Annotated in this window: 51 protein-coding genes, 1 tRNA gene and 2 riboswitches (1 of these 54 only partly in view); of the genes, 38 read left to right on the top strand and 14 right to left on the bottom strand. The window is 67.0% G+C overall.

The annotated features are described in order from the left end of the window. Window positions 1–45, bottom strand: the start of a protein-coding gene (serC, locus tag ACZYZ3_RS09175; RefSeq protein WP_463963514.1) for a phosphoserine transaminase. The gene continues 1083 nt to the left of window position 1, outside the view; only the first 45 of its 1128 coding nucleotides appear in the window; it begins with the start codon at window positions 43–45; its stop codon lies off the left edge, out of view. 265 nt (window positions 46–310) lie between these two features. On the opposite strand from serC, the gene ACZYZ3_RS09170 reads away from it, so the two are divergent. The 9 genes from ACZYZ3_RS09170 (at window position 311) to ACZYZ3_RS09130 (ending at window position 10914) form a co-directional block, all read left to right on the top strand. After that, window positions 311–1006: an iron-dependent transcriptional repressor DtxR gene (locus tag ACZYZ3_RS09170; RefSeq protein WP_463963513.1), complete on the top strand. Its 696-nt coding sequence runs from the start codon at window positions 311–313 to the stop codon at window positions 1004–1006. A gap of 169 nt (window positions 1007–1175) precedes the next feature. Beyond that, window positions 1176–1384: riboswitch (cyclic di-AMP (ydaO/yuaA leader) on the top strand. A gap of 3 nt (window positions 1385–1387) precedes the next feature. Then, on the top strand, window positions 1388–2209 hold the full coding sequence (locus ACZYZ3_RS09165; RefSeq protein ID WP_463963512.1) for a M23 family metallopeptidase: 822 nt from the start codon (window positions 1388–1390) through the stop codon (window positions 2207–2209). Window positions 2210–2346: 137 nt separating this feature from the next. Beyond that, window positions 2347–2517, top strand: a riboswitch (cyclic di-AMP (ydaO/yuaA leader). 309 nt (window positions 2518–2826) lie between these two features. After that, complete coding sequence (locus ACZYZ3_RS09160) at window positions 2827–3603, top strand: NlpC/P60 family protein (protein WP_463963511.1); 777 nt, start codon at window positions 2827–2829, stop codon at window positions 3601–3603. A gap of 221 nt (window positions 3604–3824) precedes the next feature. Further along, complete coding sequence (locus ACZYZ3_RS09155) at window positions 3825–4325, top strand: HNH endonuclease (protein WP_463963510.1); 501 nt, start codon at window positions 3825–3827, stop codon at window positions 4323–4325. 82 nt (window positions 4326–4407) lie between these two features. After that, a complete protein-coding gene (gene mobA, locus ACZYZ3_RS09150; RefSeq protein ID WP_463963509.1) occupies window positions 4408–5163 on the top strand; it encodes a molybdenum cofactor guanylyltransferase in 756 nt (251 codons plus the stop codon). Beyond that, entirely contained in the window at window positions 5147–5434 is a 288-nt protein-coding gene (locus ACZYZ3_RS09145; protein ID WP_463963508.1) for a DUF6457 domain-containing protein, read from the top strand. Before mobA ends, ACZYZ3_RS09145 begins: the two co-directional genes overlap by 17 nt. Beyond that, the gene (locus tag ACZYZ3_RS09140; protein WP_463963507.1) at window positions 5431–6840 is read left to right on the top strand and encodes a molybdopterin molybdotransferase MoeA; all 1410 of its coding nucleotides are present in this window, start codon (window positions 5431–5433) and stop codon (window positions 6838–6840) included. Before ACZYZ3_RS09145 ends, ACZYZ3_RS09140 begins: the two co-directional genes overlap by 4 nt. Before the next feature lie 76 nt (window positions 6841–6916). Beyond that, window positions 6917–7798 carry a formate dehydrogenase accessory sulfurtransferase FdhD gene (fdhD, locus tag ACZYZ3_RS09135; protein WP_463963506.1) on the top strand — a complete coding sequence of 294 codons (882 nt, stop codon included), beginning with the start codon at window positions 6917–6919 and terminating at the stop codon, window positions 7796–7798. Window positions 7799–7890: 92 nt separating this feature from the next. Beyond that, the gene (locus tag ACZYZ3_RS09130) at window positions 7891–10914 is read left to right on the top strand and encodes an alpha-mannosidase (protein WP_463963505.1); all 3024 of its coding nucleotides are present in this window, start codon (window positions 7891–7893) and stop codon (window positions 10912–10914) included. Between the two features lie 294 nt (window positions 10915–11208). On the opposite strand, the gene ACZYZ3_RS09125 is transcribed toward ACZYZ3_RS09130, so the two are convergent. From ACZYZ3_RS09125 to ACZYZ3_RS09115, 3 genes are all read right to left on the bottom strand, one after another. After that, window positions 11209–11949: a hypothetical protein gene (locus ACZYZ3_RS09125; RefSeq protein WP_463963504.1), complete on the bottom strand. Its 741-nt coding sequence runs from the start codon at window positions 11947–11949 to the stop codon at window positions 11209–11211. 118 nt (window positions 11950–12067) lie between these two features. Beyond that, window positions 12068–12802 (bottom strand): hypothetical protein, encoded by a 735-nt coding sequence (locus ACZYZ3_RS09120; RefSeq protein ID WP_463963503.1) that lies wholly within the window; start codon window positions 12800–12802, stop codon window positions 12068–12070. After that, window positions 12784–13530, bottom strand: a complete 747-nt coding sequence (locus ACZYZ3_RS09115; protein WP_463963502.1) for a hypothetical protein — start codon at window positions 13528–13530, stop codon at window positions 12784–12786. The genes ACZYZ3_RS09120 and ACZYZ3_RS09115 overlap by 19 nt, the downstream gene beginning before the upstream one ends. 228 nt (window positions 13531–13758) lie before the next feature. Here ACZYZ3_RS09115 and ACZYZ3_RS09110 point away from each other — a divergent pair, with 228 nt between their 5' ends. Both ACZYZ3_RS09110 and ACZYZ3_RS09105 read left to right on the top strand, forming a co-directional pair. Then, entirely contained in the window at window positions 13759–15429 is a 1671-nt protein-coding gene (locus ACZYZ3_RS09110) for an ABC-F family ATP-binding cassette domain-containing protein (protein WP_463963501.1), read from the top strand. Beyond that, window positions 15426–17339 (top strand): ABC transporter ATP-binding protein, encoded by a 1914-nt coding sequence (locus tag ACZYZ3_RS09105; RefSeq protein ID WP_463963500.1) that lies wholly within the window; start codon window positions 15426–15428, stop codon window positions 17337–17339. Before ACZYZ3_RS09110 ends, ACZYZ3_RS09105 begins: the two co-directional genes overlap by 4 nt. Here the strand turns inward: ACZYZ3_RS09105 and ACZYZ3_RS09100 are convergent. The 3 genes from ACZYZ3_RS09100 to ACZYZ3_RS09090 form a co-directional block, all read right to left on the bottom strand. Next, window positions 17336–17740, bottom strand: a complete 405-nt coding sequence (locus ACZYZ3_RS09100) for an NUDIX hydrolase (protein ID WP_463963499.1) — start codon at window positions 17738–17740, stop codon at window positions 17336–17338. The genes ACZYZ3_RS09105 and ACZYZ3_RS09100 overlap by 4 nt on opposite strands. Then, on the bottom strand, window positions 17737–18234 hold the full coding sequence (locus tag ACZYZ3_RS09095) for a DUF6314 family protein (RefSeq protein ID WP_463963498.1): 498 nt from the start codon (window positions 18232–18234) through the stop codon (window positions 17737–17739). Before ACZYZ3_RS09095 ends, ACZYZ3_RS09100 begins: the two co-directional genes overlap by 4 nt. Window position 18235: 1 nt before the next feature. Then, window positions 18236–18308: transfer RNA gene (locus ACZYZ3_RS09090), tRNA-Arg, on the bottom strand. Between the two features lie 85 nt (window positions 18309–18393). On the opposite strand from ACZYZ3_RS09090, the gene ACZYZ3_RS09085 reads away from it, so the two are divergent. Beyond that, complete coding sequence (locus ACZYZ3_RS09085) at window positions 18394–19173, top strand: DUF998 domain-containing protein (protein WP_463963497.1); 780 nt, start codon at window positions 18394–18396, stop codon at window positions 19171–19173. 115 nt (window positions 19174–19288) lie between these two features. Here ACZYZ3_RS09085 and ACZYZ3_RS09080 read toward each other — a convergent pair whose 3' ends face one another. Then, window positions 19289–20812: a chitinase gene (locus ACZYZ3_RS09080; RefSeq protein ID WP_463963496.1), complete on the bottom strand. Its 1524-nt coding sequence runs from the start codon at window positions 20810–20812 to the stop codon at window positions 19289–19291. Between the two features lie 268 nt (window positions 20813–21080). Between ACZYZ3_RS09080 and ACZYZ3_RS09075 the strand changes: the two genes are divergently transcribed. Genes ACZYZ3_RS09075 through ACZYZ3_RS09065 form a run of 3 tightly spaced genes read left to right on the top strand, consistent with a single transcriptional unit; the run spans window position 21081 to window position 25394 of the window. Next, window positions 21081–23426 carry a glycosyltransferase family 2 protein gene (locus ACZYZ3_RS09075; protein WP_463963495.1) on the top strand — a complete coding sequence of 782 codons (2346 nt, stop codon included), beginning with the start codon at window positions 21081–21083 and terminating at the stop codon, window positions 23424–23426. Then, window positions 23423–23872 (top strand): DUF7793 family protein, encoded by a 450-nt coding sequence (locus ACZYZ3_RS09070; protein ID WP_463963494.1) that lies wholly within the window; start codon window positions 23423–23425, stop codon window positions 23870–23872. The genes ACZYZ3_RS09075 and ACZYZ3_RS09070 overlap by 4 nt, the downstream gene beginning before the upstream one ends. Then, window positions 23862–25394 (top strand): putative bifunctional diguanylate cyclase/phosphodiesterase, encoded by a 1533-nt coding sequence (locus ACZYZ3_RS09065; protein ID WP_463963493.1) that lies wholly within the window; start codon window positions 23862–23864, stop codon window positions 25392–25394. The genes ACZYZ3_RS09070 and ACZYZ3_RS09065 overlap by 11 nt, the downstream gene beginning before the upstream one ends. A 134-nt stretch (window positions 25395–25528) precedes the next feature. On the opposite strand, the gene ACZYZ3_RS09060 is transcribed toward ACZYZ3_RS09065, so the two are convergent. After that, window positions 25529–25681, bottom strand: coding sequence for a hypothetical protein (locus tag ACZYZ3_RS09060; protein ID WP_463963492.1), 153 nt, complete (start codon window positions 25679–25681; stop codon window positions 25529–25531). Between the two features lie 210 nt (window positions 25682–25891). Between ACZYZ3_RS09060 and ACZYZ3_RS09055 the strand changes: the two genes are divergently transcribed. Next, the gene (locus tag ACZYZ3_RS09055; protein WP_463963491.1) at window positions 25892–26914 is read left to right on the top strand and encodes a hypothetical protein; all 1023 of its coding nucleotides are present in this window, start codon (window positions 25892–25894) and stop codon (window positions 26912–26914) included. 196 nt (window positions 26915–27110) lie between these two features. Here the strand turns inward: ACZYZ3_RS09055 and ACZYZ3_RS09050 are convergent, their stop codons facing one another. Then, entirely contained in the window at window positions 27111–27764 is a 654-nt protein-coding gene (locus ACZYZ3_RS09050; protein WP_463963490.1) for a hypothetical protein, read from the bottom strand. Window positions 27765–27878: 114 nt separating this feature from the next. Between ACZYZ3_RS09050 and ACZYZ3_RS09045 the strand changes: the two genes are divergently transcribed. The 5 genes from ACZYZ3_RS09045 to sucD all read left to right on the top strand — a co-directional run bounded on the left by ACZYZ3_RS09045 (window position 27879) and on the right by sucD (window position 34578). Beyond that, window positions 27879–28733, top strand: coding sequence for an inositol monophosphatase family protein (locus ACZYZ3_RS09045; protein WP_463963489.1), 855 nt, complete (start codon window positions 27879–27881; stop codon window positions 28731–28733). 189 nt (window positions 28734–28922) lie between these two features. Further along, window positions 28923–31445 carry a DNA helicase PcrA gene (gene pcrA / locus ACZYZ3_RS09040; RefSeq protein WP_463963488.1) on the top strand — a complete coding sequence of 841 codons (2523 nt, stop codon included), beginning with the start codon at window positions 28923–28925 and terminating at the stop codon, window positions 31443–31445. 116 nt (window positions 31446–31561) lie between these two features. Then, the gene (locus ACZYZ3_RS09035; protein ID WP_463963487.1) at window positions 31562–32269 is read left to right on the top strand and encodes a hypothetical protein; all 708 of its coding nucleotides are present in this window, start codon (window positions 31562–31564) and stop codon (window positions 32267–32269) included. Between the two features lie 225 nt (window positions 32270–32494). Beyond that, window positions 32495–33664, top strand: coding sequence for an ADP-forming succinate--CoA ligase subunit beta (gene sucC, locus ACZYZ3_RS09030; RefSeq protein ID WP_463963486.1), 1170 nt, complete (start codon window positions 32495–32497; stop codon window positions 33662–33664). A gap of 11 nt (window positions 33665–33675) precedes the next feature. Beyond that, window positions 33676–34578 (top strand): succinate--CoA ligase subunit alpha, encoded by a 903-nt coding sequence (gene sucD, locus ACZYZ3_RS09025; protein ID WP_463963485.1) that lies wholly within the window; start codon window positions 33676–33678, stop codon window positions 34576–34578. A 216-nt stretch (window positions 34579–34794) separates the two neighbouring features. On the opposite strand, the gene ACZYZ3_RS09020 is transcribed toward sucD, so the two are convergent. Continuing rightward, a complete protein-coding gene (locus ACZYZ3_RS09020) occupies window positions 34795–35277 on the bottom strand; it encodes an SRPBCC family protein (RefSeq protein ID WP_463963484.1) in 483 nt (160 codons plus the stop codon). Continuing rightward, window positions 35274–35636 (bottom strand): ArsR/SmtB family transcription factor, encoded by a 363-nt coding sequence (locus ACZYZ3_RS09015; RefSeq protein WP_463963589.1) that lies wholly within the window; start codon window positions 35634–35636, stop codon window positions 35274–35276. The genes ACZYZ3_RS09020 and ACZYZ3_RS09015 overlap by 4 nt, the downstream gene beginning before the upstream one ends. A gap of 216 nt (window positions 35637–35852) precedes the next feature. On the opposite strand from ACZYZ3_RS09015, the gene ACZYZ3_RS09010 reads away from it, so the two are divergent. From ACZYZ3_RS09010 to ACZYZ3_RS08965, 10 genes are all read left to right on the top strand, one after another. Then, window positions 35853–37496, top strand: coding sequence for an alkaline phosphatase D family protein (locus tag ACZYZ3_RS09010; protein ID WP_463963483.1), 1644 nt, complete (start codon window positions 35853–35855; stop codon window positions 37494–37496). Between the two features lie 83 nt (window positions 37497–37579). Next, window positions 37580–38812, top strand: a complete 1233-nt coding sequence (locus ACZYZ3_RS09005; protein ID WP_463963588.1) for an alkaline phosphatase family protein — start codon at window positions 37580–37582, stop codon at window positions 38810–38812. Between the two features lie 174 nt (window positions 38813–38986). After that, on the top strand, window positions 38987–39391 hold the full coding sequence (locus ACZYZ3_RS09000; RefSeq protein ID WP_463963482.1) for a tautomerase family protein: 405 nt from the start codon (window positions 38987–38989) through the stop codon (window positions 39389–39391). A 216-nt stretch (window positions 39392–39607) separates the two neighbouring features. After that, a complete protein-coding gene (iolC, locus tag ACZYZ3_RS08995) occupies window positions 39608–40609 on the top strand; it encodes a 5-dehydro-2-deoxygluconokinase (protein ID WP_463963481.1) in 1002 nt (333 codons plus the stop codon). Then, window positions 40606–41574 (top strand): Cgl0159 family (beta/alpha)8-fold protein, encoded by a 969-nt coding sequence (locus ACZYZ3_RS08990; protein ID WP_463963480.1) that lies wholly within the window; start codon window positions 40606–40608, stop codon window positions 41572–41574. Before iolC ends, ACZYZ3_RS08990 begins: the two co-directional genes overlap by 4 nt. A gap of 39 nt (window positions 41575–41613) precedes the next feature. Next, on the top strand, window positions 41614–43542 hold the full coding sequence (gene iolD / locus ACZYZ3_RS08985) for a 3D-(3,5/4)-trihydroxycyclohexane-1,2-dione acylhydrolase (decyclizing) (protein ID WP_463963479.1): 1929 nt from the start codon (window positions 41614–41616) through the stop codon (window positions 43540–43542). 47 nt (window positions 43543–43589) lie between these two features. Next, window positions 43590–45101: a CoA-acylating methylmalonate-semialdehyde dehydrogenase gene (locus tag ACZYZ3_RS08980; RefSeq protein ID WP_463963478.1), complete on the top strand. Its 1512-nt coding sequence runs from the start codon at window positions 43590–43592 to the stop codon at window positions 45099–45101. Between the two features lie 150 nt (window positions 45102–45251). Beyond that, complete coding sequence (locus tag ACZYZ3_RS08975) at window positions 45252–46163, top strand: sugar phosphate isomerase/epimerase family protein (protein ID WP_463963477.1); 912 nt, start codon at window positions 45252–45254, stop codon at window positions 46161–46163. 27 nt (window positions 46164–46190) lie between these two features. Further along, window positions 46191–47204, top strand: coding sequence for a Gfo/Idh/MocA family protein (locus ACZYZ3_RS08970; RefSeq protein ID WP_463963476.1), 1014 nt, complete (start codon window positions 46191–46193; stop codon window positions 47202–47204). Window positions 47205–47288: 84 nt separating this feature from the next. Beyond that, window positions 47289–48161, top strand: coding sequence for a sugar phosphate isomerase/epimerase family protein (locus ACZYZ3_RS08965; RefSeq protein WP_463963475.1), 873 nt, complete (start codon window positions 47289–47291; stop codon window positions 48159–48161). A 92-nt stretch (window positions 48162–48253) separates the two neighbouring features. Here the strand turns inward: ACZYZ3_RS08965 and ACZYZ3_RS08960 are convergent, their stop codons facing one another. Continuing rightward, window positions 48254–48703, bottom strand: a complete 450-nt coding sequence (locus ACZYZ3_RS08960; protein ID WP_463963474.1) for a MarR family winged helix-turn-helix transcriptional regulator — start codon at window positions 48701–48703, stop codon at window positions 48254–48256. A gap of 171 nt (window positions 48704–48874) precedes the next feature. Between ACZYZ3_RS08960 and ACZYZ3_RS08955 the strand changes: the two genes are divergently transcribed. The 7 genes from ACZYZ3_RS08955 (at window position 48875) to ACZYZ3_RS08925 (ending at window position 56579) form a co-directional block, all read left to right on the top strand. Then, window positions 48875–50140, top strand: a complete 1266-nt coding sequence (locus ACZYZ3_RS08955; RefSeq protein ID WP_463963473.1) for an MFS transporter — start codon at window positions 48875–48877, stop codon at window positions 50138–50140. 269 nt (window positions 50141–50409) lie between these two features. Next, window positions 50410–51405 carry a substrate-binding domain-containing protein gene (locus ACZYZ3_RS08950; RefSeq protein WP_463963472.1) on the top strand — a complete coding sequence of 332 codons (996 nt, stop codon included), beginning with the start codon at window positions 50410–50412 and terminating at the stop codon, window positions 51403–51405. A 52-nt stretch (window positions 51406–51457) separates the two neighbouring features. After that, on the top strand, window positions 51458–52507 hold the full coding sequence (locus ACZYZ3_RS08945) for an ABC transporter permease (RefSeq protein WP_104173599.1): 1050 nt from the start codon (window positions 51458–51460) through the stop codon (window positions 52505–52507). 14 nt (window positions 52508–52521) lie between these two features. Further along, window positions 52522–53436 (top strand): ATP-binding cassette domain-containing protein, encoded by a 915-nt coding sequence (locus ACZYZ3_RS08940; RefSeq protein ID WP_463963471.1) that lies wholly within the window; start codon window positions 52522–52524, stop codon window positions 53434–53436. Window positions 53437–53605: 169 nt separating this feature from the next. Then, window positions 53606–54754, top strand: coding sequence for a Gfo/Idh/MocA family oxidoreductase (locus ACZYZ3_RS08935; RefSeq protein WP_463963470.1), 1149 nt, complete (start codon window positions 53606–53608; stop codon window positions 54752–54754). Continuing rightward, window positions 54754–55548, top strand: a complete 795-nt coding sequence (locus tag ACZYZ3_RS08930; RefSeq protein ID WP_463963469.1) for a TIM barrel protein — start codon at window positions 54754–54756, stop codon at window positions 55546–55548. Before ACZYZ3_RS08935 ends, ACZYZ3_RS08930 begins: the two co-directional genes overlap by 1 nt. Next, window positions 55545–56579 carry a Gfo/Idh/MocA family protein gene (locus ACZYZ3_RS08925; protein ID WP_463963468.1) on the top strand — a complete coding sequence of 345 codons (1035 nt, stop codon included), beginning with the start codon at window positions 55545–55547 and terminating at the stop codon, window positions 56577–56579. Before ACZYZ3_RS08930 ends, ACZYZ3_RS08925 begins: the two co-directional genes overlap by 4 nt. A 156-nt stretch (window positions 56580–56735) precedes the next feature. Here ACZYZ3_RS08925 and iolB read toward each other — a convergent pair whose 3' ends face one another. Beyond that, a complete protein-coding gene (gene iolB / locus ACZYZ3_RS08920; RefSeq protein WP_463963467.1) occupies window positions 56736–57632 on the bottom strand; it encodes a 5-deoxy-glucuronate isomerase in 897 nt (298 codons plus the stop codon). Window positions 57633–57671 lie beyond the last annotated feature (39 nt).

The following is a 57671-nucleotide window of genomic DNA, read 5'->3' as shown; positions in this document are numbered from 1 at the left end:
CTTGGGCAGGAGGTTTGCGGGAATCGTGATGCTGGTGTCGCTCACAGTGGCTCCAATTTTCGGCTGGTACAAAAAGGGCGGCTCGGGAGGTGGCCCGGCAGCGTGGCTGCAGCGGAGCCTTGCGTTTCATTCTGCCTGAATGCCCGGCGGGGGCGGCAAAAAGCCCGTCATAGTCCGGTCACTGAGATTATCAGGAGTAATTCAAAATAGGCTAAGCTGGCCTGCGAACGTACGGCGGACCCCGCCAGGGCGCCTGCAGCACGCGGTACGGTGGGAACACGCAAGGACGGCGCTCTAGGAGCTGAGCTGAATGACGGATCTGATCGATACAACCGAGATGTATCTTCGGACCATTCTGGAACTTGAAGAAGAAAACATCGTCGCCCTCCGCGCCCGCATCGCCGAACGGCTGCGTCACTCCGGCCCCACAGTGTCCCAGACCGTCGGCCGGATGGAACGCGACGGGCTCGTGGTTGTTTCGGGCGACCGCCACCTGGAACTGACGGAAACAGGCCGGAAGCGTGCCATCGAAGTCATGCGCAAGCACCGCCTTGCCGAGCGGTTGCTGGCTGATGTGATCGGCCTCGACTGGGCTTACGTCCATGAGGAAGCCTGCCGCTGGGAACACGTCATGAGTGAGCGGGTGGAGCGGCGAATCTTCGAACTGCTGAACCATCCCACCGTTTCGCCCTATGGCAACCCGATTCCGGGCCTCGCGGAGCTGGGTGGACTGCCCTCCCAGCCCTATGCCGACGACGTCGTGAACCTGCTGGAGGCCATGGCCGGTTACGGTCCGGATTCCCGGATCATGGTCAGTCGCCTTGCCGAGCCCATCCAGGTGGAACCGGAACTGCTCGTCCAGCTTGATGAGGGCGGCATCCGCCCCGGCGCACTGGTGTCGCTGGAGCGCGTGGGGGAGTACATCTCAGTGCGGGTGCCCGACATCGAGGGTGCCCTGGAGCTCCCGCCCGAGGTGGCGGCGCACGTCTTTGTCACCCTCGGTTAGCCGCCGCTCACAGGGTAGCTCCCGGGACCTCCATGAACTCGTGGGACCTCCCATGAGATGTCCACAGGGCGATAACGGATTTATCACTGGACGGCTTAATCGCCTATAGTTGAAGACTAGTACCGATACCAAAGCGTTATCTGATCCGAAGCCGAGCTCTGCCAGCGGATCAGTCGCAGAACCACCTTCTGGCAGGGGCGGGGGAACCACTTCCGGCTGTGCAACAGCCTTGGGGTGAAGTCCGTCAGCGGCAAGCACACTTGACCGGGGACGTCCTTTGATGCCTCTGTGCCTGGATGCTTGCCACGGCGGACCGGGTCTTTGATCTCTCTGACCCGAATCCGACAGCTAACTCCGCAGGCTCTTCAGAGAGGAACCTTTTTGACCACCCAGATCGTCAGGGGCCGCCGTCGTGCGACCGGCCCCGCTCCGGAGCCGCGCCCGGCCGTCGCCGTACCGGCAGACCGCCCACGTGACGCGCACCGCGACGAACGCAGAGGCCGCCGCAGCCCGTTCCGCCAGGTAACGGACTTCGCCGCCGCCAGTGGAGTGGGGCAAAAAGCCGGAATAGCACTGGCTGCCACGGGACTGGTCCTCACTGTGGCTGTTCCCGCCACCAGCCCCGTGATGGCCACGGACACCGGGTCAAACGCCGGATCCATCTCTGCCGCAGTCCAGCCGGATGTGACCGCCGCCGAGGCCAAAATCGACTTCAACCGCACCGCCGTCACGACCCAAAGTGACCCGGACGGCAAGCTCAAGCAGTTGCTGAGCGCCCAGTCGGCCGGCTCCATCACGCGCGCCGCCTCCACGGGCAGCCTCGGGGCGCCCTTGGGCCAGCTGAAGACGGCGTCGCCCTTCGGATACCGCGTCAGCCCCATCACCGGCGGCTCCGGGGAATTCCACCGCGGCCAGGACTACGCTGCCCAGTGCGGCACTGCCGTCCTTGCGGCCGCCAGCGGCACGGTGACCTTCACGGGATGGCATCCCTACGGTGGCGGAAACCGTGTGGTGATCGACCACGGCAACGGCCTGGAGACCACCTACAACCACTTGTCCTCCGCCAGCGTCAAGGTGGGCCAGCAGGTCCTCCGCGGCGCAGCCGTGGCGATGAGCGGCACCACGGGCGCCTCTACGGGCTGCCACCTTCACTTCGAGGTCATGGTCAACGGCGAAGTCGTCGACCCGACCGGCTGGCTCTAACCGAGCCGATGGGACACTCTCGCATTCCTGTGACACGCCGTGATCTGAATGTGACATTGAGCCCGAACTGCTGTACCGTTTGACTCACGCCAACTTTTCCGAAGTTGGCGCTCTTGAGTGGATTGCCTAGCTCTGCCACCGCTCAAGGTCCGTTCGCATTACATCGTCTGGCAGGGGCGGGGGAACCAATTTTGGCCTTCGAAAGAAGGCCTTGGGGTTAAGTCGCAAAAGCTTCCCAGGAAGCAGCGCGGCCGGGTGACTCCCATCCGAATCCGACAGCTCACCTCGCAGGCATTGGGAGAGGCTACTTTCGTGTCTTCACGCCACAATGCTGCGCGTCACCGCGCTTGCGCGGCTCTAACGAGCCCGCTGAAATCCACCCTCCGTGGTGCCCTTTGTGGCGCCCGGAACGGATCTCACACCGCCGGCTCAATCTCTGCCGAGTCCGGCCCGCAGGCCATGCACCTGCAAGCAGTTCCCGCTTTTGGCGCGTCTTCGCAGTACACCCTTCGCTAAGTAACCCATTTCGGGGCGATCCGGCGTACCCCCAAGATGCCGGAGCGTCCTCAGCCCGCGCCTGAAAAGCGCGGACCCAGGATCACGAAAGAGAGAACTTAATGACTACTCGTGCAAACGCACGGCACCGCGCCGAGGTCACCAAGACCAACTCGCTGGCCGTCATTGCCAAGGCCGTCGGCGACAACGCCGGTGGCATGGGTCGCCAGGCCGCAGTTATCGCTGCCGCCTCCGGCCTCGTCCTGACCAGCGGTATCGCGGCCAACGCTGCCGAGGCCAACGTCCAGCGCGAGTCCACCTCCGCTTCCACCCTCGAAGTCCAGTCCGCCGCCCCGGCGACGATCTCGGCTGCTTCGACCATCGCGATCTCCTTCGAGAAGCCGGCCGTCACCACCACGCCGGCCCCCGTCGTGGAGGCCCCGAAGCCTGTCGTGAAGGTCCAGGAGACTTCCACGGCCAACACTGCCGCCACGGCCAAGACCGCGAGCACCAAGGTCGGCGCCACCGCAGCCCCCGCTGCCACCACGCCGGCTCCGGCCGTCGCCAGCGGCATGGGCGCCACGATCGCCGCTGCCGCCTACGCCCAGCTCGGCGTTGGCCAGGACTGCACCGCACTCGCCACGAACTCGCTGGCTGCCGCGGGCATCAACTACCACGGCTGGCCGGCAGGGTACCTGTCCCTCGGCCGCACCGTGAGCGCTGCCGCGGCACTGCCGGGCGACCTCGCCTACTACCAGAACGGCGGAGCGGGCCTGGCCCACATCGCCGTTTACGTCGGCAACGGCAAGGCTGTTCACGGCGGCTGGAACGGTGGAACCACCTCCCTGCAGAGCGTCAACGTCGGTTCCGGCCCGGTCTTCATCCGCGTCGGCGGCTAAGACAACAACTGCTAGCAACGCAAAGGACCCCTGCCACGTGGCAGGGGTCCTTTGCGTTGCCAGGACGTGAACTTCAGCGGACCCGCGCGGTTCGGGCAAAAAAAGATTCGGAGAATCGGCATCTCCATGTTTACTCTTGTTTTGTCGATCCATAGCCCGACCATGCAGAGGGCAGCCGGCCCTCGTGCCCCTGGCGGGTGCGGCCGTGAAGAGGTATGCGGATGCGCACTCTCGTTCTGAATGCTGGATATGAACCGCTGGCGGTTGTGACCTTCCGCCGGGCACTCGTCCTTGTGCTGACTGGAAAGGCCAGTGTCGTGGCGGAAGGCGACGAACCCGTCGTCGGGCCGCAGGACGTCCTGGGCCGGCCTTCGGTGATTCTCCTGAATCGCTACATCAGGCCCCGCTACAACACAGTCACGACGGTGAGCCGCCGCGGGGTGCTCCGCCGGGACGGACACCGCTGCGCCTATTGCGGCAAAGCCGCCCACACCATCGATCATGTCCAGCCCAAATCCAGGGGCGGCGCGGATTCCTGGGAAAACCTCGTCGCTGCCTGCCTCCGGTGCAACAACGCCAAAGGCGACCACACCCCGGGGGAGATGGGGTGGAAACTCGGTTTCAGCCCCGCGCCGCCCAAGGGCACGACCTGGCAAATCAAGGAACTGGAGAAGCCGACGCCGGCCTGGGACCCTTTCCTGCTGCCGGAATCGGCTGCCTGAACCGGCTGCCTGGCCCGGCGCTCGCCCGGCGCGCCCCGGCCGCCGCGCCAGGACAGGACCTATAGCCAGCTACGCTGGGCCGGTGGAATTCGATGCTGTCATTCTTGCCGGGGGCCGGTCGTCCCGGCTGGGCGGCGTGCCCAAATCCGGTCTGACCCAGGACGGCGCCACCCTCCTGGAGCGCGCCCTGCAGTCCGCGCGCGGCGCGGCCGCCGTCGCCGTTGTCGGGCCAGACCCGGGAACCCTGCCTGGGGGAGTGCTGAGCTGCCGGGAGGAACCGGCCTTTGCCGGCCCCGCCGCCGCCGTCGCCGCCGGCATCTCCGCCCTGGAACAGCACCGCAGCCGAGACCCCCGCCACCCTGCCGCGGCACCGCTGACCCTGGTCCTCGCCGTCGACATGCCCCGGGCGGGCGCCGCCGTTGGAACCCTGCTGGCAGCCGCAGCGGCAGCCCCGCCGGGCGACGGGCTGATGGCAGTGTCTGCCGACGGGCGCCGGCAGCCCCTGGTCGGACTTTATAGCACGGCTGCGCTACAACGGTGCGTGGCCGACGCCAAGCAGCGCGGCGCGCTCGAAAACGCCTCGATATTCGCCCTTCTTGCTAGTCTGGAGGTGCGGGAAGTCAGCGTCCCCAGGGGGTCTACGGATGATGTGGATACCTGGGACGATGCCTCCGCGCTGGGGGTGACCGGCCCGGCTGACGGCCATGGCTTCGACAGCCATCACCGCGACGGCCGGGACCGCGACAGCCATGGCCGCGACAGCCATGACCCAGGCCTCCGGCCCGGGGTTCCCCCGCTGAACTCGACCTTGGAGGCAAACGGTGAAAAGCCAGGATGAAACACTCGAAGACTGGTGCCGTGCCCTGCTTCAGGCCCTGGAACTGGAAGACGTCGAGGTTGACGTGAACGAGGTCCTGGCCCTGGCCGGGGTGGCGGCGCATTCCGTGGTGCGTCCTGCCGCGCCGTTGACAACGTTCATTGCCGGCTTTGCGGCAGGACTGGCCTCCGGCTCCGGCCAGGCCACGGATGCCGTCTCGATGCAGGCCGCGATGGGCGTCGCCCGGAAACTGGCCAAGGACTACGCCGCCAACGAAGCCTCCGGAGCATGACACCTGCACCCCCTCACGGCAGCACAGCGGCCGCGACGGATGAGCCTGCGCCCCATCGGCACCTCGCGCACACCTGGCAGGAAGCCCGGCAGCTTGCCTTCGACTGTGCGACGCCCATCCCCGCCGCACCCGTGGCCCTTCGCGACGCGCTGGGGCGGAAACTCGCCGCCGATGTGGCGGCGCTCGTGGACATGCCGCACTACGCCTCCTCCGCCATGGACGGCTGGGCCGTCAACGGCAGCGGACCGTGGATCCTCGCCGAATCCGGCCAGCGGCTGGCGCCCCACCAGGCCAGCCCAATCGTCACGGGCGGGTTGATTCCCCCCGGAGCGAAGGCCGTGCTGCGCAGCGAAAGCGGCACCCTTGCCGCCGACGAGGACGGGCTGCCGGTCCTGCAGCTCGGCGGCGGGGCGAAGCCCGGCGAGCCTCGCAACGGCGAGCACATCCGGAAAGCCGGGGAGGAAGCCGCCGCCGGTGACATGCTGATCCAGGGCGGCACCGTGCTCAACCCCGCCCACCTGGCCCTCGCGGCCCTCGCCGCCCACGACACCCTGCCGGTCCTGGGCAAGGCCGTCGTCCGGTTGGTGTTCACCGGCTCGGAAGTGGTCCCAGCCGGGATCCCCCGGCCGGGGGAGGTGCGCGACACCTTCGGTCCCCAGCTCGCCGGAGTCGTGGAAATGCTCGGCGGAATCTGTGCCGGCGAAACGAAAATCGGCGACAGCTACGCTGAATGGCTCACCGCGCTCGAGGACACCGACCCGGAGGGGGAACCAGCCGCAGCCGATGAAGCTCAGCCGCCCGTCCGGTCCGGCACTGAACCGCTGCCGGCCGACGTCGTCATCACCACAGGCGGCACCGGCCGGTCCGGGACCGACCACCTGCGCCGTTCCGTGGCCGAACTCGGCGGACGGCTGTTGATCGACGGCATCGCGATGCGTCCCGGCCATCCCGCCGTGCTGGCAGAACTGCCGGACGGCAGGTTCATCATCGGGCTGCCGGGCAATCCGCTCGCGGCCATGATGGCACTGTCAACCATCGGCGCCCCGCTCCTGGCAGCGCTGGGGCACCGGTCCCTGCCGCCCGTCACCGAGGTGCCGTGCGGCTCCATGATCGACCCTGACCCCGGCCGGACCCGGCTGATGCCCTTCCGGCTTCTCTACGGCATGGCGTCCCCGGCACAGCACACCGGGCCGGGCATGATGCGCGGGCTGGCCGCGGCCGACGGCGTCCTGGTGGTCCCGCCGCACGGAGTCCAGCTGGGGGAAACCGTCCAGGCCTTCACCCTCCCCTGGGGAACGCCCCTCCCGGAGCCTGCGGTACCCAAAGACAAGCCCGCCCCCAAACGGCCCGCCCGGAAGCCCTCCGGTACCGGCGGGCCCGTGGACTGGAGCGAACTGCTGGGGTAGCGCCCGGCCTCGAACCCGCGCTGGCCACCCGGCCCAGTGCTTGCCATGATGGAGTTATGTTGGTTAGGAGTACCTGATGGGCCGTGTCACGCAGCGCCGCAAGGTGCACAAGTATGTCCTGGACGGATCCCCCCAGGCCCTGGAATTCCCGGTCCGGCACCGGGAGGACGTGCTCGCCGTGGAGGAACCGCTGGAGATCCGGATCGGCAGCCTGTCCTTCTCCGTCACCATGCGGACCCCCGGGAACGACTTTGACCTCGTCGCGGGATTCCTCGTCTCCGAAGGCGTCATCTGGAGCCCCGAACAGCTCGTCTCGCTGCGGTTCTGCGCCGGCGAAGACGAGGACGGCGTCCAGACGTTCAACGTGGTGGAAGCCCAGCTGAGGCCCGACGTCGTCCGGCCGGACACCGGCCGGAACGTGTACACCTCCAGCTCGTGCGGCATTTGCGGCACGGATTCCATCGAGGCCGTGCACAAGTCCTCACATTTCAGCCCCGCCGATGACCCGCTGACGGTGCCCGTGGCCACGCTCGCGGCCCTTCCAGACCGGCTGCGGGAAGCACAGGCAGTCTTTGACCTCACCGGCGGCGTGCACGCCGCCGGCCTGTTCCGGACCGCCGAGGACGGCTCCGTGGAACTGCTGTGCCTGCGCGAGGACGTGGGGCGCCACAACGCCGTGGACAAGGTGGTCGGCTGGGCCCTCCGCGCGGGCCTGCTCCCGCTGCGCGGAACCGTCCTCCAGGTCTCCGGCCGGGCGTCCTTTGAACTGGTGCAGAAGGCCGCCCTGGCCGGCATTCCCGTCCTCGCCGCGGTCAGCGCGCCGTCGAGCCTGGCGGTCGAACTGGCGGAGGCCAGCGGCATGACGCTGGCCGGCTTCAGCCGCGGCACGTCGCTGAATGTCTATGCGGGGGCCCGCCGCGTGAGGGTGCCCGTGGGCTTGGCGGACAGCGTCCGCTGACAGCCACTTGGCTGGGGGCCAGCCGCGAAGTAAGTTTTATCCATCGATTGGATGCACTCCAGCGTCATCCACGCAGCGCTAAGAGGATCACATTGCACGACGACCGCCGTCTCACGGAAGTCCGGCTGGACCGCTTTGTTCGCGAACGCATCGTCCCCGCGGTCTATCCGCGCAGCGTGCCGCTCACCCTGAGCAGCTGGGATGTCCCCGACGAACCGGTCCCGGTCCTGGACGCCCTCCGGCAGCAGTTCACGCCGCAGGAGCACGGAGCGGCCTGGGGGCGGCCGTGGAGCACCAAGTGGCTGCGGCTGCAGGGGCAGGTCCCGGACGCCTGGGGCACGGCAGCGGACACTTCGGTGGAAGTCATTGTGGACCTGGGCTTCAGCGGTGACCTTCCCGGGTTCCAATGCGAGGGAATCGCCTGGCGGCCGGACGGGACGATCGTCAAGGCGATCTCCCCGCGGAACCAGTACATTCCGCTGAAGCTCCTGGGCAGCGGAATGGCCGTCGACTTCTACGTCGAGGCGGCCGCCAACCCCGACCTGTCGCAGGGCTGGACCTTCGCGGCCACCCCCTACGGCGACAAGACGACCTCCGGCAACGAGCCCAAGTACCGGCTCGGCCGGATCGTCATCGCAGAACTCAACCAGACCGTCTGGGAGCTGCAGCAGGACATCTGGACCCTCAACGGCCTGATGCACGAACTGCCGATGGAACTGCCCCGCCGCCACGAAATCCTGCGCGCCCTGGAACGAATGCTGGACGTGATGGACCCCGACGACGTCCCGGGCACGGCAGCAGCGGGGCGCAAGGCCCTGGCCGGCGTCCTGGCCCGGCCGGCGTACGCCTCCGCCCACCACCTGCTCGCCACCGGACACGCGCACATCGACTCCGCCTGGCTCTGGCCCGTGCGCGAAACCATCCGCAAGTGCGCCCGCACCTTCTCCAATGTGGTGGCACTGATGGACGAGGATCCCGGGTTCGTGTTTTCCTGCTCTTCAGCCCAGCAGCTCGCCTGGGTCAAGGAGCTGTATCCGGATCTCTTCGGACGGGTCCGGGAAAAGGTCAAGACCGGCCAGTTCGTCCCGGTGGGCGGTATGTGGGTCGAATCGGACACGAACATGCCCGGCGGCGAGGCCATGGCCCGCCAGTTCCTGGAGGGGAAGAGCTTTTTCCTGGCCGAGTTCGGCGTGGAATGCGAGGAGGCCTGGCTTCCGGACACCTTCGGCTATTCGGCGGCCATGCCGCAGATCGTCAAGGCTGCCGGCAGCAAGTGGTTCCTGACGCAGAAGATCTCCTGGAACCAGGTCAACCGGATGCCGCATCACTCCTTCAACTGGGAGGGGATCGACGGCACCCGGGTCTTTACGCATTTCCCGCCGGTGGACAGCTACAGCTCGGAACTCAGCGGCCGGGAACTCGCCCACGCCGAGCGCAACTACCGGGACCACGGCCGGGGCACGGTCTCGCTGGTGCCCTACGGCTACGGCGACGGCGGCGGCGGCCCCACCCGGGAGATGCTGGCGGCGGCGCGCCGCACCGCGGACCTTGAGGGATCGCCGAAGGTGGAACTCGGCTCGGCCGCCGGTTTCTTCGCCCGCGCCCAGGCCGAGTACGAGGCGCTCCCGGTCTGGGTCGGTGAGATGTACCTCGAACTGCACCGCGGCACGTACACGAGCCAGGCCAAGACCAAGCTGGGCAACCGGCGCAGCGAACACCTGCTCCGCGAAGCCGAACTCTGGTGCGCCACGGCCGCCGTGCGGGCCGGATACGGCTACCCGGCGGATGAGCTCAAGCGCCTCTGGCGTCTGGTACTCCTGCAGCAGTTTCACGACATCCTCCCGGGCAGCTCCATCGCCTGGGTGCACCAGGACGCAGAACGGAACTACGCCGCCGTCGGCCGGCAGCTGGAAGCGATCATCGCCGACGCCGCCGGCGCGGTGCTGGGCGCCGGGGACACTGACTTCCTGCTCAACGCCGCCCCGCACGAACGCCACGGCGTCCCCGCGCTGGCCGCAGCCGAGCCGGTGCCCGCCGGGCCACCCGTGCTGGCCACCGAAGCCGGCGGCGGCTACATTCTGGACAACGGGATCATCCGCGCCGTCATCAACGCCGACGGTCTGCTCGAATCGCTGACCGATTACGCGAGCGGACGCGACGCCATCGCTCCCGGGCAGTTCGGGAACCTGCTGGAGCTCCACCGGGACACCCCCAACGAATGGGATGCCTGGGACATCGACGCCTTCTACCGCCGCAACGTCGTCCGCCTGACCGGCGCACGCTCCCTGACGGTGGAAACCGGAGGCCGGGACGCCGTCGTTGTGGTGGAACGGCTGGCGGGATCCTCGTCAGTCACCCAGCGGATATCGCTGGAGGCGGGCGCCGGCTCCCTGGCGATTTCGACGGCGGTTGACTGGCAGGAAAGCGAAAAGCTGCTCAAGCTCGGTTTCGCCCTGGACGTCCGGGCGGACCGGTCGGCCTCGGAGACCCAGTTCGGGCATGTGTTCCGTCCGACGCACCTCAACACCTCCTGGGAAACCGCGAAGTTCGAGATCTGCGCCCACCGGTGGATCCACGTCGCCGAGCCCGGCTACGGGGTGGCGGTTACCAACTCATCGACCTACGGCCACGACGTCACCCGGAGTATCCGGGAGGGCGACGGCGGAACGACCACCACCGTGCGGCTCTCGCTGCTGCGCGCGCCCAAGTTCCCGGACCCCGCCGCGGACCGCGGCCGGCACGAACTGACTGTCACCATCCGGCCCGGAGCAGGCATCGCCGACGCCGTCGAAGAGGGATACCGCACGAATCTGGCCGCCCGCGTGGTCAAGGGCGCCCATGGTGTGGAACCGCTCATTGCCGTATCCAACCCGGCCTTGGTCGTTGAAGCCGTGAAACTCGCTGAGGACGGCTCCGGCGACGTGATTGTCCGGGTCTACGAATCGCTGGGGGAGAGGTCCGCGGGGACCGTGACGGCAGACTTTGCCGTCAACGGCGTCCACACGGTGGACCTGCTGGAGCGGCCGGCAGCCGCACCGGGGATGACGTCAGCGGGGGACTCGGCGGACCTGGCGCTCCGGCCCTTCCAGCTGGTGACGTTGAGGTTTGTGCGCTGACGCCCGCCCCCAGCTGACCGCCAAATAAAGCAACGCGGGGTCACTTCCGGCCCAAAATCCCCTCCGGGATGGGCGCGGAGTGACCCCGCGTTGCTTTGCGTAGACTCACTGTCCGGGCGCGAAAAGGCTGTTAAACAGGCTGAGTGGGAGCGGTCCAGCTGGACCGCTACCACTCATCCCCCCAATGGCGCTTGGGCGGCTGCCTCGGCCTCGCACGGTTTGTCCCCGTTCACGAAGCAACTGCCGCTTTCACACATTCATGATTCTCTCACGGTCTAATGATTTTGTGAATGCCTAGTCGCGGATCTGACGTAATGTTGCCCTAGCGTTACCTGAGGGGTTCGCGATCAGTCCGGAGAACCAGAACGTTACGAGGCCCAGGACGTAACCCAATGCCGCCGCGTAATTGAGGAAATGCTGTGCGCCCGCCCAGCTGGACGGGGCCAGGGCGGCCGGAAGGCTCATGGCCGCGAAGACAGCGCCGGTCAGGACCAGCAGGGCACCGGCCTTGACCAGGCGAGGCAGCTTGCTCCTGACGGCTGCCAGCAGCGGAGCCACCAGAACGAGCGAAACGAAGGCAGGATAGGTTCGGCCCGCGGCCGTGAAATAGGGCGCCAAATCGGCGTCCCCTGTGCCGCCCGCCAGCGGGGCGGGCAGCATGGCCGGTGACACGGAGCCGACCATCAGGAAGAACGCCAGGGTCACGGCCAGGGAGCTAAGTCCCAGGGCCCAGCGCCCGATTCCTCCGGAAATGAGCTGGCGGGCTCTGGCTGCGGCGAGACCTCGTGTGACGCGGAGGCCAACCAGCAGGACTACTGCGAAGACGAGATACCGCAGGATCAGGCTCGTGACGTCCCGTCCGCCCAGCAATCCGTCAACCGCCTCGTAGAGTTCGGAGACGGCGAGAACACTGCACAAGGTGCCCACGAAGAGGATCCCGAACACGGTCCGGTTCCGGCCCCGCACGGCGTCCGGCACGCGCAGGAGGAGCGCCGTGCAGCACACCAGCAGTGTCGCCCATTCCAGCGTACTCATTATCAAGGTTCTCCCAAGTCTCTCCGCGGCTCAGCTTACGGTGACTAACCGGGCAACTTCTTCCGCGTCTTTCCGGCCGCCCCCGATAGCCACTGAAAGGCCGGGGAGGGATGGCTGCCTAGGCGCGGACAGCCTGTTTTTTCGCCATCAGGCTGGAGATCCAGACAAAAGCCAGTCCCAGCACAAGGCACAACACCGAGGTGTAGTTGATGATGAATTTCAGGTACCCGGCTTCGCTCGGGATCAGGGGGAAGAAGGTGCCGAAGGCCATGGCTGCGAAAGCGACTGTCAGCAGCAGAGCCCCGATGCGGATGGCGAAGGGCAGCCTCCGGCTGATGGCCAGATAGGTGGCGGGGAGGACGCATGCGGCGACGAATGCCGGGTAGAGGCGGCCCGCCGCCGCATACCATTCGATGAGTACCGCATTCTCCGGGCTTCTTGACGGAAGCCCGGTCAGCCCCGTCTCGGACCCTGCTGTGTCGCCCAACAGGAAGAGAGCCACGGTCGCGGTGCCGATGACAGTGAGAACCGCCTTGCCCACGGGGCCAACGATGAGGCGGATGCTCTTCGGAGCGTCGAAGGCTTTGGCGATCCGGTAGCCGGCCAGCAGCACTGTGCCGTAGACGACGAAGCGAAGGATCAGATTTGTGTAGTTAGCGGATCCGAGCCATGCATCGATGGTCATGTAGCTCGCATCGATGCTGAGCAGGATGGCTACGGTGGAGAGCAGGAAGACGCCGAAAACCGAGCGGTTTTCACCCCGCAGCGCACTCGGAATCCGGGCGATCGCGACGAGAGCGCAGACCGTCAAAGTGGTCCACTGCAGGATCGCGATCATCCGAGGTTCTCCCATATCTTTTTTGTTTGTTCGTGTTCGTGTTCCTGGCGGCGCAGGGTTTTACCGAGGGCCTGCAGCCGCTCGCCGGCCAGGGCGGTGAGTTCGCCCTCGGACAGGGCGTCCAGCGCGGTTTGCTTGGCCTCGGGCGGCCAGCCGGCCTCAGCTTCCGTTATCAAACCCGCAGCGACGAGGCCGCCCGTGAAGCCTACGCCAGCGGCGCGAGCGGTCGCGACCGCCAACTCGGGGGAGAGCCTGTTGGCGGTCAATTGTGCCGAGTAGTTCTGCGGCGCGACCCCGGTGGCCTCCGAAACCCGGTGCCGCAACTCGCCGTCGTCAATCGCGTCCACCCAGTTCCGTACCGAGGTGGCGTGCGGTGCGGGGCCGAGCGCCGGCGTCAGCGCACTGCCGTCGTCACCGTAGCCGCCGTACGCCGGGGACGTGCGGGAAATGACCGCCCGCAACAAATCCATGGTGGCGATCTGGCTGACGAGTTCGGCGGGGGTGGGCGGCTGCGGCCGCCCGGCAAGTTCCGCATAGCTCTCAAACGAGGCGAGGTCCTCCCAGGGGCTGCGCTTCAGGGCGCGGCTGATGCTGACGAGGGTGTTTTCCGCGACTTTGCCGCGCACCAGCTGCTGGGCGAGCGTGGTGCGCTTGATCCCGGAGATCCTGCAGATGTCGGCGGTGCTAGCGCTGGGAGCAACGACATGGAGCCAGAGTTGAAACGCCTTGGCGGGTAGGGGCATTTACGGCTTCCTGCAGGGTCGAACGGAAGTGCGGCTTCTAAAGTTTAGTGGAGCCGTGACTGTAGTGATTTTACGGGAGGTGCTGATTCAACTATGCTAAGTGTTCGAACCCGCTGGTCCGTACACCCCCCAAGTCCGGACCAGCGGGTTCTTTTATGCCCGGCGGCCGGGAGCCGCCCGGAGCGCCCTGTGGCTGGCTGCCTGAGGCCGCGGTGAGAGAATGGACTAATGACTGCAACCCTTGTCGCCAAGGACCTCTCCGGTGGTCACGACCACCGCACACTCTTCTCCAAACTCTCCCTGACCGTCGCGCCGGGCGACGTCGTCGGCGTCGTCGGGGCCAATGGCGCGGGCAAATCCACCCTGCTCCGGCTGCTTGCCGGCGTCGACGAGCCGCAGGAAGGCACCGTCAGCCTTGCCCCGGCGGACGCGTTCGTGGGCTGGCTGCCCCAGGAACACGAACGGATCGCCGGCGAGACGGTGGCCGGCTACATCGCGCGGCGCACCGGCTGCGCCCAGGCCACCCTGGACATGGAGGCCGCGGCGGAGGCGCTCGGCAGCGGCGCCCCGGGCTCCGACGACGACTACTCCCTGGCGTTCGACCGCTGGATGGCTTCCGGCGCCGCGGACCTGGAAGACCGCATCCCGGCCGTCCTGGCGGACCTCGGCCTCGACGTGGGCCAGGACGCCGAGATGACCGGACTCTCCGGCGGACAGGCTGCCCGCGTGGCGCTCGCAGCGCTGCTGCTCAGCCGCTTCGACATCGTGCTCCTGGACGAACCCACAAACGACCTGGACCTCAACGGACTGGCCAAACTCGAGGCCTTCGTGCAGGGTCTCCGCGGCGGAGTGGTGCTGGTTTCCCACGACCGCGAGTTCCTCGCCCGCTGCGTGAGCACCATCGTGGAGCTGGACCTCGCGCAGAACTCCGTGGCGGTCTACGACGGCGGCTACGAGGGCTATCTCGAGGAGCGGGCCGTGGCGCGCCGGCATGCCCGGGAACGGTACGAAGAGTTCGCCAACACCAAGGCCGATCTGGTCTCCCGCGCCCGCACCCAGCGCGAGTGGAGCTCCCAGGGTGTCCGCAACGCCATGAAGAAGAACCCGGACAACGACAAGATCCGGCGCGCGGCCAGCACCGAGTCCTCCGAGAAGCAGGGCCAGAAGGTCCGCCAGATGGAATCCCGCATCGCCCGGCTGGACGAGGTCGACGAACCCCGCAAGGAATGGCAGCTGCAGTTCAGCATCGGGGCGGCACCGCGTTCGAGCGCCGTCGTGGCGACACTCCGCGACGCCGTGGTCCGCCAGGGGGACTTCACTTTGGGCCCGGTGAACCTGCAGCTCAACGCCGGGGAACGGATCGGCATCACCGGCCCCAACGGTGCCGGCAAGTCCACCCTGCTCCGCCTGCTGCTGGGCATCCAGCGGCCCGATTCCGGCGACGCCTCCATGGGCGCCTCCGTGGCCGTCGGCGAGATCGACCAAGCCCGCGGACTGCTGGCCGGGCCGCTGAAACTGGCCGACGCCGTCGAGGCCGTGCTCACGGACCAGACCCCGGCCGAAGTCCGGACCCTGCTGGCCAAATTCGGCCTCAAGGCTGACCACACCTCCCGGCCGGTGGACTCCCTGTCGCCGGGGGAGCGCACCCGGGCCGCGCTGGCCCTGCTGCAGGCCCGCGGCGTGAACCTGCTGGTGCTTGACGAGCCCACCAACCACTTGGATCTCCCGGCAATCGAACAGCTCGAGGAAGCCCTCGAAGGCTATGACGGCGCCCTGCTGCTGGTCACCCACGACCGCCGGCTGCTGGAAAACGTGCGTCTTGACGCGCGCTGGAACGTGGACAACGGCGTCGTCACCGAACTCCTGGGCCACACCGCCCCGAAAGGCAACACGACATGAGCATGGACCGGGTCGCCTGGAGCTCCCTTTACAACATCACGCGCGCCTCGAGCGGCTCGAAACCGTTCTCCAAGGAGACGCTCAAGCGTGTGTTCAGCTTCGCCCGTCCGCACAAGGGCATGCTGATCGCCTTCGTGCTCCTCTCGATCGTGATGGCCGTGCTGGCCGTCGCTACCCCCGTTCTGGCAGGCCAGGTGGTGGACGCGATCATCGCCGGCGCGGCCACCGACGTCGTGGTGTGGCTGGCGGTGCTGATCGCCATTGTGGCGGTCGCCGAAGCCGGGCTGGGACTTCTCACGCGCTGGCTCTCCTCCACGATCGGCGAAGGCGTGATCGTGGACCTGCGCACCAAGGTCTTCGACCACGTGCAGAAGATGCCGATCGCGTTCTTCACCCGGACCCGCACCGGGGCGCTGGTAAGCCGGCTGAACAATGACGTGATCGGCGCCCAGTCGGCCTTCGCCGGGACCCTGTCCGGGGTCGTGAGCAACGTCGTGGCCCTTGCCCTGACCCTCGTGGTGATGCTGGGGAAGTCCTGGCTGATCACCGTGCTCGCCATGATCCTGCTGCCGATCTTCCTGATCCCGGCCCGCCGGATGGGCTCCAAGCTGGCCGACCTGCGCCGTGAAGCTGCCGAGCACAACGCGTCCATGGGCACCCAGATGACGGAACGCTTCTCCGCCCCGGGTGCCACCTTGGTGAAGCTCTTCGGCCGCCCCGACGAGGAATCCCGGGAATTCGCCGTCCGCGCCGGCCGCGTCCGGGATATCGGCATCCGCACTGCCATGCTGCAGTTCACCTTTGTGACCGCCCTGACCCTCGTCTCTGCGCTGGCCCTGGCCCTGGTCTACGGACTTGGCGGCTTCCTGGCCCTGCAGGGGCAGCTGGCCGCGGGCGACGTCGTCGTGCTGGCCCTGCTGCTCACCCGCCTTTATGCGCCGCTCACCGCGCTCTCCAACGCCCGTGTTGAGATCATGAGCGCCCTGGTCAGCTTCGAACGGGTCTTCGAGATCCTGGACCTCAAGCCGCTCATCCAGCAGAAGCCCGATGCGGTGTCATCGCCCGCCGGGCCGCTGTCCGTGGAGTTCGACGACGTCCGCTTCTCCTACCCCTCGGCGGACAAGGTCTCGCTGGCCTCGCTGGAGGACGTGTCCACCCTCGACACCCGCGGCGGCGAAGAAGTGCTGCACGGCATCAGCTTCCGGGTCGAACCCGGCCAGACGGTCGCCCTCGTGGGCTCCTCGGGCGCCGGCAAGTCCACGATCGCGCAACTGCTCTCACGCCTGTACGACGTCGATTCCGGTGCGGTCCGCTTCGGCGGAGCCATTCCCGGGACCGGGGTGGATGTCCGTGACCTCACCTTCGATTCCATGCGGCACACCCTCGGCATGGTGACGCAGGACGGGCACCTGTTCCACGAGAGCATCGCCTCCAACCTGCGCCTGGCCCGCCCGGACGCCAGCGACGAGCTCATGTGGGATGTGTTGCGCCAGTCCCGCCTGGAAGACATGATCCGGTCGCTCCCGGACGGCCTGGACACGGTGGTGGGGGAGCGCGGCTACCGCCTCTCGGGCGGCGAACGCCAGCGCCTCACCATCGCCCGCCTGCTCATTGCCCAGCCGCGCGTCGTGATCCTGGACGAAGCCACCGCTGCCCTGGACTCCACCAACGAAGCCGCCGTCCAGGAGGCCCTGGGCGCCGCGCTTGAGGGGCGCACCGCCGTCGTGATCGCCCACCGGCTGTCGACCATCCGGGCCGCCGACGCCATCCTGGTGGTCGAGGACGGACGGATCGTGGAGCGCGGAACGCATACCGAGCTGCTGGCCGCCGAGGGCCGCTACGCGGAGCTGTACCGGACCCAGTTCGCCGAGGCCAACGCCGTGGCGGAAGAGGCCGTTCCCGGGGCTTAGCCCGGCTGGCCCCACAGCGCGGGCAGGACATGGTCGGTGAGCAGCGGGGCGAGATCGTCGGGCAGCTCCGCGGCCAGGTCCAGCCAGCGGATCTCGGCGATCTCCGCCGAGGGCAGGGCGTTCCAGACCCCCGGGGCCGTGAACACCGTCGCCTGGATCTGCGTCGCGGCCTCATTGGCGGCGTCCGCTAACCAGATGCCCAGGAGCACCAGCTCATCGGCCGCAAGCACGATCCCGACTTCTTCCGCCAGCTCCCGTGCGGCCGTCTGGGCGGCCGTCTCGCCCGTCTCGGGCTTGCCGCCGGGGTGCATGAACTTGTCCGTGCCCCGTTTGCGCACGGTGAGCAGGCGTCCCGCCTCATCGAAGACACAGACCGCGGAGACCACAATGAGCGGGTTCACGCCGCAGCGTCCGCAGTGCGGCGCAGGACCGAGGTGAGCAGCAGGTCCTTCGCCGGGCCGGTGACATCCCACTGGTAGCGGAATTCGGCCGGGCCCGTGCTGGTGTAACTCACGCGGTACGTGTCCGGGTCGCACCAGTGCTGGTCCTGGCTGCTTCGCGGGCCGAAGCCCATCCGGTGGAACGGCCGGCCGTCGGGGAAGAACATGTCCAGCGTGTCCGGGGCTCCTGTGGGCCGGAGCAGGTACTCCCGGCTGGCCGGTCCGGTGAACGGTGTGCCCGCCGCTCCACCGGGGACGGACGCCCAGGAAACGGTGCCCTCTTCGCGGAGGCGTAGGCCGCCGTCGTCGTTTCTTGCGGTAAAGCGGGCGACGCCGGTGAAGGTCCCCCGGGTGCCGGTCGATCTGTCCAGCAGGGATCGTTCCAGCACCCAGCTGCCCAGCAGGTAGGCGCGGAGGTCGAAGTCCGGAGCGGCGTCCGGGGACTGGGGGTTCAAGTGCCCTCGATTGGAATCGAACCAACGACACCGGCTTTAGGAGAGCCGTGCTCTATCCACTGAGCTACGAGGGCGGGCGTCCGTGCCGGCCGGCCGCAGCCGGCCCGTTCGGACACGGATATAAGCATACTAGGTGAGGGGCCGTACTACGCTCTTGGCATGACCGCCGCAGCTGACTCGCCGTCCCAGGACATCATCTACATCCCTGCCCTGCCGTCCACCAGGTTCTACGCCGGGGCGCTGGCACTGCTCAGCGTGCTGCAGTATTTCGTGGCGGAGGCCGCCGTGATCGGCGCGTGGGCGGGGCAGCAGCCGTACAGCCGCCGGACCGGTTACATCAGCGACCTGGGCGCAGTAAGCTGCGGGTTTTTCGACGGCCGGGACGTATGCTCGCCGGCGCACGTGCTGATGAACGCCTCGTTTGTGGTCCAGGGCATCGGCATGATGGTCGGCGCGCTGCTGCTCGGCACGGCCCTGCTGTGCACGGCGGCGCGGCCCGGCGCCCGGTTCACGCTGGCACCGGCCAGCCGGGCGACGTGGGCGGCGGCCATCGCTGCGCGCGCCCTCACTGCCGCCGCCGGTGCCGGGACCGTCCTGGTGGGGCTGGTCCCCGAGGACGCCGGCTCAGTGTGGCATGCCGTGGGGGCCATCCTGTACTTCGCCGCCGGTGGCCTGGCCCTGGTGCTGCTGGGCTGGCTCTGGCTCCGGCAGACACCGCTGAGCTGGCCCATCCTGGCCTGCGGCGTGGTGTCCCTCGGGGCGCTCATCGCCGGCGGCGTGACGGGGATGGACGTGCCGGAGCCGGGAACCCTGGAACGGCTGATGGGCTACCCCATCACGATCGGCACGGCCGCCGCCGGGCTGGTGGTCGCCCAGCGGGTGGGGAGGGGACGCAACACGCGGAAGGCCGCGCGGGCCGGCCGCGCACTGCGGACCTGATAGCGGGGGACTGCGGACCTGGCGGGGCACTGCGGACCTGGCGGGGGGCCAGGCATGGAGGGCCGCGGAGGCGATCCGGACGCCCGCCCGGGACGCGTTCCGCGGCCCCGAAAGGCTAGGGCGTCGGTGCGGGTGTCGGTGCCGGTGTGGGTGCCGCAGTCGGTGCCGCCATCAGCTTTGCGAGCTCCTCGTCACGCAGCTTTGCCCACGGCGACTCCGGGGCGCCCTGCATGGCTGCTTCGGGGCTGTCCGTCTGGGTCCACCACTTGGCTTCATAGACCCGGCCCTCAAAGAGCACCCGGTCGCCCTTGCGGTAGACCGTGGCCGGCTCCCACTGCGGCGCGGTGCCGGCGGGGGCGGTGAGCTGGGGGGTCGGTTTGTCGCCCGGCAGGACCGGGCCGATGATGCGCCACGGCGTTGCGGCGCCCTGAAGTACTGGGTTGTCCGGGGCCTCGGCGCGTGTCCACCATTTGGCTTCGTAGACATGGGAATGCCAGACGATTCGTTCGCCGGTGGTGTAGGCGGTGGCTTCGTTCCAGATCGGATACGGGCTGGTGGACGGATCATCGGCGATCGTGGTGGGCTGCGCGGAAGCTGCCGGCGCTGCAGGGCTGACGGACGGGCCCGTGACGCCAGCGCCGAGGATCGTCGCGAACGTGGCCGCGCCCTGTTCCACACCGCTGCAGCCGTCGGAAACCTGCTTGACGTCGGGGTAGTTGGGGCTGCAGGTCCGGTCACGGTTCAGGGACCACATGGAGACCCGGCCGATGCCCTTGGCGCTCGCGTACCCACTGAGTTCCTCCGCGTCCTTGAGCGTGAAGATTTCGCCGGCGATGTCGTTCTGGCCGATCATCGGCGTCAGTCCGATCTTGCGCCACACGGTTTCGCTACCGAGTTCGGTGCCGGCGGCTTTGTAGACTTCGGTCAGCTGCCGGTGGGTGGCCTCCGCAGCCGAGACGGCATTCTCGTACATCGATCGGTCCGGAAGCCGGCTTCCGCCATAGTCCATGGTCATGATGTTTACCCCTGCGAGGTCCGTCCCCGCGGCGATCATCCGGCGCACGGCGTCGCTGCCCGCCGTCGTCAAGCCGTTGGGGTCAACCGGCAGGGTCAGCCAGACAGCGAGATCCCTGCCGCCGGAGCGGCGGTCCTGCTGGAGTGCGGTGACCGCAGCCGCGCGCCGGTCGAGCGAGTCGACGTCGCTGAGGGCGCCGCCCTCGATGTCAAGATCGATGCTGCTGACGTTGTAACGGTCCACCACGGTGCGGTACGCGGCTTCGAGCTTGCCCACGTCGGTGCAACCGGTGGCCAGTTCGTTGTTGGTCAAGCCGCCGAAGGAGACCGATACCGTCCCGCCCAGCTGCTGAAGGCGGGCCACCCTCCGGTCCAGGTCCAGGGCGGATCCGGCCTCGTCGAGCGAGTAGAAGGCGCCCCAACTTGGGGTGCAGGCATCGCGGGCGTCAGCCACGATGAAGGACAATTGTACGTTTTCAGCTTCCTTGGAAACCGGTTCCTCAAAGGCGTACCGGGGAGTCGCCGTGACGTCCACATAGCCGGAAAAGATGGACGGAATAGCTTCCGCTGCCTTCACGTCTTTGAAGTTGCCCCACGCGGTGACGCCTCCGGCGGTGACCGCCACGACGACTCCGATAAGAACGCCCAGTCGGACGACCGATAATTTACGGCCTGGGAATCTTGCGGACACAGGGCCCCCTTATGTCTTTTAGTGAACCGCCGGGCACCTGCCGGCCATCGGGATCAGTTCGCGATATTCCGGGGTGTCTGATGTCCGGCAACGGTCTGACCTTGCATTATCATAAGGGCACTCACTGGAACTCTCCGGTGTGCCGGGCGCGATTTGACATTTGCGCACGCCGAAAGCCGACTTTGCAGTCTATGGGGACCACATGTCTGATCAGTTAGTCTTGCCGCGCCCGGACACAGAGAGCGGCCCCGCCGAGCAGAAAGGCGCGGTGCGCCGCCGTCAATGGGGAGCTGAACGGCGGTCCGAGCCGCTTTCGATCGTTCACCCGCGGCCGTCACGCCGGAAGATAATTCTGGGCCGGCTGGGCATTCTCACCACTCTGCTCGCTTGGGTCACTTATGTCATTTCGACTATCCTGCGGGAGCTGGCCGACAATCCAAATGCCGGATTCAGGTTCCAATTTGAGACGGCTTCCTATCTGATTGTCGTAACATTCCTGACATTTTCGGCGCTAATGTACCTGATGGCCCGGCAAGGTGCCCTTTATCGGTTCCGGGACCATTTACGGGTTCCGCGGGGGGAATTGGACCGCCACTTCAGCGAGTATGCCGAAGGCATCACAGTGCTGGTGCCGTCCTATGCCGAAGAGCCCCAAGTGGTGCGGGCCACGCTGTGGTCTGCGGCGCTCCAGGAATTCCCTGACCTCAAAGTTGTCCTGCTGGTCGACGACCCGCCGCACCCCACGGACTCCGCTGACCTTGCCAAGTTGGAAAAGACCCGGGCCCTGACGGCGGAAATTTCCTCGGCGATGAGTGCTCCCGCGGCACGGTTCAATGCCTCCCTGGAGGAAGCCCGTCGCCGTGCGAAGACGGACGCTCCTAACCAGGCCGCCGAGCTGGCGCTGCTGATCACCGAGTACGAGGCTGCTGCCGACTGGCTGGAGGAAATGGCCGCCGGCGAGAAGGTCGACGACCACGTCGACGAGTTCTTCGTGGACCTCGTCCTGATGGGGCTGGCCCGGGAACTGCGGCTGGTCCTGGTTGGCTTGAGCGCGGCCTTGGCGCAGAACACGTCGCCGTCCTGGTCCCGGCGTGAAGAGCTGTACCTGCGCCTGACCTGGATCTTCAACGTCTCCACGGAGACATTCGAGCGAAAGAAGTTCGCGAGCCTTTCCCACGAGGCCAACAAGGCGATGAACCTCAATGCCTACATTTCCCTGATGGGGCATTCATGGCGGGAAGAGGCTACCGCCGACGGCACGGTCCTGCGCAAAGTCGAGGGCGATGCGGAGCTGGAAAGTGCGGACCGGGTCCTGGAGTTCCCGGACACCACCTACCTTCTGACGCTCGACGCAGACTCGCTGCTCCTGCGCGACTACTGCCTCCGCCTGGTGTACTTCCTCGAATCGGCAGGTAACGAACAGGTTGCCGTGACCCAGACGCCGTACTCCTCCTTCCGCGGGGCACCCACCCGGATCGAACGCGTCGCCGGGGCCACAACGGACCTGCAGCACATCCTCCACCAGGGAATGACCTACTACGGAGCCACATTCTGGGTCGGCGCGAACGCCGTCATCCGGAAACGGGCGCTCGAGGACATCGTCGAGGTCGAGACCAACGGCGCCTTCGAAATCCGGACCTACATCCAGGACCGCACAGTCATCGAAGACACGGAGTCCAGCATTGACCTCGGCCAGCACGGCTGGACCCTGGTCAACTACCCGGAGCGCCTCAGCTACAGCGCCACGCCGCCGGATTTCGGCTCCCTGGTGGTCCAGCGCCGCCGCTGGGCCAACGGCGGACTCCTGATCCTGCCCAAGCTCTGGGCCCAACTCCTCCAGAGCCGTTCCGAGCGCCGAAAAATCCTGTTCCGCGAGGTCCTCTTGCGCGTCAACTACATGGCGTCCATCGCGTGGGCGAGCTTCGGCTTGCTGTTCCTGCTGGCGTACCCCTACGACAGCCGGCTGCTCAGCCCCATCGTGTTCCTCGCTGCGCTGCCCTACTTCCTGGCCATGGGCAGCGATCTGCGTGACTGCGGGCACCGCTTCAGTGACATTCTGCGCATCTACGGGTTCAACCTCGTCCTGCTTCCGGTGAACCTCGCAGGCGTGCTCAAGTCGCTGCAGCAGGCAGTCACCGGTGACAAGATTCCATTCGCCCGCACTCCCAAGGTCAAGGACCGCACAGCCGCGCCGGCCATCTACGTCATCACCCCCTACGCGATCGTTGCGTTCTCCCTGCTGACCATCTGGCGCGACGCCCAACTGGGAAACTGGGGCAACGTGGCATTTGCCTTGCTGAACGCTGTCTTGGCTGCCGGGGCAATCCGTGCCTACATCGGAGTGTTCAACTCTGTGGTGGATGTGTCCCTCGGTGTGGTCAACTGGCTATACGTCAGTCCGCGGCCGAAGACAGCGAAGGAGAGCCTCGTGGTTGAAAAGACAGCCGAAGAAGTCGACTGGGAGACCATTCTCTATCACGGCGACCGACGGTTGAACCGGGATCTCCGCGGATCCGCCGACCGCCGTCGCCGAATTTCCATCCGTTGAGCATCGACGCCCTGGCCGGGCCCGGTGAGCTGACGCCCGAGAAAGCACCGGAACCGGCATTTTCCGACCCGCCTACGCCGGGCGGTTCGCCCATCTTTGTCCGCCTGCGCGAGGGCGGCATCATCGAAGTAGTGCTTCCCGCCAACGAGGAAATCGCGGGTCCCGAGGCCCGCATCGCCGGGGCAGCGGTCCGGGCACTGGCCAACGGCCGGCGTGTGCCTGTGCTGCTGGTCATCACGGGTGTGGTGGGTGTCAGTGTCGAGGCGCGTCACGTCTACGTGACCTCGATCGCGGCGTCCGCTTTTGCCCTCGTGGGTGAAAGCCCTGTCGACCGGGTGATCGCGCATTACCTGCTGCGGTCGAAGACCGAAACCATCCCCGCGCGGTTCTTTATGTCCGAGGCTGAGGCTATTGACTGGTTAGGGCACTACACGAGTGAACACTGATCCTCCGGACCCCCGGCTGCACGCCCTCGTTGAAGGCATTGTCCGCATCGCGGGTGGCGACCTGACTACGCGGATTCCGCCCTCCGGTGCCAGGGACGACGTAGCCGCGGTCATTGCCGGGATCAACCTGATGGCAGATGACCTGCAGACCATTTACCAGGAACTCGAGGAACGCGTCGAAAGCCGGACGGCGATGCTGCGCGAGGCGCAGGTCGAGCTCGAACGGATGGCGCTGACCGACCCGTTGACCCAGCTGGCCAACAGGACGGCGCTCAACTCGGTCCTGAGCCACGCCCTTGCGGAGACTAGTCGGGGCGAATTGCCGCCGGCACTGCTGGTCCTCGATCTCGACTCGTTTAAGGGCATCAACGATACTTTGGGCCACAGCGCCGGCGACGACGTCCTCCGCGTGATCTCGCGGCGGCTGCAGGAGGCCGTCCGCGATACGGACACGGTCGCCCGTCTCGGCGGTGACGAGTTTGCCGTCATGCTGCCGAAGTCCAATCTGGTGAGGGCCCGCCGGGTCGCCAATAGGATCCTCAAGGCCCTCGGCGAGAGCCTGGAAATCGGGGACCTCCGCATTACCTGCGGCACCAGCATCGGGCTGCGGGTGGCAGAGCCAGGGCAGTCAGTCGATGATCTGGTCATGGAGGCGGACACCGCGATGTACGCCGCCAAGGCCCAGCCGCACAGCAGCATCAAGGTGTTCGAACCGGCACTGCTCTATGCCCGCAGGCTCCAGAGCGTCATGATCACCGAACTGCGTGAGGCGATCCGCCAGGACCAGCTCACCCTGCATTACCAGCCGGTGGTGGAACTTGCGACCGGCAGGATCGAAGGCGTTGAAGCGCTGGTGCGCTGGAACCACCCGGAGCGTGGCCTGCTGATGCCCGATTCGTTCATCCCGCTGGCTGAAGAGACGGGGATGATCGTGGACCTGGGGCACTGGGTCCTGCGGAAGGCCGTGCGCCAGTTGCGGCGCTGGCAGCAGGAGCTGAGCGTAGACGACAGTTTTAATGTGCGCGTCAACATCTCCACGACCGAGCTGCAGAACCTCGACCTGATCGATCACGTCCGCGACATCCTCCGGGAAACGGGGGTGGACGCCGCCAACCTCATCGTTGAGCTCACGGAGTCCATGGCCGTCAACGGCGGGGACGTGGACCAGTACTCCCTGAGCGGGCTGCGGCGTCTGGGTGTGCAGCTTGAAATCGACGATTTCGGCACCGGCTACTCGTCCATCAGCTACCTGCGGAAACTGCCCGTCAACGTGGTCAAGATCGACAAGAGCCTGATCGCCGGGCTGGGCTCGGACGAGGAACAGAGCAATTTCGTCGCGGCCGTGCTGCATCTCATCGACGCCTGCGGGCTTAAGGCTGTTGCCGAGGGCATCGAGACGGCGGAGCAGGCCGCAGAGCTGGTTCGGTTGGGCTGCGCGAGCGGGCAGGGCTACTACTTCAGCCGGCCCGTGCCGGCGGCGAAGATCGAGGCGCTGATTAGCCCGGGGGCGCCGGGGGAGTAGGCAGCGCCGTGGGGCAGCATCGTTTGTTCAGGCGTCATTCGGGGTTTTAAGCAAGAACGGCGGGTGCTGGAAGTCGCCTTCCAGTACCCGCCGTTCGGACTGTCTCCGACGTACTTCTAGTACTTCTAGTACTTCTAGTACTTCGGAGTGGAGTTGGGCCACCAGCCCGGAGCTGCAACCGACGTCTGTCCCGAGTTGTCACCGCTTGCAGTGATTGCGGCCGTGGCGGAGAAGCCTGCCGTGGCAAGTGCGCCAACGACGAGGAGAGTTGCGAGGGTTTTCTTCATGGAGGGCTCCTGATACGTAAGAGGCTGACGTGACTCATGTGATGCAAGTTCAGTATAGGGGCATAGGACACGCCGTTAGGCAGCAATTGCCACCGCACCCTCAAAACTGTGTTATTCGCGCGAAGCTGAGCATTTCCTGTGGCAATACTGCGCGGGAAATGCTTGCACCCTTGGTACTTTTTGTCCCCCGTAGCAACGGATAATTGAGCTATGCAACAAAACGTCGTCTCGCCCTCCTATGTCACCGCGGAGCTGCGGGCGCGGGAACATTGGGCCAACCATGGGTTTATTGACGCTGCCAGTAGTGCTCGCAGTGCTGCGGAGATTGCCCTCAAAGCCGGGGACACCGAATCGTGGTGGAACATGATTTTCTTCCAGGCGGAAAGTCTGCTGGCTGCCGGACTATTCGAGGAGTGCGCAGGTGTCGCTTCAGAACTCATAGGCCAACCCCTCCCCGCCGGGGTGCCGCTGCAGGCGAGGGCGAGAATCCTTCTGTCCAAAGCGTGGCAGGGTGCGGGATTCCTGGAAAAGGCTGCTGAAGAAGCAAGGGCCGCCGCCAATCTGATGGCCGGTGACCCTGACGATGAGGTCAGTGTAACGGCCAGCCTGGCTTTGATCGCTGCGCTTGGTGAAAGTGGCAGGCTTGACGAGGCGTGGACCGAAAGCCTCAATCTGGTCAGCGCAATCTCGCCTGAAGTCGACGATCAGTTGCTGGGCAACGTTTACTGGGCCATTGGCAACGCGGCATTTCTCAGCAGCAGGGTTGATGAAGGCCTGCGATTCCATGACTTGGCAGCTAGTACCTTTTCTCCGGCAAGGAACCTGGAGGTTTGGGCCCGATTCAACAATGCCTCTGCAGCGATGCGGCTGGCCGCCGATCTAGCCGACTCGGCCACGCTTAGGTGTATTGAACGAGCCGAATTGGCCACTGACGTCATCGGCGGAAGCGAAGAAAACGTCCTCTTGCAGAAGATGAATCGCGGCCACTGGAATTTTCTGGCGAGTGATCCGGCCGGGGCTGTGCAACTTCTGAACGATGTCTGCGAGCGTGTAGACGTGCTTCCGCCGCAGGCCTTAGGGGAAGCATGCCTATTGCTGGGACGGGCACAGAAGGCTCTGGGCGATATGGCTTCAGCCCAGCAGAACCTGCTCAAGGCTGCCCACCACTTCGAGGCTGCCGGCGCAGAGCAGCGTGCGGACCAGGCCCGGGAGTACCTGACAGCCGAGGTATGAGCCCGGCGGGTCAGCTCCGCCCGCCTGTCGCCCGACGCGTTGAGCACAGCCTCTTGCTGCCGCGGCGGATGGACATAGTGGGACTATGTCCAGTGGCTCCGACTAGGGCTGGGCATGTCCCGCGGTGGAACGGATGTGCATGCCCTCCGGGATCCGCGGCGGATGGACATAGTGGGACTATGTCCAGTGGCTCCGACTAGGGCTGGGCATGTCCCGCGGTGGGAGCTGCGGCTGAGGCCCGCTTGCGGCCCAGGAACACTGCGGCGCCGCCAACCGCCAGGCTCAGCACCAGCAGCACCCAGCCTGCGATGGTGAGTCCCGAGGCCAGGGCAACCTGGCCGGCGTCGACGGTGTCTGCCGACATCATCGAGTCGATGGCCGCGTTGCCCCACAGCCGGACGGCCGCGAAGAGCAGGGGTACGGCCCAAAGCGCCCAGCGCAGTCCCTTGCGTGCCACGTTCGTGCCGATCAGCAGCAGCCAGGTGAAGCCGAAGATCAGCGGGAAGAGGGTGCCGGCCGTCTTGTGCACGTAGTTGAGCTGGCCGCGGGCAGCCTCGTCCATCGCGAGGCGCAGTTGCTCCACAAAGCCCAGGTCGAAGCCCCCGAACAGGGAGTCCGGCATGGCCATGCCGCCGCTGAGCTGGGTGAGCTGGTCCAGGGTGAGCAGATGGACGTACCAGAACAGGAACAGGCTCGCCACGACACCGGCTATCAGGATCAGGTTGCTGTTGTTCTGCGCCTTCTGCGGCGTCCGGCTGGTGCTGGGGTTGATCACCGACGGCAGGTGGTGCTGGGGGACGACGGCGTTGGCGCCGTGCTTCTTCATTCGCTGTGCGGGTGTCTTGGCCATGGCACCATTATCGCCCGTCCCGACCGGGAGGCAGGCGCGGCCGAGCGCCGGTCGGACAGCCGCCTGTTCACTGCAGCCTGTTCACTGCCGGCGGGCGCCGATAGGCTGGAGCGCGTGACCGAACTAGGAAAGCACCGGCTCGGCCGGCACAGCACCGCTGATCTCAACCCCGCCCTGGACGACTATCAGCTCGCCGAGGCCCTCGTGCGCGAGGCCGGGACCCTGGCGCTGCTCATGCGCCAGGCCGGGCTGGAAGGCCGGCAAAAGACGTCTGTTTCCGACGTCGTCACGGCCGCGGACCACGCGGCCGAGGCCTACGTGCTCGAACAGCTCCAGCGCTGCCGGCCCGACGACGGCATCCTCGGCGAAGAGGGCGCCTCCGTGGCGGGTACCAGCGGCAGGACCTGGGTAATCGACCCCGTCGACGGGACCTACAACTTCCTGCACGGCTCCACGTACTGGTGCTCCGCCATTGCCCTCAAGGACCCTTCCGGAGTGCTGCTCGGCGGGATTTACCAGCCGGAGGAGGACAAGCTCTGGCTCGGCGGAACAGGCCGCCCCTCCACGCTCAACGGCGAACGGCTCACCACCTTCGGTCCGGATGGCGTTCCGGGAGGCCGTTCAAACACCCCGCTGTCCGAACTTGGCGCCGCAACGTACATCCACCCCACCTGGCTCGCCGACCCGATGTGCGCGATGCCCTGGCACGCCGCCGCTACCTCCGCCGCCGCGCTGCGCATGTTCGGCTCCGGGTCCTGTGACCTCAGCCGGGTAGCCGATGGCGGACTGGGCTGCTGGTTCCAGCACAGCTGCCCGGAATGGGATTGGCTGCCGGGCCAGGCGATTGTCCTTGCAGCCGGCGGTGCCGCCGACGTCGTCCGGGTCAACGGACTCGACTGGTTCGTCGCCGGAGGCACGACGGCGGTCCGGCAGCTCCGCGCCGCCCTGGAATCAGGCTCCGCGGGGTAGGTCGGGGCGGATAACACCCGGGCTTAGCGGGCATGCCCATTCTTCGCGTCGCCCGCCGCGGGACATGCTCATGGTTGGCCGCGTGGCATGGGCATACTGGCCGTATGTCCAGTGGCCCTGGGCAGGGGAGGGCATGTCCCGAGGGGGCGGACGCCGGCGTCAGTGGCACCGCCTAGACTTGTTAACACCATGGATATGTTGTTTGACCCCTACGCCGACGGACCCTTCCAAGCTGCCTCGAAGAAGGCTGCGAACACGAAAACGCCCGCGGGAACAGGGACTGCGACCCTGCACGCCGCGGGAGGTCCGGGGCCCCACAGCGTCCACGGAGACAATCCTGCAGGAAACGCGGACCACCACAGCCTCCCGGGCGCGGCTGAGCTGCTCGAGGGGCTGAACCCGCAGCAGGAAGAGGCCGTCAAGCACGCCGGCAGCGCCCTGCTGATCGTCGCCGGCGCCGGCTCGGGCAAGACCCGGGTGCTCAGCAACCGGATCGGCTACCTGATCGCCACGCGGCGCGCGCACCACGGCGAGATCCTGGCCATCACCTTCACCAACAAGGCTGCCGCCGAAATGCGGGAGCGGGTCGAAGCCCTCGTTGGCCCCCGGGCCAAGACCATGTGGGTCTCCACCTTCCACTCCTCCTGCGTCCGGATCCTGCGCCGCGAAGCCAAGAACGTCGGCCTGAACTCCAACTTCTCCATCTACGACTCCGCTGACTCGCTGCGCCTCATCACACTCGTGGCCAAGAACCTGGACATTGATCCGAAGCGCTTCGCCCCCAAAGCGATCCAGCACAAGATTTCGGCGCTCAAGAACGAACTGATCGACGCGGACAGCTACTCCTCCAGCGCCAACCACAACGACCCTTTCGAACAGTCCGTCGCCGAAGTTTTCAAGGGCTACACGCAGCGGCTGCGCCAGGCCAACGCCATGGACTTCGATGACCTGATCGCCGAGACGGTCTACATGTTCCGCGCCTTCCCTGCGCTCGCCGAGTCCTACCGACGCCGTTTCCGGCACGTACTCGTGGACGAATACCAGGACACCAACCACGCCCAGTACGCGCTGGTGCGCGAGATCGTGGGCGAAGGCCCCGGCGCGGCCGAGCTGACCGTCGTCGGCGACTCGGACCAGTCCATCTACGCCTTCCGCGGCGCCGACATCCGCAACATCGTGGAGTTCGAGAAGGACTACCCGGACGCCCGCACCATCAAGCTCGAGCAGAACTACCGCTCCACCCAGACCATCCTCAGCGCCGCCAACTCGGTCATCTCCCGCAACCCCAACCGGCCCGAAAAGCGGCTGTGGACCGCGGAAGGCGACGGCGAGAAGATCATCGGCTATGTCGGTGAGAACGAGCACGACGAAGCCCAGTTCATCGCCAAGGAAATCGACCGCCTGCAGGACGAGGGCGACCTTCGCCCCGGCGACGTCGCGATTTTCTACCGCACCAACGCCCAGTCCCGATCGATCGAGGATGTCCTGGTCCGCGTCGGACTGCCGTACAAGGTGGTCGGCGGCACCCGCTTCTACGAGCGCAAGGAAATCAAGGACGCGCTCGCCTACCTGCGGGTCCTGGTCAACCCGGACGACGACGTCAACCTGCGCCGCATCCTGAACGAGCCCAAACGCGGCATCGGCGACCGGGCCGAGGGCGCCGTGGCTTCCCTCGCACAGCGCGACCGGATCTCATTCATGGCCGCGGCCCGGCGCGCCGACGAGGCCCCCGGCATGGCCACCCGTTCCGTCAACGCGGTCCAGGGCTTCGTGAAACTTCTGGACGACCTCGCCGAGGTGGCCTCCGGTTCCGGCGCCGCCGCGGCCCTGGAGGCCGTCCTGGAACAGACCGGCTACCTCGCCACCCTTCGGTCCAGCACCGACCCGCAGGACGAGTCCCGGGTGGAGAACCTCGCGGAACTCGTCGCCGTCGTGCGTGAATACGAGCGCGACAATCCCGAGGGTACGCTCGAGGCCTTCCTGGAGGGTGTGTCCCTCGTCGCCGACGCCGACCAGATCCCGGACGCCCCGGCGGGCAGCCCCGACCAGCTGGCCGCCGCCGTCGCCGAAGCCAAGCGGCTCGGCGTCGTCACCCTGATGACCCTGCACACCGCCAAGGGGCTGGAGTTCCCGGTGGTGTTCCTGACCGGCATGGAGCACGGCCTGTTCCCGCACCAGCGCTCCGCCACCGACCCCAAGGAACTCGCCGAGGAACGCCGGCTGGCGTACGTGGGCCTGACCCGGGCACGGAAACGCCTCTACCTGACCCGCTCCGAGGTGCGCAGCATGTGGGGCCAGAGCCAGTACAACCCCGCCAGCCAGTTCATCGAGGAAATCCCCGCCGAGCTGGTCGAGTGGAAGCGCGAGGGCTCCACCCGCCAGGGCGGCGGCTGGGGCGGCGGAGGCTCCATCGGCTCCAGCCGGTACGGCGGATCCTTTTGGGGCGCCGGCACCGCCCGCGGGGCCGAGGCCAGCCCGTCCGCCGGCTTCAACGCTGACGTTCCTGCCGCCATCGCCAAGAACCGCGTGCAGCCGCAGAAGGAAATCGTCGCGGTCAGCGTGGGCGACAAGGTCAACCACACGAGCTTCGGCAACGGCACCGTGCTGGCCGTCGAGGGCGCGGGGGACAAAATGGTCGCGAAGGTGAAGTTCAGCATCGGCGAAAAGCGGCTCCTGCTCCGGTACGCCCCGCTGACCAAGCTCGACGCCTGAGCGGGTTCGACGCCTGCCCACGCCGGGACAGCGGGGCGGCATCCGACGACGGCGGGACACCAGGCGTCGGGGGCTGACGCCAGCGGCTGCCAGCGCCCCGCGTCCTTGCAGGCATAATGGAGCCCATGCGACGGACACTTCTGGGGATCCTGCCCGCCCTCATCCTGCTGGCGGCCACGGCGTGCACCGTCACGCAGAAGGACCCGGACTATGTCCCGCCCGCACCGCTGCCTGCCCTCGAGCAGCTCAAGCAGGCGCCTCTCGCGGACGCGGCCGCGTATGCCGTGGGCCAGGACATCCTCAGCTTTGTCACCGACGACCGGAACGTGGTCTGCTCCCTGACCTCGGCCCGCGGCGAGCACGTGAACCTGCCGTATGAGCAGAACGGCTACGCCGAACCCGCCAACAACAAACTGGCGACCGTCCCGGTGGCGCACTGCGAGCTGGCGGCCTACCCCGCGCCGGCCGCGAAGGACATCACGGACAACTGCGGCGGGACGGGCCTGGGCTACCTCGGCGGGGCCGCGCTGCTCACCCCGGAGCGCGCCGGCTACGGCGAATGCCGCTCCGGCGTCACACAGCAGGAAGCCGAATCCGGACCCCAGGGAAGCGGCAAGGGCCCCATATCCCAGCTCCCCGTCCTCGGCGAGGGACAAAACCTGGAGCGCAACGGACTGCGCTGCTCGGCCTACAATGGCGGAGTCGCCTGCGGAAACGTCTCCGCTGGCGTCGCATTCTTCGTGTCGCGCGAGAGTTACGAATTGATCTCCGACGCCGGAAAACCAGCCGCCCCGGGGCCTTCGGATGCTCCAAAAACCCCGTAATCTAGCGGTTTTTCTACGCTCCATAGAATAGTGTCCTTACTCACATAAGGGGTACTCTGGGGCGGGCCCCTCCCAAGGAAGGGCTAGAGTTCGAACGAGGAGCATTGCGCCGTGTGGCTCGTTTCCAAGCCAGTCGCAGGGTGCGTTTATTCCGCAGCCCGGTAACCGCGATAACGTGGGGTCCGGCTGTACAGAAACTACTTCGACGTAGAAGGACACTAAACCGTGGACCTGTTTGAATACCAGGCGCGCGATATGTTCGAGGCGCACGGTGTACCCGTGCTTGCTGGCATCGTGGCGCACACCCCTGAAGAAGCAAAGGCAGCCGCCGAGAAAATCGGCGGCGTAACTGTCGTAAAGGCGCAGGTCAAGGCCGGAGGCCGCGGCAAAGCCGGCGGCGTCAAGGTCGCCAAGACCGCTGATGAGGCGTTTGAACACTCCACCAACATCCTCGGGATGGACATCAAGGGTCACACCGTCCACCGCGTGATGATCGCCCAGGGCGCGGACATCGCCGAGGAATACTACTTCTCCGTTCTTCTGGACCGGGCCAACCGCAACTACCTGGCCATGTGCTCGGTTGAAGGCGGCATGGAAATCGAGCAGCTCGCCGTTGAGCGTCCCGACGCCCTGGCCAAGATCGCCATCGACCCGGCCGTCGGCATCGACCAGGCCAAGGCCGACGAAATCGTCGCCGCTGCAGGCTTCGCCGAGGAACTGCGCGGCAAAGTCGCCAGCGTCATCCTGAAGCTCTGGGACGTTTTCAAGAAGGAAGACGCCACCCTGGTGGAGGTCAACCCGCTGGTCCTGACCGGCGGCGGTGACATCGTTGCGCTCGACGGCAAGGTCTCCCTTGACGAGAACGCCGGCTTCCGCCACCCCAAGCACGCACACCTTGAAGACAAGGATGCTGCTGACCCGCTCGAGGCCAAGGCCAAGGCCCAGGACCTCAACTACGTCAAGCTGGACGGCTCCGTGGGCATCATCGGTAACGGTGCCGGCCTGGTCATGTCCACCCTCGACGTCGTTGCCTACGCCGGCGAGAACCACGGCAACGTCAAGCCCGCCAACTTCCTGGACATCGGCGGTGGAGCTTCCGCCGAGGTCATGGCAGCCGGCCTCGACGTCATCCTGGGCGACCCGCAGGTCAAGTCCGTCTTCGTCAACGTCTTCGGCGGCATCACCGCCTGTGACGCCGTCGCCAAGGGCATCGTCGGTGCACTGGCCGAGCTGGGCCACTCCGCGAACAAGCCGCTGGTAGTCCGCCTCGACGGCAACAACGTTGAGGAAGGCCGCCGCATCCTGGCCGAGGCCAACCACCCGCTGGTTACCCTGGCCGCCACCATGGACGAGGGCGCCGACAAGGCTGCCGAGCTCGCCAACGCAGCGAAGTAAGGGACTCGACTATGTCTATTTATCTGAACAAGGACTCCAAGGTCATCGTCCAGGGCATCACCGGCGGCGAAGGCACCAAGCACACCGCCCTGATGCTGAAGGCCGGCACCAACGTTGTCGGCGGCGTCAACGCCCGCAAGGCCGGCTCGACGGTCGTGCACGGCGACACCGAGATCACCGTCTTCGGCACCGTCAAGGAAGCCATGGCAGAGACCGGCGCTGACGTCTCCATCGTCTTCGTCCCCCCGGCATTCACGAAGGATGCCGTCGTTGAGGCCATCGAGGCCGGCATCGGCCTGGTCGTCGTCATCACCGAAGGCGTGCCGGTGCAGGACTCTGCCGAGTTCTGGGCCCTGGCACAGTCCACGGTCGACGCCAACGGCAAGCAGGTCACCCGCATCATCGGACCGAACTGCCCCGGCATCATCACCCCCGGCGAGGCCCTCGTTGGCATCACCCCGGCAAACATCACGGGCAAGGGCCCGATCGGACTCGTCTCCAAGTCAGGCACCCTGACCTACCAGATGATGTACGAACTGCGCGACCTGGGTTTCTCCACCGCCATCGGCATCGGCGGCGACCCGGTCATCGGCACCACCCACATCGATGCGCTCGAAGCCTTCGAAGCTGACCCGGAAACCAAAGCGATTGTGATGATCGGCGAAATCGGCGGCGACGCCGAAGAGCGTGCCGCCGATTACATCAAGGCGCACGTCACCAAGCCGGTTGTTGGCTACGTCGCAGGCTTCACCGCCCCGGAAGGCAAGACCATGGGCCACGCAGGCGCCATCGTCTCAGGCTCCGCGGGCACCGCCCAGGCCAAGAAGGAAGCCCTTGAGGCTGCCGGCGTCAAGGTCGGCAAGACGCCGTCCGAGACCGCCAAGCTCCTGCGCGAGGTCTTCGCAACCCTCTAGGGCCGAAGCACCACCAAGCACCAACACAACGCGGGGTCACCTACGGCCCGTCCCACTCGCTGGGATGGGCCGAAAGTGACCCCGCGTTGTTTGTTTAAGCACGACGGCGGCAGGCCACCTTCCCCGGGGAGGTGGCCTGCCGCCGTCGTGCTTTGCCGCCGTGCCGCCGTGCCGCTCTACCGCTCTACCGCTTTGCCGCTCTGCCGAGGCGGGGTCTCAGACTTTGGCGTCGGCGAGGAGTTCGTCGAGCCGCTCGTAGCCCTCGGACAACCCGCCTTCCATGCCGGACTGCGCCATCCCGTCGCGGGCCTCCATGCTGGGATAGACCCCGTGGGCCTTCAGCAGGGTGCGTCCGCCGTCCAGTTCCTCGAAGGCCAGGAACTCGATGCTGACGACGTCCGGGTAGCCGCCGAACTCGAAGGTCTGGATGGCGAACTCGTTCTCCCGGACCGTGTGGAAGACCCCGTTGAACGTGTAGGGCACGCCGTCCGGCCCGGTGTGGGTGTAGCGGTAGGTGCCGCCGGTACGGAAATCGTAGTGGTCGACGTCGATGGTGAGACCGCGCGGGCCAAGCCACTGGGCGATGAGCTCGGGGTCCTTGTGGGCCCGGAAGACATCGGCGACGGGAAAGTCGAACTCCCGTTCGAAATCGATGAATGGCAGGTTCTCCGGGACAGCTATTTTCAGGGCGTTGGTCATGGTGAGTCCTTTGCCTGGGTGCCGCGGACCGCGGCGTTTGATTGGAGCACAGCGTCAAGGCTGCGGAACTGCCCCTCGCGGACCAGCCGGTACTGGTCGATCCATGCGGTGAGCGCCTCCAGCCGTGCGGGATTCAGGTGGACGGGCCGGCGCTGGGCGTCACGGGTGCGCGTGACCAGCTGTGCCTGCTCGAGGACCTGGATGTGTTTCGAGACCGCCTGCTTGGTGATCGCGAAAGGTTCCGCCAGTTCATTTACGGTGGCCGGACCCCGGCTGAGCCGGGAGATGATGCGGCGGCGGACCGGGTCGGCGAGGGCCAGGAAGGCCGAGTCGAGCTGGTAGTCGTCGCGTTCGTCCACTGGGTGCCCCACACCTCCTTGTCGCTCCTAATCAACCTAAAGATTGATCAACCATATGGTTGTTTAAAGATAGAGCGAGGCCGGAAGCTACGCAAGGGGCATATCGCTCTGACGGCGGGAATGGGCACTGCGCCGCCGGGGAACACTTGGCGAACGTCGGGTTAACCGGGCGTCATACCGCCGGTTGGTGGCGGAATCATCCGGATACTGGAAGGCATGACTACCTTTACTCGTCGTCAAGTACTGCGATCAGCAGGAATCGCCGCCGTGGCCGGAACAATGGCCACCGGCGCTCCCGCGGACGCGGTTTCAGCCTCCCAAGCCGGCCCCTTTGGCCACGGGATCGCCTCAGGAGATCCCATGCCGGGGAGCGTGCTGCTGTGGACCCGCGTCACGCCCACCCCGGAATCATTACCCGGCAGCGGTGCCGGTCCGGACGTTTCCGTCCGCTGGGAAATTTCCGCCGATGCAGCGTTCACGAAAGTGGTGGCCCGCGGTACGGCCGCCACCGGCCCGGCCCGCGACCACACCGTGAAGGTTGTTGCAGGTCGGCTGCTGCCCGCCACGAGCTATTGGTACCGGTTCACGCTTGGGGCGGAGATCTCACCTGTAGGCCGCACCCGGACCGCACCGGCGGCGGGGGCGGTGGTGGACCGGTTGAAATTCGGGGTCGTTTCCTGCGCGAACTGGCAGGCGGGCTATTTCTCCTCCTACCGCCATCTGGCCGCTCGGGGCGACCTCGACGCCGTCCTTCACCTGGGGGACTACCTCTACGAGTACGCACCGGGGGACTATCAGGCCCGCGACGTGGTGGTCCGTCCCCACGATCCGGCCGTCGAGATGACCCGGCTGGGGCACTACCGCCGCCGTCATGCGCAGTACAAGACCGATCCCGACCTCCAGTCGCTGCACGCGGCGGCGCCGTTCATCGTGACCTGGGATGACCACGAATCGGCTAACGACGCCTGGCAGGGCGGTGCCGAAAACCACACCGAGGGCACCGAAGGCGTCTGGAGTGAGCGCTTCGCCGCCGCCCACCAGGCGTACGCCGAGTGGATGCCCGTGCGCTACGAGCCGGGCGGCCAGCTCTACCGTCGACTGGACTTCGGCTCCCTGGCCAGCCTGTCCATGCTGGATCTGCGCTCCTACCGTGACCAGCAGGCCGCCAACGGTGCGGATCCCTCCGTCAGCAGCCCCGCCCGCACCATCACGGGCGCCGCGCAGATGGACTGGCTGCTGGGCAACCTCGCGTCTGCGGGCCCGCAGTGGAAGCTGGTGGGCAACCCCGTTATGATTGCGCCCGTCCGCATTCCCTCGACCCTGAGCACCGCAGAGCTGGTCGGTGTGCAAAAGCTGATGGGCGGAACAACCATCAGCGGCGTGCCGTACAACGTGGACCAGTGGGACGGCTATGAGGTGGACCGCAACCGCGTGGTCCGCCACCTACGGGATAACGCCGTTAGGGACACCGTGTTCCTCACCGGCGACATCCACTCCGGCTGGGCCTGCGACATCCCCGCGGATCCGGCCACCTACCCGGCCACCGGAGATTCCGTGGCCGCGGAATTGGTCTGCACCTCTGTCACGAGCGACAACCTCGACGACATCCTGAACGTTCCGCCCCGGACTGGATCCGTCGCCGTCGAGAAGGCTATTAGGGCGGCCAACCCGCACGTCAAGTACCTGGATTTTGACTCGCACGGTTACTCCGTCCTGGAGGTAACAGCGGCCGGCGTCCGGATGGACTGGTATGTCCTCGCCGAACGCACCTCCGCCAACTCAGGCGCGACACTGTCCACATCATTCAATGTCCGAGCCGGCACCGGCAAGGTCGCGCAGGCGCAGGGAGGACTCCAGTGAGCCGTTCACCGCAGCAGGGCGCGCCCGCGGGAAAAAGCGCACCCGCCAGCAACAGCCTTTCGACGCCGGGACGCCGGCAGTTTCTGCAAATCGCCGCTGCCGGCGGGGCCGCCGTCATCCTTTCAGCAGCGTCGGGCACAGCCTGGGCTGCCCCGGCCGCGGGCCGGACCCGAAGCTACGTGCTGGTGGTGGACGGCTGCCGGCCGGATGAGATCACGCCCGCGCTCACGCCGAGGCTGGCTGCACTGCGCAATGCCGGTACCAATTTCCCTGCGGCACGCTCGCTTCCGGTGATGGAGACCATTCCCAACCACGTCATGATGATGACGGGGGTGCGCCCGGACCGGTCGGGCGTGCCGGCCAACGCCATCTTCGACCGGGCCGAAGGCGTGGTCCGCGACCTCGACCGGCCCGCGGACCTGCACTTCCCGACCCTGCTGGAGCGGCTGCAGGAGCGCGGTGTCACGACCGGATCGGTGCTCAGCAAGAAGTATTTGTACGGCATTTTCGGTGCCCGCGCCAGCTACCGGTGGGAGCCCCAGCCGGTGCTGCCGGTGACCGGCCATGCGCCCGACGCCGCCACCATGGACGCCCTGCTGGCGATGGTGAGCGGCCCGGACCCGGACTTTGTGTTCACCAATTTGGGCGACATCGACCGCGTCGGCCACTCAGACGTTTCCGGAACCACCTTGCGGGCAGCGCGTGAGACCGCCCTGGCGGGCACGGATCTGCAGGTGGGCCGTTTCATCGACCACCTGAAGAACACCGGCAAATGGGACTCCAGCGTGGTGATGGTGCTTGCCGACCATTCCATGGACTGGTCCATCCCCAGCAACCTCATCTCGATCAACCTCATCCTCCAGTCCCGTCCGGAGCTGCAGCGGAACATCACGATTGCCCAGAACGGCGGCGCGGACCTGCTCTACTGGACCGGCCCCGAGCCGGACCGTGCGGCCGGACTGGCCGCCGTCGAACAGTTGGTCAGCGCCCATGCGGGCGTGCTGTCGGTGAACAGACCGGCGGACCTCCGGCTGGGCGATGAGGCAGGGGACCTGGTGGCCTGCTGCCGTGCGGGCTGGCGTTTCTCTGATCCGTACGTGGCATCCAACCCCATCCCGGGCAACCACGGGCACCCCGCCTCGGAGCCAATTCCGTTCTTCGTCTCCGGCGGCAGCCCGCTGGTGGTGAAGGGGGCGGTGTCCTCCGAGCCGGCCCGGACCGCCGACGTCGCGCCGACCATCGGCGGGATCTACGGGCTGAAGCCCCCTGCTGGCGGCTACGACGGAACCGCACGGAGGTCCGCTCTCGCCGGGTAGCCCGGCTTGCCTCACCGGGCTCCCGACAAGTCCAACGCGGGGTCACATCGCGCCCATGCCAGGCCCCTGGCTGGGCGCGATGTGACCCCGCGTTGGTGTTTGGCGGAAGAATGTCTTGCACCCTACGCTCAAACTTTGTTAGTATGTCAGGACAAACTAATGAAGGAGTAGCGAGTGCCGCTCGTGCGAATCGACGTCAACCAGGGCCGGACCCCGGAGCAGCTCCAGGCGCTCAGTCGGGGAATCCACGACGCCATTGTGGCCGAATATGGCATTCCGGAGCGGGACTACTTCCATGTCCTGACCGAACATCCCACGGGGCAGATCCTGGCCCAGGATGCCGGCCTCGGCTTCGAGCGGACGCCGGATGTGGTGATGATTCAGATCTTCACTCAGACCGGGCGCAGCCAGGAGGCCAAGCAGTCGCTGTTTGCCGCCATTGCGGAACGGCTGGCCGCCATCGGGGTCGCCGGCGAGGATGTCTTCATCGGCTATGTCGAGAACACCGCGGGGGACTGGTCGTTCGGTTTCGGCCGGGCGCAGTACGTCACCGGCGAGCTGGGCGTGCCCAGCAAGTAGCCCGCAGGCATGCGCCGGCTGCCGCCAAAACGGCTGCGCCACGGGAGCATTCAGGCCCTCAGTGTCGAGTTGTAAATATGTCAGTACAAACCTTTGACAGTACATGGATTCTAGGGCAGAGTAGTGGATGTGGCCTGGCTCACGCCGGCTTCCTAAGCACCGAAGCTCAGGCTGCGCAAAGGTACCGAGTTCACACCAGAAAGGTCCGCGATCACCGTGACCCACGAACTGCTCACGATCGGGCGCATCAGCGTTGATATCTACCCGGACGACATCGGGGTGGATCTGGAGGATGTCTCGTCCTTCGGAAAGTACCTCGGCGGTTCTCCGTCCAACGTGGCGGTCGCTGCCGCCCGCCACGGCCGCCGCACCGCTGTCATCACCCGCACCGGCGACGACGCCTTCGGCCGCTACCTGCACCGCGAACTGCGGAAGTTCAACGTGGACGATTCGTTCGTCACCGCGGTCAAGGAATGGCCCACCGCAGTCACCTTCTGCGCGATCAAGCCGCCGGAGGACTTCCCGCTCTACTTCTACGGACGCTTCCCCACGGCCCCGGACCTGCAGATCAAGGCCGAGGAGCTGGACCTGGACGCCATCAGGGACGCCGGCATCTTCTGGTCCACCGTCACCGGCCTCTGCCAGGAACCCAGCCGCACCGCCCACCTCGCGGCCCACGAGGCGCGGCCCCGCACCGGACTGAAGCCGGGCCAGTTCACCATCCTGGACCTCGACTACCGGCCGATGTTCTGGGCCTCCGAACCTGAAGCCCGGAAACAGGTCGCCAGGATCCTCCCGCACGTCACCGTGGCCATCGGCAACGACAGGGAATGCGCCGTCGCCGTCGGCGAAGGCACTCCGGACGAGCAGGCGGACCGGCTGCTCGCCGCCGGCGTCGAGATCGCCGTCGTCAAGCTCGGCCCCGACGGCGTCATGGCCAAGACCCGCACCGAGCGCGTCGTCTCCGCCCCGGTGCCGGTGAAGACCGTCAACGGCCTGGGCGCCGGCGACTCCTTCGGCGGGGCGTTCTGCCATGGTCTGCTCTCCGGCTGGCCGCTCGCGCAGGTCCTGGACTTCGCCAACGCCGCCGGTGCGCTGGTTGCCTCCCGGCTGTCCTGCGCCGACGCGATGCCGACGCCGGAGGAAGTCACCGGCCTGCTCGCCGAACGCGGCCGTCTCGTGCCGGGCACCTACGCCACCGAAGGAGCGACCCTGTGAGTGTCAACCCCGCCGCCGCCGCCGCCCTCGCGGTGGACGATGATCCCCGCCGCTACGAACACCTGAGCATCATCCGGCTCGAGGACCCCGACGCGATCGCCCGCGCCGCGACGGCCCGCCGCCGCCACCCCGGCGTCAAGGCCGGCAAGCAGAACTTCATCGTCGCCGCCGACCACCCGGCCCGCGGGGCCCTCGCCGTGGGCAGTGACCCCGTGGCGATGGCCGACCGCCGCCAGCTCCTGGACCGGCTCCGGATCGCCCTGGCCAATCCCGACGTCGACGGCGTGCTGGCCTCCCCGGACATCATGGACGACCTGCTCCTGCTCGGCGCGCTCGAGGGCAAGCTGATCTTCGGCTCGATGAACCGCGGCGGGCTCTCCGGTCTGGTCAATGAACTCGATGACCGCTTCACCGGCCACACCGCTGCGGCCCTCGAGGCGCTGGGAGCCGACGGCGGCAAGATGCTCACGCGCATCTGCCTGGGCGACCCGGACACCGTCGCCACCCTGGAAGCCACCGCCAAGGCGATCGACTCCCTCGCCGGGCGCAAGCTCATCGCCATGGTGGAGCCGTTCCTGTCCATCTGGGAGAACGGCCGGGTCCGCAACGACCTCTCCACCAACGCCGTCATCAAATCCGTCGCGATCGCCGAAGGCCTTGGCTCCACCAGCGCCTATACCTGGATGAAGCTGCCGGTGGTGGCAGAAATGGAACGAGTCATGGCCTCCACCACCATGCCCACCGTGCTCCTGGGCGGGGACCCGGACAGCAGCCAGGACGACGTCTTCGCGAGCTGGGAAGCAGCCCTCGCGCTGCCGGGCGTCCAGGGACTCACCGTAGGCCGGACCCTGCTCTACCCGCAGGACGGCGACGTGGCCGGTACCGTGGCAACCGCCGCGTCGCTGCTGCACCACACCACATCCGCCCGCACCGCATCCACCCGCGCCGCAGAAGTATCGGAGTAACGTCCCATGGGAACCAGAACTGCCTCAGGAACACGCAGAATGACCGTCGCGCAGGCGGTCGTGGAATACCTGTCCCAGCAGTACACCGTCGATTCGATCGGCGGCCAGGACTTCCGGGAACGGCTGATCCCGGGCACCTTCGGGATCTTCGGCCACGGCAACGTCGCCGGCGTCGGGCAGGCCCTCAAGCAGTACCAGCAGCTTGATCCGACGATCATGCCGTACTACCAGGGCCGGAACGAACAGGCCCAGGCGCACCAGGCCGTCGGCTACGCCCGGCACACCCGGCGCCGGCAGACCTTCGCGATCAGCACCTCGATCGGGCCGGGTTCCTCGAACCTGCTCACCGGCGCTGCGCTGGCCACCACCAATCGGCTGCCCGTGCTCCTGCTGCCGAGTGACACCTTCGCCACCCGCGCCGCTGACCCCGTGCTGCAGCAGCTCGAGCAGCCCCACGGCTACGACATCACGGTCAATGACGCGTTCCGTCCGCTGTCGAAGTTCTTCGACCGCGTGACCCGGCCCGAGCAGCTGTTCTCCGCGTTCCACCACGGCCTGCGGGTGCTGACGGACCCGGCCGAGACCGGCGCCGTGACCATCTCGCTGCCCCAGGACGTCCAGGCCGAGGCCTTCGACGTGCCCGGGGAATTCCTCGCCGAACGCGAATGGCGGATCCGCCGCCCGGACGCCGACCACGAGGACATCCGCCGGGCCGCCGACGCGATCCGTGCCGCCAAGCGCCCGCTCATCATCGCCGGCGGCGGCGTCCTCTACGCTTACGCCAACGAGGAGCTCGCGAGGTTCGTCGAGCTGACCGGCATCCCGGTGGGCAACACCCAGGCCGGCGTCGGCGTCCTGCCCTGGGACCACCAGTTCTCCCTCGGCGCGATCGGCTCCACCGGCACGACGGCGGCCAACGCGATCGCCGCCGACGCGGACCTGATCATCGGGATCGGCACGCGTTATGAGGATTTCACCACCGCGTCCCGGACCGCGTTCCAGAACCCGGACGTGTTGTTCATCAACATCAACGTCGCCGCGATCGACGCCTACAAGCACGGCACGTCCCTGCCGATCGTCGCGGACGCCCGCAAGGCCCTGGTCAAGCTGAATCAGGCCCTGGGCGGCTACCGGGTCGGCGCGGACCTGGAGCAGCGGATCGCGGCCGAGAAGACCCGCTGGGACGCCACCGTGGACGAGGCCTTCGACACCCGCAACACCGGGCTGCCGGCGCAGAACGAGATCATCGGCGCCACGAGCCGGGCCATGGACGCGCAGGACGTGGTCATCTGCGCCGCCGGGTCCCTCCCGGGTGACCTGCATAAGATGTGGCGCGTCCGGGACCCGTTCGGGTACCACGTCGAATACGCCTACTCCTGCATGGGCTACGAAATCCCCGGCGGCCTCGGCGTCAAGCGCGCGGCGCTGGCCGAAGCCGGCAGGGGAGGGGCGCAGCGCGACGTCGTTGTGATGGTGGGGGACGGTTCCTACCTCATGATGCACACCGAACTGGTCACCGCCGTCGCCGAACGGATCAAGCTGATCGTGGTCCTGATCCAGAACCACGGCTACGCCTCGATCGGCTCGCTCTCCGAATCCCTTGGCTCGCAGCGGTTCGGTACCCAGTACCGCGCCCTGGACGAGGCCCAGCACAGCTTCGACGACGGCGAGCGGCTCCCGGTGGACCTGGCCCTGAACGCCGAAAGCCTCGGCGTGAAGGTGATCCGGATCGAACCGGGGGAGAAGGTCATCGCGGAAATAGAACAGGCCGTCCGCGACGCCAAAGCGGCGCCCGAACGCGGCGGCCCGATCCTCATCCACGTCGAATCCGACCCGCTGCTGGACGCCCCCAGCTCCGAGTCCTGGTGGGACGTCCCGGTCTCCCAGGTCTCCGAGCTCGACTCCACGAAACAGGCCTTCCAGACCTACGTCGACCACAAGAGCCGCCAGCGCAAGCTGCTCGGCTGACCCGGCTCCCGAAGCCCTCCCAGATACCAACCCCCAAGGACATTCCCATGACCACCCTCACCACCACCAAAACCATCCACCACTTCATCAACGGCGTCGAGTCCGCAGGCGTTGGCACCCGCACCCAGCCCGTCTACAACCCCGCCACCGGCGCCGTCACCGCAGAGCTGCGGCTGGCCAACCGGGCGGACCTGGACGCCACCGTCGCCGCGGCCCGCGCCGCCGCCGATTCCTGGGGCGACATCTCCCTCGCCAAGCGCACCGGTGTGCTGTTCAAATTCCGCGAACTCGTCGCGGCCCACGTCGATGAACTCGCCGAACTGATCACCGCCGAGCACGGCAAGGTCCTCTCCGACGCCAAGGGCGAAATCGGCCGCGGCCTGGAGGTCATCGAATTCGCCTGCGGCATCCCGCAGCTACTCAAGGGCGACTACTCGGACCAGGTCTCCACCGGCATCGACGTGTTCTCGTTCCGCGAACCGCTCGGCGTCGTCGCCGGAATCACGCCCTTCAACTTCCCGGTTATGGTGCCGCTGTGGATGGCGCCGATGGCGATCGCCACCGGCAACGCCTTCATCCTCAAGCCCTCCGAGCGGGACCCCTCCGCCTCGATGCTGCTGGCCAAGCTGTGGAAGGACGCGGGCCTGCCCGACGGCGTCTTCCAGGTCCTGCACGGCGACAAGGAAACCGTCGAAGGCCTCCTGACCCACCCGGACGTGGACGGCATCTCCTTCGTCGGCTCCACCCCGATCGCCCAGTACGTCCACGAGACCGCCACCAAGCACGGCAAACGCGTCCAGGCCCTGGGCGGGGCGAAAAACCACGCCATCATCATGCCCGACGCAGACCTCGACAACGCCGCGGACCACCTCGCCGCCGCCGCCTTCGGCTCCGCCGGGGAACGCTGCATGGCCATCTCCGTCGCCGTCGCCGTCGGCGAGGCCGCCGACCTGCTGGTCAAGAAGGTCGAAGAACGCGCCCTCGCCGTCAAGGTCAACAACGGCACCGTGCCCGACTCCGAAATGGGCCCGGTCATCACCCCGGCGTCCAAGGACCGCATCGTGCGGATCGTCACCGAAGCCGAAGCCGCGGGAGCTGCGATGGTGGTGGACGGCCGCGACCTCGTTGTCCCCGGCCACGAGGACGGCTTCTGGGTCGGCCCCACCGTCCTGGACCACGTCAAGACCGAAATGACCGCCTACAGCGAGGAAATCTTCGGACCCGTCCTCGTCGTCGTCCGCGTCGAGGACCTGGACGCCGGCATCGCGCTGATCAACGCCAACCCCTACGGCAACGGCACCGCCATCTTCACCTCCTCCGGCGCGAACGCCCGCAAGTTCCAGCGCTCCGTCACCGTGGGCATGATCGGCATCAACGTGCCGCTGCCCGTCCCGGTGGCGTACCACTCCTTCGGCGGCTGGAAGGCCTCGCTCTTCGGCGACAAGCACATGTACGGCCCGGAGGGAGTGTCCTTCTACACCCGCGGCAAGGTGGTCACCTCACGCTGGCCCGAACCCACCCACGCCTCCGGCGCCTCCTACAATTTCCCGTCCAACTAGTCCCCACCGCCTCCCTAGCCTCGCAAGCTCGGCCAGGGGACCCTGGCGGCGTGGGCCCACCCGACTACTACCCACCATCGACTGCTCCGCAACCGCCGTTTTGAGCGTCCAAAACGGCACCTGCGGAGCAATCGATGAGAAGGAATGGCAATGACTGAGAACAAGCTGATTATCGGCACCGCGCCGGACTCCTGGGGCGTCTGGTTCGCGGATGACCCCAAGCAGACCCCGTGGGAACGCTTCCTCGACGAAGTCGCCGAATCCGGTTACAAATGGATCGAGCTCGGCCCCTACGGCTACCTCCCCACCGACCCCGCCCGGCTCGCCGAGGAGCTCAAGGCCCGCGACCTGCAGATCTCGGCCGGCACCGTGTTCACCGCCTTTCACCGCGGCCTGGACCAGTGGGAAACCGCGTGGGAACCGGCCCGCAGGGTCGCCGAACTCACCGCCGCGATGGGCGGGGAACACATCGTGGTCATCCCCGCGATGTGGCGCGACGACGTCACCGGCGAGGCGGTGGAAAGCGGCGAACTCACCGAAAAGGCGTGGACCGACCTCTTCGCCGGGCACAACCGCCTCGGCAAGACCCTGCTGGAGGACTTCGGCCTGAAGCAGCAGTTCCACTCCCACGCAGACTCCCACGTCGGCGCGCAGGAGGACATCGAGACCCTGCTCGCCGCCACGGACTCCAAGTACCTCAACCTGTGCCTGGACACCGGGCACGCCGAGTACTGCGGCGCCTCCAGCCTGGAGCTGATCAAGAACTACCCTGACCGGATCGGCTACCTGCACCTCAAGCAGATCAACCCGGACATCCTCCGACGAGTCAACGAGGAAAACATGACCTGGGCCGCCGCCAACCTGGCCGGCGTGATGACCGAACCGCCGAACGGACTGCCGGACCTGCGCGCCGTCATCGAGGCCGTCGAGGCGCTGAACCGGCCGATCTTTGGCATCGTGGAGCAGGACATGTACCCCGTGGCCTTCGACGTCCCGATGCCGATCGCCAAGCGCACCCGGAACTACCTGCTTTCCTGCGGCTCCCGCACCGCCGTCAACTAGACGTCAACCAGAACTGAGGACAAGACCATGACCAAGACCCTCCGCGTAGCTGTCATCGGCGCCGGCCGTATGGGCGCAGACCACATCCAGCGGCTCAACACCCGCATCCACGGCGCGGAAGTTGCCGCCGTCGTCGACGTCGACCTGCCCCGTGCGCAGGCCGCCATCGAAGGCATCCCGGGCGCCGTCGCCCTGGCCGACGCCGACGAGGCGCTGAACAACGGCGACGTCAACGCTGTGCTGATCGCCACCCCCGGCTTCCTGCACGAGGACATCCTGCTCAGGGCGATCGCCAAGGACATCCCGATCCTCTGCGAGAAGCCGCTCACCCCCGACGCCGAGACCTCCTGGAAGATTGTCGAGGCCGAGCAGAAGCTGGGCCACCAGCGCATCCAAGTCGGCTTCATGCGCCGCTTCGACGCCGAATACGCCGCCCTTGGAAAGATCATCAGCGACTCCGAACTCGGCGAGCTGCTGATGCTCCACCACCAGCACCGCAACCCCACCACCCCGCCCGGATTCACCAACGAGATGCTGATCAACGACTCCGTGGTCCACGAATTCGACGCGATCCGCTACTTTACCGGCGAGGAAATCACCTCCGTCCAGGTCCGCCTCGGCAAGGCCACCCGGAACGCACCGGCCGGCCAGCACGACCCGCAGCACGTGCTGATCGAAACCGAATCCGGCGTCCTTGCCGACGTCGAGATCTACGTCAACGCCAAGTTCGGCTACGAGGTGGCCACGCAGGCCTCCTTCGAGGACGGCGTTGTCAGCATCGGCGGGGACCAGGGCCCGTACACCCGCAGCAACGGCCGCTGGGGCGGGACCGTCACCCCGGGCTTCGAGGAGCGTTTCGGCGCCGCCTACGACGTCGAGATCCAGTCCTGGGTGGACGCTGCCCTGCGCGGTGAAATCGGCGGCCCGACGGCCTGGGACGGATACGCCACCGCCGCCTGCTGCGAGGCCGGTGTCGAGGCGCAGAAGACCGGCGAAAAGGTCGCCGTGAAGCTGAATGCCAAGCCTGACCTCTACCGCTAGGACGAACGTGTTGGGGGCCGCGGCCCCCTCCCGTTCCGTCCCGTCCCACGCACACCCTGACTGATCCACAATGGAGTGTCCTACGTGAAAATCGCACTTGACCCAACGCCCTTCCACCACTCGCACAGCCTGCTGGAGTTTCCCCGGGTGGTGGCGGACCTCGGCTACAAGTACATGCAGATGACCCCGCACGCCGATTTCATCCCGTTCTACAACCACCCCAAAGCCGATGACGAACTGGTGGGCCAGCTGGCCAGGGCCTGCAAGGACGCCGGGATCGAAATCGCCTCGGTCCTGCCGGTGCTGCGCTGGTCCGGCCCGGATGAGGACGCCCGCGAAGCGGCCGTCCGGTACTGGAAGCGTGCCATCCAGATCGCCGTGGACCTCGGCGTCAGCACCATGAACACCGAATTCAGCGGACGCCCCGAGAAGGCGGAGGAATCCGAGCGCGCGTTCTACCGCTCCATGGAGGAACTCCTGCCGATCATCGAACGCGTTGGCATCGACCTGCTGATCGACCCGCACCCGGACGACTTCGTCGAGGAGGGCCTGGCCGCGATCCGGGTGATCCGCGGCCTGAACTCCAAAAACGTCGGCCTGGTCTACGTCGCCTCGCACAGCTTCCACATGCAGAACGCGCCACTGGACATCATGCGCGCCGCGGGGGACAAGCTCCGCCTGGTCCACGTCGCGGACACCATGGACCACCACGCCTCGCACGGGCTGCGGTACATCACCAACCCGCCCGGAAACCCGGTCCGGGTGCACCAGCACCTGAAAATCGGCGACGGCGACGTCAACTGGGACGAGTTCTTCGGCGGTCTCAAGGAAATCGGCTTCCTCGACCGGGAGGACACCGTGATGGTCTCCAGCGTCTTCGCCGAGGACGACAACGCCGCCGAGGTCTCCCGCTACCAGCTGGACACGATGAACAACTACATCGAAAAAGCCCGGTAGCGGCCGCCACCGCATAGCGGTATCAGCACAAAGCCCTGCCCCGCGGTTCCACGCGGGGCAGGGCTGTGTTCTTGTCCGGAAACCGGGCGGCGCTACACGTGCGCGTGCAGCTTCGGGAGCGCGTCAACCAGGGGCGCCAGTTCCGGCACCTCCTGCGCCTCGGCCAGCGCACGCTCCAGCGTGGCGTCATGGCTGGGCCGGGCCTCCTCCAGCAGGTTGATGCCGCTGGGCGTGAGTTCGGTGTAAATCCCGCGGCGGTCATCGGCGCACAGGATCCGGGTCAGCAGGCCGCGGTCCTCCAGCCGGTTGACCAGCCGTGTGGTGGCGCTGGCACTCAGCGCGGTGGCGCGCGCCAGCTGCTGCATCCGCATGTGCCAGCCGTCCTGGCGGCTCAGCGCATCCAGCACGGTGTACTCCACGACGGACAGTTGCGCCACAGCCTGCAGCGAGCGCTCCAGCTCCGCCTCGATCAGTCCGTGCAGGGCCGCCAGAGTCCGCCAGCCTTGTGCCCGGACCTCGACGGCGTCGTCCTTGATGCCCATCAGTTCTTCCCTTCAGATCAGCCCGTCCTGCCCCGAAAACCCCGGAACGTAGACAGTCCACAAATTAGTTGCTTGCGCGGCATAGTTGCTTGTGCAACAATAAACAACGCGTCTGCAACTAATAGCTTACGCTTCGCTTTTCTTTCCGTACAGTTTTGAAGGAGCTCTTCCATGCCAATCGGCCTGATAGCACTCGCCCTCGGCGGGTTCGGGATCGGACTCACCGAATTCGTCATCATGGGCCTGCTGCCGGAAGTGGCCGCGGACTTCCAGGTCAGCGAGGCCATGGCGGGCTGGCTCATCTCCGGCTACGCGCTCGCCGTCGTCGTTGGGGCCCTGCTCCTGACCGCCGCCGTGACGCGCTTCGAGCGCAAGCCCGTGCTGGCCGTGCTGATGGTGCTGTTCATTGCCGGCAACCTGGTCTCCGCCGTTGCGCCCGACTACTTGCTGATGATGATCGGCCGCATCATCGCGGCACTCGCGCACGGCGCGTTCTTCGGCATCGGCGCGGTGGTCGCCGCCAGCATGGTCGCCCCCAGCAAAAAAGCCGGCGCGATCGCCATTATGTTCACCGGGCTCACGGCTGCCAACGTCCTGGGCGTTCCCTTCGGTACGATGCTGGGCCAGGCCGCCGGCTGGCGGTCCACCTTCTGGGCGATCACGGGCATTGGTGTGCTCGCTCTGGTCGGCATCGTCACCCTGGTTCCGAAAGCCGAATCGGGCCAGGCAGGCGATGGTTCTGCCTCCGGTTCTGCCTCCGGCGGGCTGCGCGGGGAACTGCGTGCTTTCCGCTCCGGCCAGGTCTGGCTTTCCATTCTGGTCACAATCCTGGGCTACGGCGGCATGTTCGGCGCCTTCACCTACATCGCCTTCACCCTCACCGAGGTCACCGGGTTCTCCGCCTCCACCGTGCCGTGGTTGCTCATCCTCTTCGGCGTGGGCCTCTTCATCGGCAACACCGTGGGCGGTAAAGCGGCGGACCGGAACGTGGACCGCACCCTGCTCGTGGCGCTCGCCGTGCTGGTGGTAGTCCTCGTGGTCTTCGCCCTCACCGCCGCCAGCCAGCCGATGACCATCGCCTCAATGGTGCTGCTGGGCGGCTTCGGCTTCGCCACGGTCCCCGGGCTGCAGATGCGCGTCATGAAGTACGCCACGACCGCCCCCACCCTGGCCTCCGGCGCCAACATCGGAGCCTTCAACGTGGGCAACGCGCTCGGCGCATGGATGGGTGGCGTGACCATCACCGCCGGCCTCGGCTACACCTCACCCATCTGGGCCGGCGCCGGGATCACCCTGCTGGGCCTGGGCGTTATGGTGTTCGCGGCGGGGGCCGCGAAGCGGCACGACGCCGGACGCGACGGCGGGCAGGCCGCCGGGCACGACGGCGGCGCCGGTGTGGACGGCGAGCGGGAACGTGTGGAGCTCCAGCGGGCCTAGCGGCGACGATCGCATGGTGGATTCTAACGACGTCGACGGCGGCCCCCCGGCTGCCGTCGTCGTCGTCGTTTGTGGACGCCGGTCCCCGCCCCGCACAACCCGCGCGAACCGGCGATTCTTTACGCCCGCGATGGCCTTAATTACGTGATTACATCCTAATGTCAGGACAAACTATTGACATGCGTGAGCTAAATCACCATGATCGAAGTAGGCATTATTCCGGCGGCTGCAAGGTAGCAGCCCGGAGCTGAAATCAAAGGAGATTCACGGTGGCTAAATTTTCCTGGCGCAAGGCGACCCTGGTGGCGGCGGTTGTGCCCATGCTGGCAATGAGTGCATGTTCAAGCACCGGCGGAAAGCCCGCGGATTCCGGCAACGCGGCCGGCGGCGGTCAGGTCGCCACGACGGAGCGGATGAAGATTGCCCTGATTACCCACGCCGCAGCAGGGGACACCTTCTGGGACATCGTTCGCAAGGGCGCCGAGGAGGCATCGGCGAAGGACAACGTTGAGCTCCTTTACACGTCCGATCCCGAAGCCGGGCGTCAGGCCCAGCTCATCCAGCAGGCTATCGACCAGAAGGTCGACGGCATCGCGGTCACGCTCGCCAAGCCCGAAGCCCTAAAAGACGCCCTGCAGAAGGCTACCGACGCGGGAATCCCGATCGTCAGCCTCAACGCCGGCGAATCGGTCGCCACCCAGCTGGGGGCTTTCACGCACTTCGGTTCCAACGAGCAACTCGCCGGAGAGGCCGTCGGTGCGAGGCTCGCGGCGGAGAACTTCAAACATCCGGTCTGCGTGATCCAGGAGCAGGGCCACGTCGGACTTGAAGCACGTTGCGCCGGTGTCAAGGCGAAGGTGCCTGGAACGGAGATCCTCTACGTCGAGGGCAAGGACATGACCTCCGTCCAGTCCACCGCGACAGCCAAGCTTCAGGCGACCAATGATGCCGATGTCATCATCGGCCTCGGCGCCCCCATCACCCTGACTCTCCTCAAGTCGGTCACGGACGCCGGCAGCTCTGCCAAGGTTGCAAGTTTCGACCTGAACGCGGATCTCGCCCAGAAGATCGTGGATGGTGCAGTTCTGTTTACCGTGGACCAGCAACCGTGGCTGCAGGGCTACGGAGCCGTTGACGCGCTGTGGCAGAACAAGCGCGGAGGATTCAGTATTGGCGGCGGCCAGTCGGTCCTCACCGGACCGAGCCTCGTTGACAAGTCAAATGCGGCCGAGGTCCTGACCTTCGCCCAGCAGGGTATCCGCTAACAGCCCGCTGGCCGGGCTGGTCAAGGCCTGCCCGGCAGCAAGGAGATCTATCATGACCATGACCCAAACCAAGACAAAGTCACCGGCGCCCGATGAGCGCGTCGCCAAGCGCAGTCCGTTCCAGAAGCTTCTCGGACGTCCCGAGGTCGGTGCCCTGGTGGGCGCGATCGTCCTCTTCATCTTCTTCGCGGCGGTTTCCCCGACCTTCACCCAGCCCAGCGCCCTGGCGACCATTCTGTACGGCAGTTCCACCATTGGGATCATGGCCGTGGGGGTGTCCTTGCTGATGATCGGCGGGGAGTTCGACCTTTCCACCGGTGTGGCCGTGATCTCCTCGGCGCTGACGGCGTCGATGTTCAGCTGGTACTTCAGCACGAACGTCTGGGTCGGTGTCCTCCTGGCCCTGGTGGTGTCGCTGGGCATTGGCTACATCAACGGATGGATCCTGATGAAGACCAAATTGCCCAGCTTCATCGTCACCCTGGCCACTTTCCTGATGCTGACCGGCCTGAACCTGGGCCTGACCCGCCTGATCGGCGGCTCGGTGTCCTCCCCGTCGATCTCCAACATGGACGGCTTCGCCTCGGCTCGGGCGGTGTTCGCCTCCTCGGTGTCCATCGGCGGCGTCGATGTCAAAATTACGGTGTTCATCTGGATCGCGCTCGTCGCGGTGGCCACCTGGGTGCTGATGCGTACCCGGGTCGGGAACTGGATCTTCGCCGTCGGCGGGGACGAGAACGCGGCCCGCGCCGTGGGCGTGCCGGTCAAGGCCACCAAGATCGGCCTGTTCATGGGCGTGGGGTTCTGCGGCTGGATCCTGGGCATGCACAACCTCTTCGCCTTCGACACCGTGCAGTCCGGTGAAGGCGTGGGGAACGAGTTCCTCTACATCATCGCCGCAGTCATCGGCGGCTGTCTCCTGACCGGCGGCTACGGTTCGGCGATCGGCGGCGCGATCGGCGCGTTCATCTTCGGCATGGCCAACAAGGGCATCGTCTATGCGCAGTGGAATCCGGACTGGTTCAAGTTCTTCCTGGGCCTGATGCTGCTGCTGGCCACCATCGTCAACCTCATCGTCAAGCGCCGCGCGGAACTCAAGTAAAGGGGCTTAGAGAAATGAATGCCAAAGAAATCGACCAGCAAACGCTGCTCCAGAACGAAAAAGACCCCCTCACCCACACCCCCGTCCACCTGCTCTCCCTCGAGGGCGTCGGCAAGCACTACGGCAACATCATCGCCCTCTCCGACGTCACGATGGCCGTGGACAACGGCCGCGTCACCTGCGTCCTGGGCGACAACGGCGCCGGCAAATCCACGCTGATCAAGATCATCGCCGGCCTGCACCAGCACGACGCCGGGGTCATGAACATCATGGGCGAGGAACGGAAATTCTCCTCCCCCCGCGACGCCCTGGACGCCGGTATCGCGACCGTCTACCAGGACCTCGCCGTCGTCCCGCTGATGCCGATCTGGCGGAACTTCTTCCTCGGCTCGGAACTGACGTCCGGCTTCGGCCCGTTCAAGAGCATGGACGTCGAGCAGATGAAGGAGATCACGCTCAAGGAACTGGCCGAGATGGGCATCGACCTCCGCGACGTGGAACAGCCCATCGGCCAGCTCTCCGGCGGTGAACGCCAGTGCGTCGCGATCGCCCGGGCCGTGTACTTCGGCGCGAAGGTCCTGATCCTGGACGAGCCCACTGCGGCCCTGGGCGTGAAGCAGTCCGGCGTGGTGCTCCGCTACATCCTGCAGGCCCGCGACCGCGGCCTCGGCGTCATCTTCATCACCCACAACCCGCACCACGCTTTCCCCGTCGGCGACCGGTTCCTGCTGCTCAAACGCGGCAAGTCGATCGGCTACTACGACAAGAAGGACATCACCCTCGACGAGCTCACGGCGCAGATGGCCGGCGGTGCTGAACTCGCAGAACTCGCCCACGAACTCGAACAGCTCGGCGGCCACGGCGACGTGGTCAAGGAAGTCCAGGGCGAAGTGGCCGGGGTGGCGCAGACGACCGGCAAGACCTACTAGCAGCCCCGGGGGAGCAGGGCCGCCCGACCGGGCACGGCCCTGCTCTTTCCTGCGCAGGGCTTTCCTTCGCCGGCGTCCTGCGCCGGCCGAGCCGCTGCGCGGAGACCTCGGTCCCGCAGCGGACCGGCTCCACCCTCACAAAGTTGTGAACAATCGAAAGGACAAGCCCATGGCTTACCTGAAGCGGGACTCCGCCGACCTTCCCCTGCCCGTGCGGATCGGGCTCATCGGCTCGGGCTGGATGGGCGCCTTCCACGCCGAGAGCATCGCCCGCAGGGTCCCCGGCGCCGAGCTCGCGGCCATCGCTGACCCCAACGTGGAGTCCGCCGCGGCGCTCGCCTCCGTCCTGGGCGCCGGCAAGGTGACGGCCGACGCCGCCGACATCCTGGCCGACCCGGAGATCGACGCCGTAATCATCGCAAGCCCGGCGCGCTTCCACTCCTCGCTAATCGCCCAGGCCGCCGCCGCCGGAAAGCACGTGTTCTGCGAGAAGCCCGCCGGCCTGGGGCTCGACGAGCTCGATGCCGCCCTGGCCGCCGTGGAGGCCGGCGGCGTGCACTTCCAGATTGGCTTTAACCGCCGGTACGCGGAGGACTTCCGGGCCGCGAAGAAGGACCTCGCCGCCGGCATCGCGGGGTCGCCGCAACTGTTGCGCTCACTGACCCGGGATCCGGGCACGGGAAGCATTCCAAACGCGGCCAGGGTCCCGGCGGGGACCGTCTTCCTGGAAACCCTGATCCACGACTTCGACACCCTGAACTGGTTCAACGAAGGCGCCGAACCGGTGGAGGTCTACGCCATTGCCGACGCGCTGGTGGAACCCGGACTGCGCGACCAGGGCTTCCTGGACACGGCAGTGGTGACCATCCGCTACAGCAACGGTGCCATCGCGGTGGCCGAGGCAAACTTCAGCGCCCTCTACGGCTACGACATCCGCGGGGAAGTCTTCGGCTCCAAAGGCATGGTGCAGGCCGGGCGGGCCACGGAAACCGCGGCCCGCCGCTACACCGCCGACGGGATGTCGGCCGACACGCCGCGGCTTAACGTCGAGCTCTTCCGGCAGGCCTACACGGACGAACTCGTCGACTTCACCGACGCCGTGCGCGCGCGCCGGGACGGTACGGCGCCGTCGTCGACCGCTTACTCGCTGACGCCCGGCGCAGCGGATGCCCGGCGCGCGCTGGCCGTGGCGCTGGCCTGCATCGAATCGGTCAAGCGCGGCACTCCGGTGGCCGTCAATACAGTCACCGTGAGCACGGTGGCCGTCAACACAGTGCCCGTCAACACGGTCGCCGTCAACAAGACGGCAGTCCTCTGATGCGCCTGGCCGTCTGCGCCGAAATGGTCTTCACCGAGTTGCCGTTCACGGAACGGGTGCGCCGGATCCACGAGGCCGGCTTCGACGTCGAACTCTGGGATTCGCGGACCAAGGACATCGGCGCGCTCAAGGCCACCGGGGCCGTGTTTTCCTCCATGACCGGGTATACCTCCGGCAGCCTGGTGGATCCCGACACGGCGGACGAGGTGGTGCGGACGGCGGAGTCGCTCATCCCGACCGCCCTGGAGCTGGGTCTAAGCCGGATGGTGGTGCATCCGGCGGAACTCATCGACGGCCAGGCGGCCCGACCGGTCTACCGGTCCAGCGGCCACATGTGGACCACCGGTGCCCGGACCCTGGAACGGCTCGGCAGGCTCGGCGAAAAATACGGGGTGACGTTCTGCCTCGAGAACCTCAACACCATCCTCGACCACCCCGGCATCCCGCTCGGCCGCGCCAAGGACACCCTGGCGCTCGTGCAGGCCGCCGGGCACCCGAACGCCAGGCTCATGCTTGACCTGTACCACGCCCAAATGGGGGAGGGGAACCTGATCGAGCTCGTCCGGAGCGCCCTGCCGTACCTCGGCGAAATCCAGGTGGCGGATGTTCCGGGGCGCTGCGAACCCGGGACCGGGGAAATCAACTACGCTGCCGTCGCCCGCGTCCTCGCGGAGGCCGGCTACGACGGGACCGTGGGCATGGAAGCCTGGGCAAGCGGCGACAGCGACGCGGCACTGGCGGCCTTCCGCGCGGCATTTACCGTGCCCGCACTACACACGAAAGTAGGAGTATGAAAAACGTCATCCTGGGACTGGTCGGGGTGGGGCGGATCGGCGTCATGCACGCCAACAACATCGCCGCGCTCAACGGCGTCCTCAATCCGCAGGGCATCAATGTCCGGCTCCGGCTCACGGACGTCGCCGCGGACCACGCCCGGGGCATAGCTGCCGGGCTCGGTGCCGAGTTCCTGCCCTCCGTTGAGGCGCTCCTCGCGTCCGGGCTGGACGGGCTCGTCATCGCCACCGGAACCGGGACCCACCCGGAGCTGATCAAAGCCGGGGTGGACGCCGGCATCCCGGTGTTCTGCGAGAAACCCGTCGCCCTGAACGTGGCGGACGCCCTGCCTGTGCTCGACTACATCCGGGATCGGAACGGCGTCGTCCAGATCGGCCACCAGCGACGTTTCGACGCCGGATACCAGGAAGCCCGGCGCGCCTACCAGGCCGGGGAACTGGGCTGGATCCACTCGCTGCGCGCCGTCACCTGCGATATGGCGCCGCCGCCGGTCGAGTTCCTGGCCAGTTCCGGCGGGCTGTTCCGGGACTGCTCGGTCCACGACTTCGACATCCTGCGCTGGCTCACCGGCCGGGAAATCGTCGAGGTCTACGCCCGGGGCTCCAACAACGGGGACCCGGCGATCGGGGAGGCCGGCGACGTGGACACCGCCCTCGCGCTGGTGACCTTCGACGACGGCACCGTGGGAACCGTCTCGGCCACGCGCTACAACGGGGCGGGCCACGATGTGCGGCTGGAAATCCAGGGCTCCCGGAGCTCGCTCATGGTCGGCCTGGACGACAAAGCGGCGCTGGCCTCGGCCGAAGCCGGGGTCTCCTTCCCGGCAGGGGAGCCGCACCGGACCTTCGCCGAACGGTTTGAGACGGCCTACCGGTCCGAGATGGCTGCCTTCGTCGAGCTGATCCTGGGCCGCCGGGATAACCCCTGCAGGCCGGAGGATGCCGTGGCCGCCTCCCGCGTGGCCGATGCCGCCCAGGAATCCCTGGCGACCGGTGTGCCGGTCCGCGTGGTTCAGACCGTGGCCGGCTGAAAGGACGCTCCACCCCGGTTCCGTCACCGGGGTGGAGTTCCAAAAGAACCCCGGGGCCCAACGAACTGGTCCCGGGGTTCTTTTGTCTGGTTGCGCGGTTGTCTGGTTGCGCGGTCCTGTCCGGACTGCGCGGCTGTGTACGGACGCGCGCTGCCCTCAGGCGCCGAAGGGCAGCCGCGGGTCCAGGTCCTGGCCTTCCCAGGTCTGGCGGATCCAGCCGTGGTGCGGGTCGTCGCTGATGAGCCAGTCGCGGACCGGGCCGGGGCCCGCCATCACGTTGAGGTAATACAGGTCGTAACCCGGGGCGGCCATGGCCGGGCCGTGCCATCCGTAGGGCACCAGGACCACGTCGCCGGTCCGCACCTCCGCGGAGACATCGATGGGCCGCTCGTCCGAGGCATACACGCGCTGGTAGCCGATCGCGTCGTCCGCTCCCGGCCGGGCCGGAGCGCCGGGGGAGACCCGGGTCTCGAAGTAGTAGATCTCCTCGAGACTGGTCTCGCCGTCCTTCTCCTCGTCGTGCTTGTGCGGGGGGTAGGAAGACCAGTTGCCGGCCGGGGTCAGGACCTCGCAGACGATGAAGCGGTCCGCTTCCAGCGCGGCGGGGGTCCCGAAATTGTGGACCTGGCGGGAGCAGTTGCCGGCTCCGCGCAGTTCGACTGGAGTCTCCGCGGCGGTGATCAGGCGCGTCGGGTAGGAAGCCTTGGCCGGGGCCGTGGCCACGGCGACGCGTCCGCCGTCGGCCGACGTGATGGTCACGGCCTTGCCGGTGCCCGTGTAGAGGACGTCGCTGGGGCCGCTGAAGACGCTCTCCCGGCCGGCCAGCCGGTAGTCCGCGCCGTCGACGGACACCATGAAGGACCCGTTGAGCGGGACCACGATGCGTTCCTCGTCCGCGGCGGGAAGTTCGACGGCGGCCGCGGCCCCCAGCGTGGCGACCTTCAGCCCGGTGTGGGCCCAGCCGTCCACCGCCAGGGTGGAATCGGAGGTGCCCAGGGAGACGTCCCAGGTGCCTTGGGCGGCGGTGCCGAGCGGATAGACCCAGTTGGCCATGAGTTCTGCCTTTTCGTTGCCGCGCCGGAGGAAGGCGCG

It is taken from the genome of Pseudarthrobacter linnaei, from assembly GCF_055412825.1.
Note: the sequence above shows the minus strand (reverse complement) of the source record. Positions and strands in the feature narration are given on the sequence as shown.

What these genes read in the sequence shown, in the direction of transcription:
- ACZYZ3_RS09170 (WP_463963513.1), top strand. Translation starts at nt 311, where the DNA reads ATGACGGATCTGATCGATACAACCGAGATGTATCTTCGGACCATTCTG.
- ACZYZ3_RS09160 (WP_463963511.1), top strand. Translation starts at nt 2,827, where the DNA reads ATGACTACTCGTGCAAACGCACGGCACCGCGCCGAGGTCACCAAGACC.
- ACZYZ3_RS09155 (WP_463963510.1), top strand. Translation starts at nt 3,825, where the DNA reads ATGCGCACTCTCGTTCTGAATGCTGGATATGAACCGCTGGCGGTTGTG.
- ACZYZ3_RS09140 (WP_463963507.1), top strand. Translation starts at nt 5,431, where the DNA reads ATGACACCTGCACCCCCTCACGGCAGCACAGCGGCCGCGACGGATGAG.
- fdhD (WP_463963506.1), top strand. Translation starts at nt 6,917, where the DNA reads ATGGGCCGTGTCACGCAGCGCCGCAAGGTGCACAAGTATGTCCTGGAC.
- ACZYZ3_RS09125 (WP_463963504.1), bottom strand. Translation starts at nt 11,949, where the DNA reads ATGAGTACGCTGGAATGGGCGACACTGCTGGTGTGCTGCACGGCGCTC.
- ACZYZ3_RS09120 (WP_463963503.1), bottom strand. Translation starts at nt 12,802, where the DNA reads ATGGGAGAACCTCGGATGATCGCGATCCTGCAGTGGACCACTTTGACG.
- ACZYZ3_RS09115 (WP_463963502.1), bottom strand. Translation starts at nt 13,530, where the DNA reads ATGCCCCTACCCGCCAAGGCGTTTCAACTCTGGCTCCATGTCGTTGCT.
- ACZYZ3_RS09110 (WP_463963501.1), top strand. Translation starts at nt 13,759, where the DNA reads ATGACTGCAACCCTTGTCGCCAAGGACCTCTCCGGTGGTCACGACCAC.
- ACZYZ3_RS09105 (WP_463963500.1), top strand. Translation starts at nt 15,426, where the DNA reads ATGAGCATGGACCGGGTCGCCTGGAGCTCCCTTTACAACATCACGCGC.
- ACZYZ3_RS09085 (WP_463963497.1), top strand. Translation starts at nt 18,394, where the DNA reads ATGACCGCCGCAGCTGACTCGCCGTCCCAGGACATCATCTACATCCCT.
- ACZYZ3_RS09075 (WP_463963495.1), top strand. Translation starts at nt 21,081, where the DNA reads ATGTCTGATCAGTTAGTCTTGCCGCGCCCGGACACAGAGAGCGGCCCC.
- ACZYZ3_RS09060 (WP_463963492.1), bottom strand. Translation starts at nt 25,681, where the DNA reads ATGAAGAAAACCCTCGCAACTCTCCTCGTCGTTGGCGCACTTGCCACG.
- ACZYZ3_RS09055 (WP_463963491.1), top strand. Translation starts at nt 25,892, where the DNA reads ATGCAACAAAACGTCGTCTCGCCCTCCTATGTCACCGCGGAGCTGCGG.
- ACZYZ3_RS09050 (WP_463963490.1), bottom strand. Translation starts at nt 27,764, where the DNA reads ATGGCCAAGACACCCGCACAGCGAATGAAGAAGCACGGCGCCAACGCC.
- pcrA (WP_463963488.1), top strand. Translation starts at nt 28,923, where the DNA reads ATGGATATGTTGTTTGACCCCTACGCCGACGGACCCTTCCAAGCTGCC.
- ACZYZ3_RS09035 (WP_463963487.1), top strand. Translation starts at nt 31,562, where the DNA reads ATGGAGCCCATGCGACGGACACTTCTGGGGATCCTGCCCGCCCTCATC.
- sucD (WP_463963485.1), top strand. Translation starts at nt 33,676, where the DNA reads ATGTCTATTTATCTGAACAAGGACTCCAAGGTCATCGTCCAGGGCATC.
- ACZYZ3_RS09020 (WP_463963484.1), bottom strand. Translation starts at nt 35,277, where the DNA reads ATGACCAACGCCCTGAAAATAGCTGTCCCGGAGAACCTGCCATTCATC.
- ACZYZ3_RS09010 (WP_463963483.1), top strand. Translation starts at nt 35,853, where the DNA reads ATGACTACCTTTACTCGTCGTCAAGTACTGCGATCAGCAGGAATCGCC.
- iolD (WP_463963479.1), top strand. Translation starts at nt 41,614, where the DNA reads ATGACCGTCGCGCAGGCGGTCGTGGAATACCTGTCCCAGCAGTACACC.
- ACZYZ3_RS08980 (WP_463963478.1), top strand. Translation starts at nt 43,590, where the DNA reads ATGACCACCCTCACCACCACCAAAACCATCCACCACTTCATCAACGGC.
- ACZYZ3_RS08975 (WP_463963477.1), top strand. Translation starts at nt 45,252, where the DNA reads ATGACTGAGAACAAGCTGATTATCGGCACCGCGCCGGACTCCTGGGGC.
- ACZYZ3_RS08970 (WP_463963476.1), top strand. Translation starts at nt 46,191, where the DNA reads ATGACCAAGACCCTCCGCGTAGCTGTCATCGGCGCCGGCCGTATGGGC.
- ACZYZ3_RS08960 (WP_463963474.1), bottom strand. Translation starts at nt 48,703, where the DNA reads ATGGGCATCAAGGACGACGCCGTCGAGGTCCGGGCACAAGGCTGGCGG.
- ACZYZ3_RS08955 (WP_463963473.1), top strand. Translation starts at nt 48,875, where the DNA reads ATGCCAATCGGCCTGATAGCACTCGCCCTCGGCGGGTTCGGGATCGGA.
- ACZYZ3_RS08945 (WP_104173599.1), top strand. Translation starts at nt 51,458, where the DNA reads ATGACCATGACCCAAACCAAGACAAAGTCACCGGCGCCCGATGAGCGC.
- ACZYZ3_RS08940 (WP_463963471.1), top strand. Translation starts at nt 52,522, where the DNA reads ATGAATGCCAAAGAAATCGACCAGCAAACGCTGCTCCAGAACGAAAAA.
- ACZYZ3_RS08935 (WP_463963470.1), top strand. Translation starts at nt 53,606, where the DNA reads ATGGCTTACCTGAAGCGGGACTCCGCCGACCTTCCCCTGCCCGTGCGG.
- ACZYZ3_RS08930 (WP_463963469.1), top strand. Translation starts at nt 54,754, where the DNA reads ATGCGCCTGGCCGTCTGCGCCGAAATGGTCTTCACCGAGTTGCCGTTC.
- ACZYZ3_RS08925 (WP_463963468.1), top strand. Translation starts at nt 55,545, where the DNA reads ATGAAAAACGTCATCCTGGGACTGGTCGGGGTGGGGCGGATCGGCGTC.
- iolB (WP_463963467.1), bottom strand. Translation starts at nt 57,632, where the DNA reads ATGGCCAACTGGGTCTATCCGCTCGGCACCGCCGCCCAAGGCACCTGG.